At 66.3% G+C, this 55,811-nt stretch carries 54 protein-coding genes (2 of these 54 cut by a window edge); 36 read left to right on the forward strand and 18 right to left on the reverse strand.

The window, feature by feature from the left end:
* Nucleotides 1-601: the 5' portion of a Glu/Leu/Phe/Val family dehydrogenase gene (locus tag CEW88_RS10445; RefSeq protein WP_108966571.1), read on the reverse strand. It extends 836 nt beyond the left edge of the window; only the first 601 of its 1,437 coding nucleotides appear in the window; it begins with the start codon at nt 599-601; its stop codon lies off the left edge, out of view.
* Nucleotides 602-1,063: 462 nt separating this feature from the next.
* On the opposite strand from CEW88_RS10445, the gene CEW88_RS10450 reads away from it, so the two are divergent.
* Genes CEW88_RS10450 through CEW88_RS10460 form a run of 3 tightly spaced genes read left to right on the forward strand, consistent with a single transcriptional unit; the run spans nt 1,064 to nt 3,680 of the window.
* Nucleotides 1,064-2,389 carry a pilus assembly protein TadG-related protein gene (locus tag CEW88_RS10450; RefSeq protein WP_254694388.1) on the forward strand — a complete coding sequence of 442 codons (1,326 nt, stop codon included), beginning with the start codon at nt 1,064-1,066 and terminating at the stop codon, nt 2,387-2,389.
* Nucleotides 2,386-2,922, forward strand: coding sequence for a TadE/TadG family type IV pilus assembly protein (locus CEW88_RS10455; protein WP_108966575.1), 537 nt, complete (start codon nt 2,386-2,388; stop codon nt 2,920-2,922). Before CEW88_RS10450 ends, CEW88_RS10455 begins: the two co-directional genes overlap by 4 nt.
* 11 nt (nt 2,923-2,933) lie before the next feature.
* Nucleotides 2,934-3,680: a TadE/TadG family type IV pilus assembly protein gene (locus tag CEW88_RS10460; RefSeq protein ID WP_254694389.1), complete on the forward strand. Its 747-nt coding sequence runs from the start codon at nt 2,934-2,936 to the stop codon at nt 3,678-3,680.
* 76 nt (nt 3,681-3,756) lie between these two features.
* On the opposite strand, the gene CEW88_RS10465 is transcribed toward CEW88_RS10460, so the two are convergent.
* Both CEW88_RS10465 and CEW88_RS10470 read right to left on the reverse strand, forming a co-directional pair.
* On the reverse strand, nt 3,757-4,263 hold the full coding sequence (locus tag CEW88_RS10465; protein WP_235940391.1) for a hypothetical protein: 507 nt from the start codon (nt 4,261-4,263) through the stop codon (nt 3,757-3,759).
* 21 nt (nt 4,264-4,284) lie between these two features.
* Nucleotides 4,285-5,118, reverse strand: coding sequence for a prephenate dehydratase (locus CEW88_RS10470; RefSeq protein ID WP_108966577.1), 834 nt, complete (start codon nt 5,116-5,118; stop codon nt 4,285-4,287).
* A 144-nt stretch (nt 5,119-5,262) separates the two neighbouring features.
* Here CEW88_RS10470 and CEW88_RS10475 point away from each other — a divergent pair, with 144 nt between their 5' ends.
* The 5 genes from CEW88_RS10475 to CEW88_RS10495 all read left to right on the forward strand — a co-directional run bounded on the left by CEW88_RS10475 (nt 5,263) and on the right by CEW88_RS10495 (nt 11,996).
* Nucleotides 5,263-5,772: a c-type cytochrome gene (locus CEW88_RS10475; RefSeq protein ID WP_108966579.1), complete on the forward strand. Its 510-nt coding sequence runs from the start codon at nt 5,263-5,265 to the stop codon at nt 5,770-5,772.
* A gap of 319 nt (nt 5,773-6,091) precedes the next feature.
* Entirely contained in the window at nt 6,092-8,083 is a 1,992-nt protein-coding gene (locus CEW88_RS10480) for an extracellular solute-binding protein (RefSeq protein WP_108966581.1), read from the forward strand.
* A 1-nt stretch (nt 8,084) separates the two neighbouring features.
* The gene (locus CEW88_RS10485; RefSeq protein ID WP_108966583.1) at nt 8,085-9,197 is read left to right on the forward strand and encodes a microcin C ABC transporter permease YejB; all 1,113 of its coding nucleotides are present in this window, start codon (nt 8,085-8,087) and stop codon (nt 9,195-9,197) included.
* Nucleotide 9,198: 1 nt separating this feature from the next.
* Nucleotides 9,199-10,404 carry an ABC transporter permease gene (locus CEW88_RS10490; protein WP_108966585.1) on the forward strand — a complete coding sequence of 402 codons (1,206 nt, stop codon included), beginning with the start codon at nt 9,199-9,201 and terminating at the stop codon, nt 10,402-10,404.
* Complete coding sequence (locus CEW88_RS10495) at nt 10,401-11,996, forward strand: ABC transporter ATP-binding protein (protein WP_108966587.1); 1,596 nt, start codon at nt 10,401-10,403, stop codon at nt 11,994-11,996. Before CEW88_RS10490 ends, CEW88_RS10495 begins: the two co-directional genes overlap by 4 nt.
* Nucleotides 11,997-12,042: 46 nt before the next feature.
* Here CEW88_RS10495 and hemN read toward each other — a convergent pair whose 3' ends face one another.
* Nucleotides 12,043-13,398, reverse strand: a complete 1,356-nt coding sequence (hemN, locus tag CEW88_RS10500; protein ID WP_108966589.1) for an oxygen-independent coproporphyrinogen III oxidase — start codon at nt 13,396-13,398, stop codon at nt 12,043-12,045.
* A gap of 64 nt (nt 13,399-13,462) precedes the next feature.
* Between hemN and fnrL the strand changes: the two genes are divergently transcribed.
* Entirely contained in the window at nt 13,463-14,218 is a 756-nt protein-coding gene (gene fnrL / locus CEW88_RS10505; protein WP_108966590.1) for a transcriptional regulator FnrL, read from the forward strand.
* Nucleotides 14,219-14,237: 19 nt separating this feature from the next.
* On the opposite strand, the gene CEW88_RS10510 is transcribed toward fnrL, so the two are convergent.
* Complete coding sequence (locus CEW88_RS10510) at nt 14,238-14,588, reverse strand: DUF1428 domain-containing protein (RefSeq protein ID WP_108966592.1); 351 nt, start codon at nt 14,586-14,588, stop codon at nt 14,238-14,240.
* 70 nt (nt 14,589-14,658) lie between these two features.
* Here CEW88_RS10510 and CEW88_RS10515 point away from each other — a divergent pair, with 70 nt between their 5' ends.
* Nucleotides 14,659-15,114, forward strand: coding sequence for a MarR family winged helix-turn-helix transcriptional regulator (locus tag CEW88_RS10515; RefSeq protein WP_108966593.1), 456 nt, complete (start codon nt 14,659-14,661; stop codon nt 15,112-15,114).
* A 25-nt stretch (nt 15,115-15,139) separates the two neighbouring features.
* Here the strand turns inward: CEW88_RS10515 and CEW88_RS10520 are convergent, their stop codons facing one another.
* A complete protein-coding gene (locus tag CEW88_RS10520; protein ID WP_254694390.1) occupies nt 15,140-15,454 on the reverse strand; it encodes an SH3 domain-containing protein in 315 nt (104 codons plus the stop codon).
* Nucleotides 15,455-15,714: 260 nt separating this feature from the next.
* Nucleotides 15,715-16,554: a universal stress protein gene (locus CEW88_RS10525; RefSeq protein ID WP_108966595.1), complete on the reverse strand. Its 840-nt coding sequence runs from the start codon at nt 16,552-16,554 to the stop codon at nt 15,715-15,717.
* 204 nt (nt 16,555-16,758) lie between these two features.
* Here CEW88_RS10525 and ccoN point away from each other — a divergent pair, with 204 nt between their 5' ends.
* From ccoN to ccoS, 9 genes are all read left to right on the forward strand, one after another.
* The gene (gene ccoN, locus CEW88_RS10530) at nt 16,759-18,372 is read left to right on the forward strand and encodes a cytochrome-c oxidase, cbb3-type subunit I (protein WP_108967751.1); all 1,614 of its coding nucleotides are present in this window, start codon (nt 16,759-16,761) and stop codon (nt 18,370-18,372) included.
* Between the two features lie 12 nt (nt 18,373-18,384).
* Nucleotides 18,385-19,113 carry a cytochrome-c oxidase, cbb3-type subunit II gene (ccoO, locus tag CEW88_RS10535; protein WP_108966597.1) on the forward strand — a complete coding sequence of 243 codons (729 nt, stop codon included), beginning with the start codon at nt 18,385-18,387 and terminating at the stop codon, nt 19,111-19,113.
* A 12-nt stretch (nt 19,114-19,125) separates the two neighbouring features.
* Nucleotides 19,126-19,323: a cbb3-type cytochrome c oxidase subunit 3 gene (locus CEW88_RS10540; protein ID WP_108966599.1), complete on the forward strand. Its 198-nt coding sequence runs from the start codon at nt 19,126-19,128 to the stop codon at nt 19,321-19,323.
* Between the two features lie 13 nt (nt 19,324-19,336).
* Complete coding sequence (ccoP, locus tag CEW88_RS10545; RefSeq protein ID WP_108966601.1) at nt 19,337-20,224, forward strand: cytochrome-c oxidase, cbb3-type subunit III; 888 nt, start codon at nt 19,337-19,339, stop codon at nt 20,222-20,224.
* A gap of 446 nt (nt 20,225-20,670) precedes the next feature.
* The gene (locus CEW88_RS10550; protein ID WP_108966603.1) at nt 20,671-21,549 is read left to right on the forward strand and encodes a LysR substrate-binding domain-containing protein; all 879 of its coding nucleotides are present in this window, start codon (nt 20,671-20,673) and stop codon (nt 21,547-21,549) included.
* A 90-nt stretch (nt 21,550-21,639) separates the two neighbouring features.
* Nucleotides 21,640-23,076, forward strand: a complete 1,437-nt coding sequence (gene ccoG, locus CEW88_RS10555; protein ID WP_108966605.1) for a cytochrome c oxidase accessory protein CcoG — start codon at nt 21,640-21,642, stop codon at nt 23,074-23,076.
* Nucleotides 23,073-23,546 (forward strand): FixH family protein, encoded by a 474-nt coding sequence (locus tag CEW88_RS10560; RefSeq protein WP_108966606.1) that lies wholly within the window; start codon nt 23,073-23,075, stop codon nt 23,544-23,546. The genes ccoG and CEW88_RS10560 overlap by 4 nt, the downstream gene beginning before the upstream one ends.
* A 4-nt stretch (nt 23,547-23,550) precedes the next feature.
* Entirely contained in the window at nt 23,551-25,746 is a 2,196-nt protein-coding gene (locus CEW88_RS10565) for a heavy metal translocating P-type ATPase (RefSeq protein WP_108966607.1), read from the forward strand.
* Nucleotides 25,743-25,904 carry a cbb3-type cytochrome oxidase assembly protein CcoS gene (gene ccoS / locus CEW88_RS10570; protein ID WP_095881226.1) on the forward strand — a complete coding sequence of 54 codons (162 nt, stop codon included), beginning with the start codon at nt 25,743-25,745 and terminating at the stop codon, nt 25,902-25,904. Before CEW88_RS10565 ends, ccoS begins: the two co-directional genes overlap by 4 nt.
* A gap of 133 nt (nt 25,905-26,037) precedes the next feature.
* Here ccoS and CEW88_RS10575 read toward each other — a convergent pair whose 3' ends face one another.
* Complete coding sequence (locus CEW88_RS10575; RefSeq protein ID WP_108966609.1) at nt 26,038-26,364, reverse strand: hypothetical protein; 327 nt, start codon at nt 26,362-26,364, stop codon at nt 26,038-26,040.
* Between the two features lie 197 nt (nt 26,365-26,561).
* On the reverse strand, nt 26,562-27,020 hold the full coding sequence (locus CEW88_RS10585; protein ID WP_108966611.1) for an Lrp/AsnC family transcriptional regulator: 459 nt from the start codon (nt 27,018-27,020) through the stop codon (nt 26,562-26,564).
* Nucleotides 27,021-27,170: 150 nt separating this feature from the next.
* Here CEW88_RS10585 and ald point away from each other — a divergent pair, with 150 nt between their 5' ends.
* Entirely contained in the window at nt 27,171-28,289 is a 1,119-nt protein-coding gene (ald, locus tag CEW88_RS10590) for an alanine dehydrogenase (protein ID WP_108966613.1), read from the forward strand.
* A gap of 125 nt (nt 28,290-28,414) precedes the next feature.
* Here ald and CEW88_RS10595 read toward each other — a convergent pair whose 3' ends face one another.
* Together CEW88_RS10595 and mscL are read right to left on the reverse strand one after the other, a co-directional pair.
* A complete protein-coding gene (locus CEW88_RS10595) occupies nt 28,415-29,302 on the reverse strand; it encodes a cation diffusion facilitator family transporter (RefSeq protein ID WP_108966615.1) in 888 nt (295 codons plus the stop codon).
* Nucleotides 29,303-29,416: 114 nt separating this feature from the next.
* A complete protein-coding gene (mscL, locus tag CEW88_RS10600; RefSeq protein WP_108966617.1) occupies nt 29,417-29,839 on the reverse strand; it encodes a large conductance mechanosensitive channel protein MscL in 423 nt (140 codons plus the stop codon).
* Nucleotides 29,840-30,268: 429 nt separating this feature from the next.
* On the opposite strand from mscL, the gene CEW88_RS10605 reads away from it, so the two are divergent.
* The 9 genes from CEW88_RS10605 (at nt 30,269) to rpe (ending at nt 39,227) form a co-directional block, all read left to right on the forward strand.
* Nucleotides 30,269-30,991 carry a hypothetical protein gene (locus CEW88_RS10605; RefSeq protein WP_217626432.1) on the forward strand — a complete coding sequence of 241 codons (723 nt, stop codon included), beginning with the start codon at nt 30,269-30,271 and terminating at the stop codon, nt 30,989-30,991.
* 83 nt (nt 30,992-31,074) lie between these two features.
* Nucleotides 31,075-31,524, forward strand: a complete 450-nt coding sequence (locus tag CEW88_RS10610) for a YtoQ family protein (protein WP_108966619.1) — start codon at nt 31,075-31,077, stop codon at nt 31,522-31,524.
* A 307-nt stretch (nt 31,525-31,831) separates the two neighbouring features.
* Nucleotides 31,832-32,878: a rod shape-determining protein gene (locus CEW88_RS10615; protein ID WP_095882793.1), complete on the forward strand. Its 1,047-nt coding sequence runs from the start codon at nt 31,832-31,834 to the stop codon at nt 32,876-32,878.
* A 116-nt stretch (nt 32,879-32,994) separates the two neighbouring features.
* Entirely contained in the window at nt 32,995-33,954 is a 960-nt protein-coding gene (gene mreC, locus CEW88_RS10620; protein WP_108966620.1) for a rod shape-determining protein MreC, read from the forward strand.
* Entirely contained in the window at nt 33,947-34,489 is a 543-nt protein-coding gene (locus CEW88_RS10625) for a rod shape-determining protein MreD (RefSeq protein WP_108966622.1), read from the forward strand. The genes mreC and CEW88_RS10625 overlap by 8 nt, the downstream gene beginning before the upstream one ends.
* On the forward strand, nt 34,486-36,405 hold the full coding sequence (gene mrdA / locus CEW88_RS10630) for a penicillin-binding protein 2 (RefSeq protein ID WP_108966624.1): 1,920 nt from the start codon (nt 34,486-34,488) through the stop codon (nt 36,403-36,405). The genes CEW88_RS10625 and mrdA overlap by 4 nt, the downstream gene beginning before the upstream one ends.
* Entirely contained in the window at nt 36,402-37,541 is a 1,140-nt protein-coding gene (gene rodA / locus CEW88_RS10635) for a rod shape-determining protein RodA (protein ID WP_108966626.1), read from the forward strand. Before mrdA ends, rodA begins: the two co-directional genes overlap by 4 nt.
* A gap of 17 nt (nt 37,542-37,558) precedes the next feature.
* Entirely contained in the window at nt 37,559-38,494 is a 936-nt protein-coding gene (locus CEW88_RS10640) for a 2-hydroxyacid dehydrogenase (protein WP_108966628.1), read from the forward strand.
* A gap of 37 nt (nt 38,495-38,531) precedes the next feature.
* Nucleotides 38,532-39,227: a ribulose-phosphate 3-epimerase gene (gene rpe, locus CEW88_RS10645; RefSeq protein ID WP_108966630.1), complete on the forward strand. Its 696-nt coding sequence runs from the start codon at nt 38,532-38,534 to the stop codon at nt 39,225-39,227.
* Nucleotides 39,228-39,320: 93 nt separating this feature from the next.
* On the opposite strand, the gene CEW88_RS10650 is transcribed toward rpe, so the two are convergent.
* A complete protein-coding gene (locus CEW88_RS10650) occupies nt 39,321-40,940 on the reverse strand; it encodes a SulP family inorganic anion transporter (protein ID WP_108966631.1) in 1,620 nt (539 codons plus the stop codon).
* Nucleotides 40,941-41,144: 204 nt separating this feature from the next.
* On the opposite strand from CEW88_RS10650, the gene CEW88_RS10655 reads away from it, so the two are divergent.
* From CEW88_RS10655 to CEW88_RS10665, 3 genes are all read left to right on the forward strand, one after another.
* Nucleotides 41,145-42,017 (forward strand): S-methyl-5'-thioadenosine phosphorylase, encoded by an 873-nt coding sequence (locus tag CEW88_RS10655; RefSeq protein ID WP_108966633.1) that lies wholly within the window; start codon nt 41,145-41,147, stop codon nt 42,015-42,017.
* A gap of 73 nt (nt 42,018-42,090) precedes the next feature.
* Nucleotides 42,091-42,714 (forward strand): LysE family translocator, encoded by a 624-nt coding sequence (locus CEW88_RS10660; protein ID WP_108966635.1) that lies wholly within the window; start codon nt 42,091-42,093, stop codon nt 42,712-42,714.
* A gap of 37 nt (nt 42,715-42,751) precedes the next feature.
* On the forward strand, nt 42,752-43,291 hold the full coding sequence (locus tag CEW88_RS10665) for an adenine phosphoribosyltransferase (protein WP_108966637.1): 540 nt from the start codon (nt 42,752-42,754) through the stop codon (nt 43,289-43,291).
* A 116-nt stretch (nt 43,292-43,407) separates the two neighbouring features.
* Here the strand turns inward: CEW88_RS10665 and phaZ are convergent, their stop codons facing one another.
* The gene (gene phaZ, locus CEW88_RS10670; protein WP_108966639.1) at nt 43,408-44,673 is read right to left on the reverse strand and encodes a polyhydroxyalkanoate depolymerase; all 1,266 of its coding nucleotides are present in this window, start codon (nt 44,671-44,673) and stop codon (nt 43,408-43,410) included.
* Nucleotides 44,674-44,834: 161 nt separating this feature from the next.
* Between phaZ and CEW88_RS10675 the strand changes: the two genes are divergently transcribed.
* Both CEW88_RS10675 and CEW88_RS10680 read left to right on the forward strand, forming a co-directional pair.
* A complete protein-coding gene (locus CEW88_RS10675; protein ID WP_108966641.1) occupies nt 44,835-46,631 on the forward strand; it encodes a PHA/PHB synthase family protein in 1,797 nt (598 codons plus the stop codon).
* A 144-nt stretch (nt 46,632-46,775) separates the two neighbouring features.
* The gene (locus CEW88_RS10680) at nt 46,776-47,228 is read left to right on the forward strand and encodes a phasin, PhaP (RefSeq protein WP_108966643.1); all 453 of its coding nucleotides are present in this window, start codon (nt 46,776-46,778) and stop codon (nt 47,226-47,228) included.
* A gap of 195 nt (nt 47,229-47,423) precedes the next feature.
* On the opposite strand, the gene CEW88_RS10685 is transcribed toward CEW88_RS10680, so the two are convergent.
* From CEW88_RS10685 to tldD, 5 genes are all read right to left on the reverse strand, one after another.
* On the reverse strand, nt 47,424-48,050 hold the full coding sequence (locus CEW88_RS10685) for a CoA transferase subunit B (RefSeq protein ID WP_108966645.1): 627 nt from the start codon (nt 48,048-48,050) through the stop codon (nt 47,424-47,426).
* Nucleotides 48,050-48,754: a CoA transferase subunit A gene (locus CEW88_RS10690; RefSeq protein WP_108966646.1), complete on the reverse strand. Its 705-nt coding sequence runs from the start codon at nt 48,752-48,754 to the stop codon at nt 48,050-48,052. The genes CEW88_RS10685 and CEW88_RS10690 overlap by 1 nt, the downstream gene beginning before the upstream one ends.
* A 282-nt stretch (nt 48,755-49,036) precedes the next feature.
* The gene (topA, locus tag CEW88_RS10695) at nt 49,037-51,733 is read right to left on the reverse strand and encodes a type I DNA topoisomerase (protein WP_108966648.1); all 2,697 of its coding nucleotides are present in this window, start codon (nt 51,731-51,733) and stop codon (nt 49,037-49,039) included.
* Nucleotides 51,734-51,887: 154 nt separating this feature from the next.
* A complete protein-coding gene (dprA, locus tag CEW88_RS10700; protein WP_108966650.1) occupies nt 51,888-53,039 on the reverse strand; it encodes a DNA-processing protein DprA in 1,152 nt (383 codons plus the stop codon).
* A 173-nt stretch (nt 53,040-53,212) separates the two neighbouring features.
* Nucleotides 53,213-54,634 carry a metalloprotease TldD gene (gene tldD, locus CEW88_RS10705; protein ID WP_108966651.1) on the reverse strand — a complete coding sequence of 474 codons (1,422 nt, stop codon included), beginning with the start codon at nt 54,632-54,634 and terminating at the stop codon, nt 53,213-53,215.
* Nucleotides 54,635-54,820: 186 nt separating this feature from the next.
* Between tldD and coxB the strand changes: the two genes are divergently transcribed.
* Together coxB and cyoE are read left to right on the forward strand one after the other, a co-directional pair.
* Nucleotides 54,821-55,726 (forward strand): cytochrome c oxidase subunit II, encoded by a 906-nt coding sequence (gene coxB / locus CEW88_RS10710; protein WP_108966653.1) that lies wholly within the window; start codon nt 54,821-54,823, stop codon nt 55,724-55,726.
* Nucleotides 55,727-55,793: 67 nt separating this feature from the next.
* Nucleotides 55,794-55,811 carry the 5' end (the start) of a heme o synthase gene (gene cyoE, locus CEW88_RS10715; RefSeq protein ID WP_108966655.1) on the forward strand. It continues 945 nt past the right edge of the window, so the window shows 18 of its 963 coding nt (coding positions 1-18); it begins with the start codon at nt 55,794-55,796; its stop codon lies beyond the right edge, outside the window.

Here is a 55,811-nt window from a genome sequence, read left to right on the forward strand (position 1 = left end):
CGCCGCGCCCCGTCGCCTCGACCCGTCCGGAAATGCCGCCGGCGTTGAGCGGCTTGCCGGTCACGCAGGCGCGCGCGTTGATGTCGGTGGTGTTCATCCGTGCGTATTGATCGGCGATCCAGGCCATCTCGCGCTCGCCGGTGCCCATGTCGGGCGCGGGCACGTTCTGGCTGGGATGGATCAGGTCGCGCTTGCACAGCTCGTAAGCGAAGCGCCGGGTGATCAGTTCGAGCTCGTGCTCCTCGTATTGCGTGGGGTCGATCCGCAGACCGCCCTTGGACCCGCCGAAAGGCGCCTCGACCAGGGCGCATTTGTAGGTCATCAGCGCGGCCAGCGCCTCGACCTCGTCCTGGTTCACCGCCGCAGCGTAGCGGATGCCCCCCTTGACCGGCTCCATGTGCTCCGAGTGCACCGAGCGGTAACCGGTGAAGGTCTCGATCTTGCCGCGCAGGCGCACCCCGAAGCGCACGGTGTAGGTCGCGTTGCAGACACGGATCTTCTCTTCCAGTCCCGGCGGCAGGTCCATCAGCGCCACGGCGCGGTTGAACATCAGATCGACGCTCTGGCGGAATGTCGGCTCGTTGGATGGTAAGACGTTCATTGGATCTCCTCCTGGCCAAACGCACGCTTGCCGGTCCGCGCCGAAGCGCGGAGTGCCGTCTGCTGCCGCGGTGCCGGACAGTCCGGAGGAGCAAGAGACGGCGGCACTCCATTACTGACCGAAAACCTGTCGCGGCGAAACCGTTTGCTAACCGATGGGCAACGTATTGTTCTGACTCCGGAACCTGCCCCTCGAAAGCCCCCGGTATTGTCCCTGACCGCGAGCCGTAGGTCCCAATTTCGCCGTGAAATGAGCCGCATTTTAGCCATCAAGCGTTCCGATAGTTCCCCTCGTAGTGTGGTGAGTCTTGAAGGCCTTGCGTTAGCAATGGTCGAGAAAAGGGTATCTTATATCATGGAAAAGCAGACTGCTTGCTGGCGCGTACTTCGCGCCCGGAGCAGGGTTTCGCTGATGGCGCGGATGCGCGGCAGCGATGCCTTTCTCCGTGACGAAGAGGGCAGCATGTCCTACTTCGCGCTTGTGTCCTCGTTAGTGATGATGGCGTTTGGCGGAATTGGTGTGGACATGGTGTTCACCGAGCTCAATCGCACCAAGGTACAGAACACGCTGGACCGCGCGGTGCTGGCCGCCGCGGACCTCGATCAAATTCTCGACCCCGAGGACGTCGTTGCCGACTACATGGCAAAGATGGGCCTTGGCGATGCGCTGGTCTCCTCCGATGTGGACGAGGGCCTCAACTACCGGATCGTCACCGCCGACGGCTTCGTCGAGGCGCCGTCGAACTTCATCGGCCTGCTGGGCATCGACACGACCACGGCCTCGGGGCACGCCCAGGCCACGGAACGGTTCAACAAGGTCGAAGTTTCGCTGGTCGTCGATATTTCCGGCTCGATGGTCAACAACAACAAGATGGAAAACCTCAAGGCCGCCGCGAGCGACTTCGTCGACACTCTTCTGTCGGATGGAAGCGACGATCTGGTGTCGATCTCGCTGGTGCCCTATTCCGAGCAGGTCAACGCTGGCCCCGAGATCCTGAGCTACCTGCCGGTGAACTGGAAGCACGGTTTCTCGCATTGCCTCGAGATGCCCAATTCGGTCTTCGGCTCGACCGAGCTCGACACCTCGATCCGCTATGACCAGATGCAGCATTTCCAGTGGAACTACGACGGCAGGAACACGCTGACCGACACGGTCTGCCCGCGCTACGACTACGAGCGGATCACCCCGTTCAGCCAGGATGCGACGGCGCTCAAGCGGCAGATCGGAAAGCTGACGCCGCGCGCCGGCACCTCGATCTTCCTCGGGATGAAATGGGGCGCGGCGCTGCTCGATCCCTCGAGCCGCAATATCGCCAGCGGGCTGATTGCCGATGGCGAGGTGGACTCGGTCTTCGAGGGTCGTCCGGTGGATTACGGCGACGAGGACGTGCTGAAGACGGTTGTCCTGATGACCGACGGGCAGCACGACAAGTCGTTCCGCATCCGCGATGCATATTACAACTCGGAATCCGAGTACGTGCAGTGGAGCAAGACCAACCTCTGGTACTGGCTGAACCGCAACGTCTACGAATGGCAGCGCGGCAACTTCTATTACCAGAAGTATGACGCCAGGACGGGCGACACGCTGCTGGACAACATTTGCACCGCCGCCAAGGACAAGGGCATCATCATCTGGTCCATCGGCTTCGAGGTCGCAGACCACGGCGCGGACGTGATGGAAAGCTGCGCCTCCTCGCCCTCGCACTTCTTCCGCGTCGAGGGGACGGAGATCAGCGAAGCCTTCTCGACCATCGCACACACCCTCAACCAGCTGAGGTTGACCCAATGATCGGCTCCTTGAAATCCGCCCTGCGGCGTTTCGGCCGTGACGAGAACGGCTCGGCAGTCATCCCCTTCGCGCTTTGGACGCCGGTCTTCGTCGGCCTGCTCATTGCCAGCGTCGAATCGGGCTTTGCCACCATGCGCCAGACCGCCCTGGACCGCGCGCTCGACGAGACGGTGCGCGAGGTCAAGCTCGGGACCGGCACGCTCTACACGGCCGACTCGCTCAAGGAAATGATCTGCGACCGCGCGCCCATCCTCGGAAGCTGCGTCGAGACCTTGCAGCTCGAAATGGTCGGCCTCGACATGCGCAACTGGGTGGCGCCCGCGGCCTCACCGGATTGCGTTGACACCAACCTGACGGTCACGCCGATGCGCAGCTTCGTCCACGGCGGTCAGCATGAGACCATGCTGCTGCGCGCCTGCTTCAAATACCGCCCGATCTCGCCCGGCGGAGCGCTGGCCTCGTCGATGCACAAGGACGACGAGGGCTACACCGCGTTGGTGGCCACCTCGGCCTTCGTCCACGAACCGCTGTGAGGAGTGAGGACATGATGACCCTGAAGAGATCCCTCGCTTCGCGCCTGACCCGCTTTGCCCGCGACACCGAGGGCAACGTGACGATGGAAGCGATGATCACCCTGCCCATCCTGGTGGTGATCTTCTCAGCCTGCTGGGTGTATTTCGACGTCTTTCGCGAGACCTCGGTGAACCAGAAGGCCAACTACGTCATCGGGGATGCGCTCTCGCGCGAAACCGACGAGATCGACGACACCTATATCGACAACGCCTACAAGCTGCTGAAACTGTTCACCCGAACCGGCAACGCGGTCTACGGAGAGGACCGCGAAAACGCCGGCTTCGCCGAGGGCGACCTCTATAAGGCCGACCTTCGGATCACCGTGGTCAGCTATTCGGAGAAAAAGGACAACTACTCGGTCGAATGGTCCGTCGTGCGCGGCGATCCAGCGCCGCTGACCAACGGCGACCTCAGCGGGATGCGCAACCGGCTGCCGATCCTGGCCGATGCCGCGCAGGTGATCCTGGTGGAGACCTGGGACGACTACTACCCGCTGTTCCGCGTCGGTCTCTCCGCCTTCCCGATCAAGGCCTACAGCTTCACCCAGCCGCGCTATGCGCCGCAACTTCTCTACAACAACAAGAGCGGCAACAACGGCTGGGGCAACGGCGATCAGGACGCCTCGGGCAACTCGCTGTGCAACAACAACGCCGAGAACGCCACCGACTGCGACAACACCGACGGCAGCTACAACAACGAGGCTGGCTGGGACAGCTGATCCCCCCACACCCATCACCCTACGCAAAAGGCCGCAGCATCGCTGCGGCCTTTCTGCTTTTCGCGGTGCCCCTGGATCACATCTCCGGCGGCAGTTCGCCCTCGCGGCGCATCACCAGCACCGAGATGATGTCGGCCATCGGCTTGGTGTCGCGCGCGGCGGTCACCCCGCCCACGGCAACCCGCCGACCGGTGCGCCACCAAAGCCCCGGATACCACGCGCGCTTGCCCGGTGCCTTCAGCGTCAGGGCAAAGCCGTTCGAGGGTTTGAGCGCAAAGGCGCCGCGGTCCACCTTCACCACGTCGGCGATGCGCGCGATCACCGCGCCCGAGCTGTCGCTCAGCGCGTCGTCGGTGAGCAGCAGCTCGCGCGAGGTCACGCGCCACATCATCTGCGCGACCCAGAGCGCCGCCACGCCGAGCACGATCAGGAACACCAGCCAGAGCGGGTTCGCCGGCGGCTGCATCACCGCCAGCCAGAGCAGCAGCAGGCCGAGCCCGCCCATAGTGCCGACGCCGATCACCCGCCGCGGCCCGGTGGCCGAGGCGCGCGCCAGGATCTTGTCGTCCATCTTGTCTTGCATGGGTCCTCCCCCTGCCCCGGATCAGTCGCGGCGCGGATCGCGCGGATAGACCCCAAGGATTTCAAGGTATTCGGTGAAGTAGTCGAGTTCCTCCAGCGCCCGCTTGACCGCCGGGTCCTCGGGATGGCCCTCGATGTCGGCATAGAACTGCGTCGCGGTGAACGAGCCGCCGACCATGTAGCTTTCCAGCTTGGTCATGTTGACGCCATTGGTGGCGAAACCGCCCATCGCCTTGTAGAGCGCGGCGGGAATGTTGCGCACCTGGAACACGAAGGTGGTCATCATGCCGTGATCGCCGCGGCGCTCGTGATTCGCCTCGGGCGACATGACGAGGAAGCGGGTGGTGTTGTTGCCCTGGTCCTCGATGTGCCGCGCCAGCACGTCGAGGCCGTAGATTTCTCCCGCCAGTTCCGAGGCTAGCGCCGCGATCTCGGGCTTGCCCATCTCGGCCACCTGCCGCGCCGAGCCCGCCGTGTCGGCGCCGGTCAGCCGCGCGATGCCATGCTCGGACAGGAACTTCCGGCACTGGCCCAGCAGCACGGTATGGGTCATCGCCTTTTCGATCTTCTCGAGCGGCACCCCCGGCAGCGCCAGCAGGTTGATGTGCACCCGCACGAAGGCCTCGTCAACGATGTGCAGCCCCGAGTGCGGCAGCAGCGAGTGGATGTCCGCGACCCGCCCGTAGGTAGAGTTCTCGACCGGCAGCATGGCCAGATCCGCCTCACCGCTCTTCACCGCCTCGATCGTGTCCTCGAAGGTGCGGCACGGCAGTGCCTCCATGTCGGGACGGGCGTCTCGGCAGGCTTGGTGCGAATAGGCGCCAAGCTCTCCCTGGAAGGCAATGCGGTTGGTCATTTCAGTCTCGCGTCGTTTTGGAAACACTTGCAGCTTGTGGGCATTTGGTCGCGGCTAGTATACCTTGCCAGACGCCAAGGGAAGCCGTAGACCACTGATCGACGGTTATCTTTCGACGCCCGACCTGGGGAGGACACGCGACATATGTTTGATACCATGACCTTGACGAAAGTGGTGGGCGGCGTCTGCGGCGCCTTTCTGATCTACCTTCTGGGAAGCTGGGTCGGCGAAAGCCTCTACCACGTCGGCGGCAGCCATGGCGAGGAAACGGCCTCCTACGTGATCGAGGTCGCCGATGCCGGCGGCGGCGCCGAGGAAGAGACGGTCGACTTCGCCACGCTCATGGCCTCGGCCGATGCCGGCCAGGGCGAGAAGGTCTTCGGCAAGTGCCGTGCCTGCCACAAGATTGACGGCACCAACGCCACCGGCCCGCATCTCGACGGTGTCGTCGGGCGCGACATCGACGCCGTGGACGGCTTCTCCTACTCCGGCGCGCTCGAGCAGGTCGGCGATGTCTGGACCCCCGAGAACCTCTTCCACTTCCTCGAGAACCCCAAGGGTGTGGCGCCCGGAACCGCGATGTCCTTCGCCGGCCTGAAAAAGCCCGAGGACCGCGTGAACCTGATCGCCTACCTGGACTCGCTGGGCGGCTGATCCGCGGATCCGCCGGATCGCTCCGGCAGCATGTTTGCAAAGGCCACGGCCCCGCGCCGTGGCCTTTTTCTGTGTGCTGCGGACGGATTGGCGCTCCACCAACGGCCGCTGCGCGCCTCTTCCCTGAAAAATGGAACGCCCAAGCCGAGCCGCGACGCGACGCGACGCGAGCGGGATCGCCCGCGCGCGCAGGCGCCCTCGCGCCGAAATCGCGGGCGCTCACGCAAACTCCAGCAAGTTCGGCTTGAATGTCGTCGCGACCGGCCCTTAGCTTACATCAAACGGCAGAGCTCAAGCCGACAACCAGAGGGGAGACCACATGATCCGGACGACGCGCCCTGCCGCGGCCGCCACTCGCAGCCTCGATCCGATTGCCTTTCGCCCTCTTCTCGGCGCGCTGACCGCGCTGGGGATCGCCCTCGCCGCCCAGGCCGGCTGGGCCCAGGACTCCAGCCCTGCCGCCAGCCCCGCCGTCACCGAACCTGCCACCGACACCGCCGAGGCGACGGATCAAAAGATCATCACCGCGCACGGCTATTCCTATTTCGGCGAGCTCGACTACCCTGCCGACTACGACCATTTCGATTTTGCCAACCCCGACGCGCCAAAGGGGGGCGAGATCGTGCTCGGCGCCTCCGGCACCTTCGACAGCATGAACCCCTATTCGCGCAAGGGCCGCGCCGGGGCGCTGACCACCCTGCAATACGATAGCCTGATCGAGAGCACCGAGGATTCCGTTGGCCAATATTACGGCGTGCTCGCCGAGAGCCTCGAATACCCCGAGGACAAATCCTGGGTGATCTTCCACATCCGCCCCGAGGCGACCTTCTGGGACGGCACGCCGGTCACCGCCGAGGACGTCGTCTATTCGCACAAGCTTTTTGTCACGCAAGGCCTTCCCTCCTATGCCGCCGCCGTGGGCGAGATGGTGACCGGCGCAGAAGCGCTCGACGAACGCACCGTGAAGTTCACCTTCAACACCGAGCTCACCAAGCGCTCGCGCATCGAGACCGTGGGCGCCACGCCGGTGTTCAAAAAGGCCTGGTTCGAGGAAGACCCCGAGAAGCGCCGCCTCGACGAGCCGCGCATGGAGGTGGCGGTCGGCTCTGGCCCCTACAAGCTCGACAGCTACGAGGTGAACCGCCGCATCGTCTACAAGCTGCGCGACGACTATTGGGGCCGCGACATCCCCTTCAACAAGGGACGGCACAACTACGGCACCATCCGGGTCGAGTATTTCTCTGACCAGACGGCGTCCTTCGAGGCGTTCAAAGCGGGCGAGTACACCTTCCGGGTCGAGAGCGACCCCAAGCTCTGGGCCACCTCCTACGACTTCCCGCGCATCCAGCAGGGCACGGTGAAAAAGGAAGAGATCACCGACGGCAGCCCGCCCAACCCCACCGGCTTCGTCTTCAACCTCGCCAAGCCGCAGCTCAAGGACAAGCGCGTGCGCGAGGCAATCGCCCTGGCCTTCAACTTCGAGTGGAGCAACGAGAGCCTGCGCTACGGGCTTTACAGCCCGCGCAGCTCCTTCGTCGAGGGCACCCCGATCGAGGCCAAGGGCCTGCCCGAGGGGGCAGAGCTGGACTTCCTCAAATCGCTGGGCGACGTGGTTACCGAAGGGATCTACACCACCGACGTCTGGACCATGCACGAGAGCAATCCCGAGGATCTGATCAGCCGCGGCACACGGCGCCAGGCAGGCGGGCTGCTGCAGGAGGCGGGCTGGAGCGTGGGCGACGACGGGCTGGCGCGCAATGACGCCGGCGAGACACTCAAGCTGCACATGATCATTCCCAGCAACATCGAAGCGAGCATCGAGTCGATGCACGAAACCTACGTGCAGAACCTGCGCGCCATCGGGATCGATGCCAGCTACGAAAAGGTCGATCCCTCGCAGTTCACGCTGCGGCAGCGCGAGCGCGACTACGACATGATCTACTCGAGCCGCTATGGCGCCTTCCTGTCCACGGGGGGCGGGCTCAGCCAGATGTACGGCTCGCGCGAAGCCGAATTCTCGCTCTTCAACCCCGCCGGGCTCGCCAGCCCGCTCGTCGACGCGATCATCGCCGCCAGTTTCGAGGCCACCAGCCAGGCGGAAACCGACGTCGCGCTGATGGCGCTCGACCGCGCGCTGCGCTACGAGTTCTTCATCGTCCCCGACGGCTATATCGCAGACTACTGGGTCGCCTATTACGACATGTACGAACACCCCGAGACCATCCCGCCCTACGATCTTGGCTACCTCAGCCTTTGGTGGGTGAACCCCGACAAGGAGAAGGCCCTCAAAGAGGCCGGCGTGCTGAAATAATATGGGAGCCTACATTCTCCGCAGACTGCTGCTCATCATCCCCACGCTCCTGGGGATCATGATCATCAACTTCGCGCTGGTGCAGTTCGTGCCCGGCGGTCCCATCGAACAGATCATCGCCCAGATCGAGGGCCAGGGAGACGTCTTCGGAGGCTTCTCCGGCGGTGGCGGCGCTGCGCCCGGTGCCGGAATGGACACTGTCGGCGCGGGCATGGGCGGCGGCGGCAACGAGAAATACGTCGGCGCCCGCGGGTTGCCGCCGGAATTCATCGAGAGCCTCGAGAAGGAGTTCGGCTTCGACAAGCCCCCCCTCGAGCGTTTCTTCGGGATGATGTGGAACTACATGCGGCTCGACTTCGGCGAGAGCTACTTCCGCTCGATCTCGGTGATCGACCTGGTGCTGGAAAAGATGCCGGTGTCGATCTCGCTCGGGCTCTGGTCGACGATCATCGCCTATATCGTCTCGATCCCGCTCGGCATTCGCAAGGCCGTCAAGGACGGCAGCAGCTTCGACACATGGACGTCGGGCGTGATCATCGTCGCCTATGCCATCCCGGGCTTTCTCTTCGCCATACTGCTGCTGGTGCTCTTCGCCGGTGGCTCGTTCTGGCAGATCTTCCCGCTGCGTGGCCTCACCTCGGACAACTGGGAGGCGCTGAGTTGGCCGATGAAGATCGCCGATTACTTCTGGCACATCGCGCTGCCGGTGATCGCCTCGACGATCTCGGCCTTTGCCACGCTGACGCTGCTGACCAAGAACTCCTTCCTCGACGAGATCAAGAAGCACTACGTGATGACCGCCCGCGCCAAGGGCCTGAGCGAGAGCAAGGTCCTCTATGGACACGTCTTCCGCAATGCCATGCTGATCGTCATCGCCGGCTTCCCGGCGGTGTTCATCGGGGTCTTCTTCTCGGGCTCGCTGATCATCGAGACCATCTTCTCGCTCGACGGTCTCGGGCGGCTCGGTTTCGAGGCGGCGGTGGCGCGCGACTACCCGGTGATCTTCGGCACGCTTTTCATCTTCGGCCTCATCGGCCTTGTCGTCGGGATCATCTCGGACATGATGTACGTTCTGGTCGATCCGCGCATCGACTTCGAGAAGCGGGAGGGCTGAGATGAGCTACGAGCCTGATCCCCGCTTCGACGACTCCGCGCCGCTCCGCCCGCAGCCCGAGCCCGGCATTCCCGTCGTCCCGCAGCCGAAACCCGGTCGCTTCGCGCTGTCGCCGCTGAACCAGCGCCGCTGGCGCAACTTCAAGCGCAACCGCCGCGCCTTCTGGTCGCTGTGGATCTTCATGGTGCTCTTCGGCCTGTCACTGTTCGCCGAGTTCATCGCCAACGACAAGCCGATCCTCGTCAGCTACCGCGGCGAGCTGCGCATGCCGATCTTCAACTTCTACCCCGAAACCGCCTTTGGCGGCGACTTCCGGACCGAAGCCGCCTACCGCGATCCCGAGGTAAAGTGCCTCATCCGCACCGGCGGCATCGAGGCATGTTTCGACGACCCCGAAGGGCTGATCGAGACGGTGGAGGCGGGCGGCACCCCCGAGGGCGATTTCGTCAAGGGATGGAGCATCTGGCCGCCCATTCCCTACACGTTCAACACCCCGGTCGACCGTCCCGGCGCGGCGCCCCTGCCGCCGAATGGGCAGAACCTGCTCGGCACCGACGACACCAAGCGCGACGTGCTGGCGCGGGTGATCTACGGCTTCCGCCTGTCGATCCTCTTCACGCTGGTGGTCACGATCGTCTCGTCGATCATCGGCGTCGTCGCCGGGGCATTGCAGGGCTTCTTCGGCGGTTGGCTCGACCTCATCTTCCAGCGGCTGATCGAGATATGGTCCGCGACCCCGTCGCTTTACGTGATCATCATCCTCTTCGCCATTCTGGGCCGAAGTTTCTGGCTGCTGGTTTTCCTGACGGTGCTCTTCGGCTGGACGGCACTCGTCGGCGTGGTGCGGGCAGAGTTCCTGCGCGCGCGCAACCTCGAGTACGTGCGCGCCGCCAAGGCGCTCGGCGTCAGCAACTGGACCATCATGTTCCGCCACATGCTGCCCAACGCCATGGTCGCGACGCTGACCATGCTGCCCTTCATTGTGACCGGCACGATCAGCACTCTCGCCGGCCTCGACTTCCTCGGCTTCGGCCTGCCCTCCTCGGCGCCCTCGCTGGGCGAGCTGACATTGCAGGCCAAGCAGAACCTGCAGGCGCCGTGGCTGGCCTTCACCGCCTTCACCGTCTTTGCCCTGATGCTGTCGCTGCTGGTCTTCATCTTCGAAGGCGTACGCGACGCGTTTGACCCCAGAAAGACCTTCTCATGAGCGCCAATATCCTCGAGGTCCGCGACCTGAAGGTCAGCTTCACGCAGGACGGCACGCGCAGCCTTGCGGTCAAGGGCGTCAGCTTCGACATCCCGCGCGGCGAGACCGTGGCGCTGGTCGGCGAGTCGGGCTCGGGCAAGTCGGTGACCGCGCTCTCGACCGTCTCGCTGCTGGGCGATGCCGCACATGTCGAAGGCTCGGTCCGCTACAACGATCAGGAGATGATCGGCGCCGACCTGCAGCGCCTGCGCAAGGTGCGCGGCAACGACATCAGCTTCATCTTCCAGGAGCCGATGACCTCGCTCAACCCGCTGCACACGCTGGAAAAGCAGCTCGGCGAGAGCCTCGCGCTGCATCAGGGGCTGACCGGTGACAAGGCCCGCGCGCGCATCCTCGATCTGCTGAACAAGGTCGGCATCCGCGACCCCGAAAGCCGTCTGTCGGCTTATCCTCACCAGCTTTCGGGCGGGCAACGGCAGCGGGTGATGATCGCCATGGCGCTGGCCAACGGGCCGGACCTGCTGATCGCGGATGAGCCCACCACCGCGCTCGACGTGACCATCCAGGCGCAGATCCTCGAGCTTCTGGCCGATCTCAAGCAGGCCGAGAGCATGAGCCTGCTGTTCATCACCCACGACCTCAACATCGTGCGCAAGATCGCCGACCGGGTCTGCGTGATGAAGAACGGCGAGATCGTCGAGCATGGCCCCACCGCCGAGCTTTTCGCCAACCCGAAGCATCCCTACACGCTGAAGCTGATCTCGGCCGAGAGCACCGGGACACCTGATCCGGTTGAGCCGGATGCGAAAGAGATCGCCCGCGCCGACAATCTGAAGATATGGTTTCCCATTCAGAAAGGGTTCCTGAAGAAGACCGTCGGCTACGTGAAGGCGGTCAACGACGCGTCCTTTTCGGTGCGCGCGGGCGAGACCGTGGGCATTGTCGGCGAATCCGGATCGGGCAAGACCACGTTGGCTCTGGCGATCATGCGGCTGATCCAGTCACAGGGAGGCATCACCTTCGACGGGCGCGACGTGCGCGACCTGTCGACCCGGCAGCTGCGCAAGCTGCGCTCCGAGATGCAGATCGTCTTCCAGGACCCCTTCGGCTCGCTCAGCCCGCGGATGACCTGCGAGCAGATCATCGCCGAGGGTCTTGGCGTGCATGGCTCCCCCGACGGGCGCCCCGCGAAAGAGGTGGTGGCAGCGATCATGACCGAGGTGGGTCTCGACCCGGCCACGATGCACCGCTACCCGCATGAATTCTCGGGGGGTCAACGCCAGCGCATCGCCATCGCCCGCGCCATGGTGCTGCGGCCCAAGCTGGTGGTGTTGGACGAGCCGACCTCGGCGCTCGACATGACGGTGCAGGTGCAGATCGTCGAGCTGCTGCGCGCGCTGCAGCGCAAGTACGACCTCGCCTACCTCTTCATCAGCCACGACCTCAAGGTGGTGCGCGCGATGAGCCACAAGGTCATCGTGATGAAGCAGGGCGACGTGGTGGAGATGGGCGACGCGGAAGAGATCTTTGCCGCGCCCAAGACCGACTACACGCAGACACTCTTCGCCGCGGCCTTCGAGCTGGCGGGATAAGGCGGCGCGCGCCGGGCGGGCCAGCGACCCGCCCATGCGCCTTTGCTCAGATCGCCGAGCTGTGCCCGGCCTTCGACAACTCGTAGACATCGAAGCTGCGCGCCACCATGCGGGTCAGCGGCCGTGCCTCCACCGGGACGAAGAGCCCGTCCTCGGTGATCTCCAGCAGCCCGTCGAAGCGGGCATTGGCATCGCGGTACAGGCCCGCGAGCATCGCCTCGCTCGCGCCGTAGTCCCGGATCAGCTCCTCGGAGCGGATGCGGAAATCGCACATCAGCATTTCGATCATCCGCGAGCGCAGCTTGTCCTCGCCCCGGAAAGTATGCCCGCGCGCTGTCGAGAAACGCCCCTCTCGGATCGCCGCCACATGCGCCGAGGTCGCCGGAGCATTCTGCGCGAAGCCCTGCGGAAAGCGCGAGATCGATGAGGCCCCCACCCCGATCAGCACCTCGGACGTGTCGTCGGTGTAGCCCTGGAAGTTGCGCCGCAACTTGCCGGTCTTCTGCGCGATGGCCAACCCGTCATCGGGCACGGCAAAATGGTCGATGCCGATCTCGGCGTAGCCATCCCAGGCAAAAAGCTGGCGCGCGGTCTCGAAAAGGTCGAACCGTTCGTTCGGCGTGGGCAGCGCGTCCGAGGGGATCATCTGCTGGCGCTTGGCCATCCAAGGCACATGTGCGTACCCGTAGAGCGCCACGCGGTCGGGCCCGAGTGACAGCAGCTTCTGCACCGACTCGGTGATCCGCGCCTTTGTCTGATGCGGCAGCCCGTAGAGGATGTCGGCGTTGAGGCTGCCGATGCCGCGCTCGCGGACCATCTCGATCGCGCGGCGGGTCACCTCGTAGCTCTGCTCGCGGCCGATGGTCTTCTGGATCTCGGGATCGAAGTCCTGCACCCCGATCGAGACACGGTTCATCCCCCCGGCGGCCAGCACGTCGAGCCGCTCGCCGTCGATCTCGTTGGGGTCGATCTCGACCGAGAACTCGGCCCCTTCGGCGAAATCGGCAACTTCGGCGACCTTGTCGATCAGTGCCCGCATCAGCTCGGGCGTCAGCAGCGTCGGCGTGCCCCCGCCCCAGTGCAGCCGCGACAGTTTGACACCCCGGGGCAGATGCCGCTTCAGCAGGTCAAGCTCGGCCTTCAGCGTCTCGACATAGCTTTCCACTGGCGCGAGGGTCGCGGTGCCCTGCGTTCGGCAGGCGCAGAACCAGCACAGCCTGCGACAGAAAGGCACGTGCAGGTAGAGTGAGACCGTGCCATTTTCGGGCACGGCCCTGATCCAGTTTGCGAAATCGCCCGGGGTGACGTCGCCCGAGAAATGCGGGGCCGTCGGGTAGCTGGTGTACCGGGGAACCTTCGCGTCGAAGAGGCCAAGGCGGGAGAGTTGTGCTCGCGTAATCATGAGCGTAGGCTTACGAAAATTTTTCGCGGCACGACTTTGACGCAGATCAAGATTTGGACATGGAATGCTGAACGAAAAGAGCATCGCGGTTTCGCATGACTGCAACGAGTGCCCGATCCGCCACCGTGCGGTCTGCGCCCGCTGCGAGTCGGATGAGCTCGAGCGGCTCGAAGAAATCAAGTATTACCGCAAATTCGAAGCCGGGCAGACGGTGATCTGGTCCGGCGACCGGATGGAATTCGTCGGCTCGGTCGTCTCGGGCATCGCGACGCTCACCCAGACCATGGAAGACGGGCGCACCCAGATGGTCGGCCTGCTCCTGCCGTCGGATTTCGTCGGCCGTCCGGGCCGCGCCTCGGCCGCCTACGACGTGGTGGCAACCACCGACCTGGTGATGTGCTGCTTCCGTAAGAGCCCCTTCGAAGAGATGATGATGCGCACCCCGCATATCGCGCAGCGCCTTCTCGAGATGACCCTCGACGAGCTCGATGCCGCGCGCGAATGGATGCTGGTGCTCGGCCGCAAGACCGCGCGCGAGAAGATCGCCTCGCTGCTGTCGATCATTGCCCGTCGCGATGCCTCGATCAACATGCGCGACGTGAGCGCGCCCGGCGAGCGGATCACCTTCGACCTGCCGCTCACCCGCGAGGCCATGGCGGACTACCTCGGGCTGACGCTCGAGACGGTCAGCCGCCAGGTCTCGGCCCTGCGCAAGGACGGGGTGATCGAGCTCGAGGGCAAGCGCCACGTCACCATCCCCGACATGGACCGGTTGCTCGAAGAGGCGGGCGACGACGCGGACGGCGGCGTTTTCGCCTGACCGCCCGCCTGCGCCCGGCTCAGGCCTCGAACAGCGGATCGAAGCTTCCGTAGATCATCCGCTTGCCGTCAAAGGGCATGTCCATGGTCGCCTTCCAGCGTTCATCGGTCTCGAAGGAGGCGCCGCAGCGGTCGGCGGTCTCCTTGTCGGGCCAGATCATCCAGCTGAACACCACGGCCTCTCCCTCCTCGCGCTTCACCGCCATGGGAAAGGAGGTCAGCTTGCCCTCGGGCACTTCGGCCTCCCAGCATTCGTGTAGCGACAAGGCCCCGTATTCCTTGAATAAATCCCAGGATTTACGGGCCGCCTCCAAATAGGCTGCCTTGTTTTCCTGCGGCACGGGCGTCAGAAACCCCCAAACATGCGTCATGAGACATCTCCTGTTGCTCTTCCGCATCCTAGGCGCATAATTAAGTTGATATCAACATGAATGAGAATACATGAGCGAGACAACGCCATCCCTGCCCTATGAGACCACCCTCGAGGTCCGCGACCGCTGCCTGTGCTTCCGCGCGCAGCGGGCGGCACGCGCGCTTGGCCGACGCTTCGACGTCGCGCTGAAACCCGTGGGGCTGACCAACGGGCAGTTCTCGATCCTGATGTCGCTGAACCGCCCCGAGCCGCCGCGCATCTCGGATCTGGCGCCCTTCCTGGCCATGGACCGCACCACGCTGACCGCGGCGCTCAAGGTGCTCGAGCGGCGCGGGCTGGTCGAAAGCACCGCCGATGCCGAGGACAAGCGCGGCAAGCGGCTGCGCCTGTCCCCGCGGGGACACGAGGTGCTGCACGCGGCGATGCCGATCTGGCGCCGCGAGCACGATGCCGTGGACACGGCGCTCGGGGATATGGACCTCGAGACGCTGAAGGCGGCGCTGATGGCACTGGGCGAGATCTGAGCCCGTCCCCGCGGGGACGGCGTGCTCAGTGCTCGCGCAGGTAGGCCCATGAGACGTAGCCCCGTGTCTCCGGCGCCCGATCGAGGGCGGCCTCGCACCAGCGGGTGCCGCCGGTCTGGGTGCAGTCGTAGACCCGAAGGACGGTGCCGTTCGGCAGGCCGATGATCACGTCGAAACCGGTGCCCGGCCCGCCGCGCAGCTTGAGCATGTCGCCCTCTTCGACGCCATGAACCTCGTAGCGCCCGCCCCAGCCGGGATTGGCGGCACATCCGCCCAATGTTGCCGCAAGGGCGAGCGCTGCCGCGCCTCTCATCATCACGGTCCCGATCGTTGCGCGCATGGGTGTCTCCTGCTCGTTCTTTTCTGCCTCGGCCCGGACCCTATCGACTTGCCGGTGCGAAAGGAACCTCAACCGAGCGCGCCGGGCCGTTGCGCCCCCACCGTGCGGTGCCCGGGCAACCGCTGCCGCAGACACGTCCTCGCAGGGTTGGCGCGGCAGACACGGAGCGGCAGACACGGCAAGGGCGGACCCTCGGGTCCGCCCTCGGACGGCTTGCGCCGCCTGTCCGGTTTCTTTGCAGAGGCCTCTTCTCCCAAGCCTCAATGCGCCAGAAAGACCGGTACCTCTGCCAACTCCAGCATGTTCCGCGTCGCGCCGCCGAGGATCGCCTCGCGGAAGCGGGAATGGCCATATGCACCCATGATGATCATGTCACCGTCCACGTCCTGCACGTGGCGGTTCAGGATATCGGAGATCCGCGGCATGGTCTTGGTCAGTACGTCGATCTCGGCGCTCACCCCGTGGCGCGACAGGTATTGCGACAGCATGCCGCCCGGATCGGAGCGGTTCGGCCCGTGCTGCGGCGGATCGATGACCACCACGTGCACCGCCTCGGCCTCCTTGAGGATCGGCATGGCGGCGCGCACCGAGCGCAGCGCCTCGGCGCTTTCGTTCCAGCCCAGCACGACGCGCTTGGGCTTGCTCGACGGGTCCGAGGCGCGCGGCACCACCAGCACCGGGGCCTGCCCCTCGAAGAGCGCGCCCTCGACCACCGGCTCCAGCTCGACGCCGCGGTCCGGGCCATAGGGCTTGGGCAGCACCACCATGTCGGCAAACCGCGCCCGACCCGCCACGTGGCGACCGATGTCGGCCAATTGCGCGACACCCTCCTCGACCGCCCAACGCAGGTCGAAGCGGTTCAGCCGCGCCTTCGCCGCCGTGGCAAGCGCCGTGGCATCATTAGAAGCGCGGTCGAGCGTTTCCTGCAGAATGATCGCATCGGCGCCGGCGTAATAATAGCCGGTCTGGGTGCGGTCGACGCCGAAGGCGAGCACATCCAGATGGGCGTCCCAGCACGCGGCAACCGCGGCGGCGTGGTCGATCGTCGACTCCAGGAAGGCCTCGTCGGTCACAACCGTAAGTATTGATTTGTAGCCCATAGCAATCTCCGTGGTATTGTCCGGGAGGGCCCGACACCGGCACATTACGCCCGAAGGGCAACCCTTAGAATGACTTAACGCAAGAACTCGGAACCAAAGCCTTGATTCAGATCAAGGTTGGGCGGGAGCATTCACTTCAAAACCCCGTCAGTCAGAACCGCTCGCGCGGCAACGAATCGTGCGAGTCAGACGAAGGGACGAATGATGCTGAATTATATCAAGCTCATCGTGCTGGGGGTTGTCGCGCTCTTCGCGCTGATCGCTGCCAACTACGCACGAGACGTGGCTTACATGGTCAATGCGCTGACCATCTTCCTCCTCGCGGCGGGTCTGTTCCTCTGGACCCTCCGCAATACCGACGAGCCGGTGCCCGCCCGGGTGCGAGAGCTGAGCTACATGGACGATGTGGTGCGCGCCGGCGTCATTGCAACCGCCTTCTGGGGCGTGGTGGGATTCGCGGTCGGCGTGTTCATCGCCACCCAGCTGGCCTTTCCGGCGCTCAACTTCGAATGGGCGCAGGGCTTTGCCAACTTCGGACGGCTGCGGCCGCTGCACACCTCGGCGGTGATTTTCGCCTTTGGCGGCAACGCGCTGATCTGTACATCGTTCTACGTCGTCCAGCGCACCTCGGCGACCCGCCTCTGGGGCGGCAACCTCGCCTGGTACGTCTTCTGGGGCTACCAGCTTTTCATCGTGCTGGCCGCGACCGGCTACCTGCTGGGCGCCACCCAGTCGAAGGAATACGCCGAGCCCGAATGGTACGTCGACTGGCTGCTGACCGTGGTCTGGGTCGCCTACCTGCTGGTCTTCGTCGGCACGATCATCAAGCGCAAGGAACCGCACATCTACGTGGCGAACTGGTTCTACCTGAGCTTCATCATCACCGTCGCCATGCTGCACATCTTCAACAACCTCAGCATCCCCGTATCGATCTGGGGCTCGAAGTCGGTGCAGCTGTTCTCGGGCGTGCAGGACGCGATGACGCAATGGTGGTATGGCCACAACGCCGTGGGCTTCTTCCTGACCGCCGGCTTCCTGGGGATGATGTACTACTTCGTGCCCAAGCAGGCCGAGCGCCCGGTGTTCTCCTACAAGCTGTCGATCGTGCACTTCTGGGCGCTGATCTTCCTCTACATCTGGGCCGGTCCGCACCACCTGCACTACACCGCCCTGCCCGACTGGGCCTCGACCCTTGGCATGGTGTTCTCGATCATCCTGTGGATGCCCAGCTGGGGCGGCATGATCAACGGCCTGATGACCCTCTCGGGAGCCTGGGACAAGCTGCGCACCGACCCGATCATGCGGATGCTGGTGATCTCGATCGGCTTCTACGGCATGTCGACCTTCGAAGGCCCGATGATGTCGATCCGCGCGGTGAACTCGCTGTCGCACTACACCGACTGGACCATTGGCCACGTGCACTCCGGCGCGCTTGGCTGGAACGGCATGATCACCTTCGGCGCGCTCTACTTCCTGACGCCGAAACTGTGGAACCGTGAGCGTCTTTACAGCCTGAGCCTCGTCTCCTGGCACTTCTGGCTCGCCACCATCGGCATCGTGCTCTACGCCGCCTCGATGTGGGTCACGGGCATCATGGAAGGCCTGATGTGGCGCGAGGTGGATGCCAACGGCTTCCTCGTCAACAGCTTCGCCGACACCGTGTCCGCCAAGTTCCCGATGTACGTGGTGCGTGCCCTCGGCGGCGGCCTCTACATCGCTGGTGCGATTATCATGTGCTACAACCTGTGGATGACCGTGAAACGGGCTCCGGCTGTCGAAGCCGAGACCGCCACGGCGCATGCCACTCCGGCCGAATAAGGAGGGCCGAAGATGAGCATTCTCGACAAACACGGGATCCTTGAAAAGAACGTCACGCTGCTGGCCATTTTCGCCTTCCTGGTGGTGACCATCGGCGGGCTGGTGCAGATCGTGCCGCTCTTCTACCTGGAAAACACCATCGAGGACGTGGAGGGCATGCGCCCCTACACCCCGCTGGAGCTGGCCGGGCGCGACATCTACATCCGCGAGGGCTGCTACGTCTGCCACAGCCAGATGATCCGCCCGATGCGCGACGAAGTGGAGCGCTACGGCCATTACTCGCTGGCGGCGGAATCGCAGTACGACCACCCGTTCCAATGGGGTTCGAAGCGGACGGGGCCCGACCTCGCCCGCGTCGGGGGCCGCTACTCGGACGAGTGGCATGTCGATCACCTGACCGACCCGCAGTCGGTCGTGCCGGAATCGGTGATGCCCAAGTACGGCTTCCTGTCGGCCAAGCTGATCGACGGGCAGTACATGGAAGACCTTCTGGCCACCCACCGCATGGTCGGCGTGCCCTATACCGACGAGATGGTCGAGAACGCCTCGGCCGACTTCCGGGTGCAGGCCAACCCCGATCTCGACTACGACGGGCTGCTCGAGCGCTATGGCGAGAAGGTCAGCGTGCGCAACTTCGACGGCGAACCGGGCATCTCGGAAATGGATGCGCTGGTGGCCTACCTGCAGATGCTCGGCACGCTGGTCGATTTCTCGACCTTCACGCCCGACGCCAGCCGCTGAGGAGGGGACGAGATGGACACCTATTCCGGCCTCCGCCACTTCGCGGACAGCTGGGGGCTGCTGCTGATGTTCCTGTTCTTCGTGGGGATGATCGTCTGGATCTTCCGCCCCGGGGCCAGGCGCAATCACGATGACGCCGCCAGCATCCCGCTTCGCAACGACACCGCCCCGGCCGCGCCCGACGCGCCCGAAAAACCCGCGCACAAGTGAGGAGGCGAGGATCATGAGCGACAAGAAAGACACCCGCAGAGACGATCTCGACTACGAGACCACCGGCCATTCCTGGGACGGTATCGAGGAGTACAACAAGCCGCTGCCGCGCTGGTGGCTGATGGTCTTCTACGCGACCATCATCTGGGGCGTGGGCTACACCATCGCCTATCCCGCCTGGCCGGGCGTGCGTTCGGCCACCGCGGGGCTGCTCGGCTACTCGACCCGCGGCGCCGTGGCCGAGGAGATCGCCGCGCAGGAGGCCAAGCTCGCCCCGATCAACGAGCAGCTCGCCTCGGTCGAGCTGAACTCGATCGCGGGCGACCCCGAGCTGGGCGGCTACGCGCAGAACGCCGGGGCCGCGGTCTTCCGCACCTGGTGCGCGCAGTGCCACGGCTCGGGTGCGGCGGGGGCCAAGGGCTATCCCAACCTCCTCGACGACGACTGGCTCTGGGGCGGCTCGATCGAGGAGATCCACACCACGATCACCCATGGCATCCGCAACGAGGACGACCCCGATGCGCGCTACTCGGAAATGCCCGCCTTCGGGCGTGACGGGCTGCTCGAACGCGAGCAGATCGCCGCGGTCAGCAACTACGTGATGACGCTGTCGGGCGAAGAGCCCCAGGACGCTTCGCTCGTCGACGAGGGCGCCACGGTCTTTGCGGACAATTGCGCGGCCTGCCATGGCGAGGACGGCACCGGCGACCGGATGCAGGGCGCGCCGAACCTGACCGACGCGATCTGGCTCTACGGCGGCGACTACGCGACGATCCACGAGACCGTCACCAACGCCCGCTTCGGCGTCATGCCGAACTGGAACGCCCGTCTGTCGGAAGCGGAAATCCGCGCCGTGGCCACCTATGTGCACGGGCTTGGCGGCGGCGAAGCCTCCGAGTAGGCGCGCGACAAGATACCTCTGGGCCGCAAAGCCCGGAGGCCAGACGCCGGTCCCCCACCTGTTCGCGCGTTTCCAGGGGGGCCGGCGTTTCCTTTTGCCGCCGAGAAAGCGGACGTTTCACGTCTCATGACCCCGGCAATCTGCCTTGGCCGCATTTCTGCCCTTGGCACGCATCAAAATTCCGTTGATCATTGACCGTATACCCCGGCGACGCCTGTCGCTTGCCCGGGACGCCTCTGGCGCACCGGGGCGAGGCGCATGTGTCGAGCGCGCGGATGGAGGGCAATTTGGCCTGACGTCCGTCCGGGTCGCAGTCATGAAAGTTTTTGCATATATTACAAGCACTTTTAACCTCCTGAATACGCCATTTCGCCCTTCAAGTATTGATCGAAGGGCCCATTGCAGCCAGTCAGGAAGAATTCTGACATGTAAGATTGCTTGACATAATGAATTGGACCTCTCTCCCCCCTCTCCCTGCGCTCCGGGCCTTTGCCGCCTACGCCGAGACCGGGTCGGTGCAAAAGGCCGGCGCAGCTCTGAACGTCAGCCACGCGGCGATCAGCCAGCAGATACGAAACCTGGAGTCGCATCTCGGCATCGGGCTGCTAGACCGCTCGCGGCGCTCCATGGCGCTGACCGAGGAAGGCGCGCGGCTGGCACAGGCGCTGGCCGAGGGATTCGGACGCATCGCGCAGGAGCTCGAGGCGCTGACCGGCGCCGAAGCCGACCGGCCGCTGATGATCACCACCACGCCGAGTTTTGCCTCGTCCTGGCTGATGCCGCGACTCGCGCGCTTCCGAGAGGCGCATCCCGAGATTAGCCTGATGCTCGACCCCTCGGCCAAGCTCGCGCCGCTGGAGCCAGGCGGCATCGACGTGGCGCTGCGCTACGGCTCGGGCCGCTGGCCGGGGCTCGAGGCCGAACTGCTGGTGGAATCTCCCATCGCACTGGTCGGCTCGCCGCAGCTGGTGGGCGATCGCGAGTACACCGACCCCGCCGAGCTGCGCAGCTTCCACTGGCTGCAGGAGCTGGGCACCAACGAGGCCACCGACTGGTTCGCCCAGTTCGGCATAGACCACGACGTCCGGCAGGGGGTCAGCTCGTTGCCCGGCAACCTGATGCTCGAGGCCGCGCGGCAGGGTCATGGCATCGCGATCACCGCCCGCGTCTTTGCCGAGGACGACATCGCCTCGGGCCGGCTGCGACTATTGTTCGAAGATAGCCGACAAAAGGGCTACTATCTGGTCACCCGGCCCGGCGTCATGCGCGCGCCGCTTCGGATGTTCACCACCTGGCTGCGACGTGAGGCCGCAAAAGCTAAGTGAAAGATATGCTTATTGATGCAGGTCAAAGTTCGTGGCGCGCTGCGGCGTCAGAACGGGCGGCACAGGCAGATTCGAACCGGAGTACTTGCGGTGTCCGAGACCCAACCAAGCGCGCCCTCTCTCTACGCGGCGCGCGAGCCGATTTTCCCCCGCCGGGTGCGCGGGCACTTCCGTAATCTCAAATGGGTGCTGATGCTCGTGCTCTTGGGCATCTACTACGTGACCCCCTGGATCCGCTGGGACCGGGGGCCGGAGCTGCCGGACCAGGCAGTTCTGGTCGACATGGCTGGCCGCCGCTTCTTTTTCTTCTTCATCGAGATCTGGCCACACGAGTTCTACTTCGTCGCCGGCCTGCTGATCATGGCAGGGCTCGGGCTCTTCCTCTTCACCTCGGCGCTGGGAAGGGTCTGGTGCGGCTATGCCTGCCCGCAGACCGTCTGGACCGACCTCTTCATCCTCGTCGAACGCTGGATCGAGGGCGACCGCAATGCGCGGCTTCGGCTGCACCGGCAAAAGAAATGGGACATGCGCAAGGCGCGGCTGCGGCTGACCAAATGGGTGGTCTGGCTGCTCATCGCGCTGGCCACTGGCGGTGCCTGGGTGTTCTATTTCACCGACGCCCCCACCCTGCTGGTCGACCTGGTGACCGGCAACGCCCACCCGGTGGCCTACACGACGATCGCCATCCTCACCGCCACGACCTTTGCCTTCGGCGGCTTCGCGCGCGAGCAGATCTGTATCTACGCCTGCCCCTGGCCACGCATCCAGGCGGCGATGATGGACGAGGAGACGCTGACCGTCGGCTACCGCGACTGGCGCGGCGAGCCGCGCGGCAAGCACCGCAAGGCCGAGGGCGCCGAGAACCTCGGCGACTGCATCGACTGCAACGCCTGCGTGAACGTCTGCCCCATGGGGATCGACATCCGCGACGGCCAGCAGATGGCCTGCATCACCTGCGCGCTCTGCATCGACGCCTGCGACGACGTGATGGACAAGATCGGCAAGCCGCGCGGGCTGATCGATTACCTCGCCCTGTCGGACGAGACGCGTGAGCGCGCGGGCCAAGAACCCCGTAGGATCTGGAAGCACATCTTCCGCCCGCGCGTGCTTCTCTATACCGCGCTCTGGTCGCTGGTCGGCGTCGGCCTGCTGGTCGCGCTGGTGCTGCGCCCCGAGATCGAGCTCACCGTCGCCCCGGTGCGCAATCCGACCTACGTGGTGCTTTCGGACGGCTCGATCCGCAACACCTACGACGTGCGCCTGCTCAACAAGCACGGAGAGGACAGGCCCTTCCGGCTGTCGCTCTCGGACGATGCCATCCTGCAGATCAGCCTGGAGGGCGAGACGGACACCACCGTTGACGTGCCCGCCAACGAGACGCACCTTCAGAGGGTCTATGTGACCGCTCCCGAGGGCACCCCCGAGGCTAAGGCCGACCGCACCGAGTTCCACATCTGGGTCGAGGACCTGACCACCGGCGACCGCGCCGCCAAGGCAACCATCTTCAACGGACGGACGAGTCAATGACCGAAGCACAGGATAGCGGACGCAAGCTCACCGGCTGGCACGTGCTGGCGATCTTCGGCGGCGCCTTCGGGGTGATCATCGCGGTGAACATCGCGCTCGCCTACAATGCCATCGCCACCTTCCCCGGGCTCGAGGTGCCGAACTCCTACGTCGCCAGCCAGACCTTCGATGTCCGCCGCGCCGAGCAGGAGGCGCTGCGCTGGACCGCCCATGCCGAGCCGCGCGAGGGCGCGGTGGTGCTGCGGTTCACCGATCCCGAGGGTTTGCCGGTGAAGCCCGCCGAGCTGAGCGCAAGGCTCGGCCGCTCGACCCACGTCAAGGACGACCACACGCCCGAGTTCTTCTGGGACGGCCGCCAGTTCGTCGCCGCCGACGATCTTGCGCCCGGCCATTGGAACGTCTGGGTAAAGGCCCGCGCCGAGGATGGCACGCTCTTCGAGCAGCGTCTGGAATTCTTCATCAGGGGCTGACCTCATGACCGCCACCCTGCGACCGCCCGCCTCTGCCTGCCCGGCCTGCGTTGCCGCCCCCGCCGCCGAGGCGCTGGCCGAGCGCGCGCAGCCCTCCGAGGCCCGGCTGGCCCTGTCGCTGCCGACCATCCATTGCGCCGCCTGCATGACCGCCGTGGAAAGCGCGCTGGAAAAGGTGCCGGGCGTGCGCAGCGCCCGGGTCAACCTCAGCCAGAAGCGCGTGCGCATCGAGGCTGAGCCGCAAATGACCGCCGAGGCGCTGATCCCCGTCGTCGAAGCGGCGGGATACGAGGCTCACGAGCTCGACGCCGGCACGCTGGCGGCCACCGCCACCGACACGGCCGGGCGCGATCTGCTGATGCGCCTCGCCGTGGCGGGCTTTGCCGCGATGAATGTCATGCTGCTGTCGGTCGCGGTCTGGTCCGGCGCCGAGGGGCCGACGCGCGACCTGTTCCACTGGATCTCGGCGGCCATCGTGCTGCCCACTGTCGCCTTCTCGGCGCAGCCCTTCTTTCGCAACGCATGGACCGCGCTGCGCGCCGGGCATCTCAACATGGACGTGCCGATCTCTCTGGCGATCCTGCTGGCCATCGTCACCTCGCTTTGGGAGACGATGCTCTCGGGCGAGCACGCCTATTTCGACGCCGCCATCGCGCTGACCTTCTTCCTGCTCACCGGGCGCTACCTCGACCACCGCACCCGCGCCATCGCGCGCTCCGCCGCCGAGGAGCTTTCGGCGCTCGAGGTGCCCCGCGCCTGGCGTCTCACCGAGGCGGGCGAGGAACAGGTCCCCGCCGCCGAGCTGCACGTCGGCGATCTGGTCCGCGTGCGCCCCGGCGGGCGGATGCCTGTCGACGGCGAGATCCGGGAGGGCCAGTCAGAGCTCGACCGCTCGCTGCTGACCGGCGAGACCCTGCCCGTCTACGCCGCCCCCGGCCAGACGGTCAGCGCCGGCGAGGTGAACCTCACAGGCCCGCTGGTGATCCGCGCCACGGCGGTGGGCCGCGACACCTCGCTGCACCGGATGGCCGATCTGGTGGCCGTGGCCGAGTCGGGCCGCGAAAACTACACGCCGCTCGCCGACAAGGCCGCCAAGCTTTACGCGCCGGGGGTACACATCCTCGCCGCGCTGGCCTTCCTCGGCTGGCTGCTCTGGTCCGGCGATTTCCGCGTCGCGCTCAATATCGCCGCCGCAGTGCTGATCATCACCTGCCCCTGCGCGCTCGGGCTCGCCGTGCCCGCGGTGACCACAGCCGCCTCGGGCAAGCTTTTCAAGCAGGGGCTTCTGATCAAGGACGGCACCGCGCTCGAGCGGCTGGCCGAGATCGACACGGTGGTCTTCGACAAGACCGGCACGCTGACCGCGGGCACGCCGGCTCTGACCAATCGCGACGACTTCACCCGGCACGACCTCGAGATCGCCCTCGCCCTCGCCGAGGGCTCGGCCCACCCTCTCTCGGTATCGCTGACCGCCGCGCTCCGCGCCGCCGGGATCAGCCCCGCAGAGGTCACCGGCCTCAGGGAGGTGCCGGGCCATGGCACCGAGGGCCTCTGGCGCGCAGAGCCCGTGCGGCTCGGCCGGGCCGCCTGGACCGGTGGCGGACAGAGCGCGGCCACCGCTGCATGGCTGCGGGTCGGACAAGGCCCGGCGCAGGTCTTCACCTTCGAGGACAGCCTGAGGGACGGCGCCGAGGAAACAGTCGCCGCACTCAAGGACATGGGCAAGCGCGTGATCTTGCTCTCCGGCGACAGCACCGCCGCGGTCGAAGCGCTGGCGACGCGACTGCAGATCCCGCAGTGGGTCGCCGAGGCGCTGCCGCAGGACAAGGCGGCGCGGGTAAGGGTGCTCTCGGACGCAGGCAGAAGGGTGCTGATGGTTGGCGACGGGCTCAACGACACGGCGGCGCTGGCGGGCGCGCATGTCTCTATCTCGCCGGCGTCGGCGCTCGACGCGGCGCGGGTGGCCTCGGACATCGTGCTGCTGGGTCGCTCGCTGGCGCCGATCCCCGGAGCAATGTCGGTCGCCGCAAGCGCCACGCAACGCATCCGCCAGAACTTCGCCATCGCCACTTGGTACAACGTCATCGCCGTGCCGCTGGCCGTAGCCGGGCTCTGCTCGCCGCTCATTGCGGCGCTGGCCATGTCGGCCTCGTCGATCACCGTCTCGCTGAACGCGCTGCGTCTCAAGGCAACAAAATGAATATCCTCGCGTACCTCATCCCGATCTCGCTGATCCTCGGCGGGCTCGGACTCGGCTTCTTCGTCTTCACGGTGAAGAGCCGCCAGTACGAAGATCCCGAGGGCGACGCGCAGCGGATCCTGTCGGGCAAGTACGACGACCACCCCAAGCAGGATTGAACGCCCCCGGGCAGGCCCGCCTACGGCGCACAGGCTCGAGCCTGGAAGACGCCGCGCGGCTTTCCTCGAGGGGGAACCATCCCCGGGGTGTGGAAAGCAGCACCGAGGGGGCGAAGCCCCCTCCGCGCCCCGGTCAGCCGCGCACTCTCTCGTGCAGCAGCCCGGCCGGCCCGCCGGTGCCGAGATCGTCATAGGCGCGCATCTCGTTGCGGGTGACCATGCGGTCGGCGTTGCCGTCAAAAGCCATAATCGCGTCGAAGGCCGAATCGCCGTAGGCGGCCACCAGCTCGGACCAGGTCAGCACACCGTTGCGGTCGAGGTCGAGCTGCGAGAAATAGCGACCTGCGTCCTTGCTGCGGTCGGCGGGCACACCCTCATAGACCGTGAAATCCCCGGCAAGCGCCGGGGCGGCAAGGCTGAGCGAAAGGACCGCGGCGGCGATCGGCGTAATGGCGTTCATCGGCTGTCTCCAAATGCTTCGGGCAAAGTCTTGAGTCTCGAACACCGCCGAGCATAGCACGGTTCCGGCGCAACCGCAGAGGATCATTGCAGGATCATCTCGGCCGCCTTCTCGGCGATCATGATCGTCGGCGCATTTGTGTTGCCCGAGGGGATGCGCGGCATGGCGCGGCAAGTCGTCATGGCGGTGCAGGCTGTTCAGAGCGGCAGGGCGGTGGTCTTGAACACGGTGCGCAGGGCGAAGCTCGACTGCATCTGCGCCACGCCCGGCAGGCGGGTGAGATACTGGCGATGGATGCGGGCGAAATCCTCGGTGTCCTCGGCCACGACCTTGAGGATGTAATCCGCCGTGCCCGCCATCAGGTGGCACTCCAGCACCGCCGGCACCCGCGCCACCGCCTTCTCGAAGGCATCCAGAACCTCGTCGGCCTGGGCGCTGAGGCGGATCTCGACAAACACCGTGCTCGCCAGCCCCAGCTTGCGGGCGTCGAGCAGCGCCACGTAGTCCTTCACGAAGCCCTCGGCCTCCAGCCGCTGCACCCGCCGGTGACAGGCCGAGGCCGAGAGGTTCACCTTTTCCGACAGCTCCGCGTTGGACATGCGGCCCTGCTTCTGCAGCGCGCGCAGGATGCGCCGGTCGGTATCGTCGAGTTGCATGCGTAGTCTTTCGAAAACTTGGCGGTGTGGTCGAAGATTCTCCCCCCAATAGCGCTTTGGACGGGACACTTCAGCAAGGAAATTGCACGCGCGCGGGCGCATCCTGAAAGCATCAAGAGATGCCCGGAGGGGCCAGGAGGAGGAGCTATCATGAAAATCGGGTGCCCGACAGAGATCAAACCGCAGGAATATCGCGTCGGTCTTACGCCCAACGCCGCGCGCGAGGCGGTGGCCCATGGTCACGAGGTGATCGTGCAGCAGGGCGCGGGTCTCGGCGCCGGTTTCTCCGACGAGGATTACACCGCGGCGGGTGTCCGCATCGCGACCACAGCGGAGGAGATCTGGGCCGAGGCCGAGATGATCGTCAAGGTGAAGGAGCCGCAGGCCGCCGAGCGCAAGCAGCTCACGCGCGGCCAGCTGCTGTTTACCTACCTCCACCTCGCTCCCGACCCCGAGCAGACGCAGGATCTGCTCGAGTCCGGCGCCACCTGCATCGCCTACGAGACGGTGACGGACGCCCGAGGCGGGCTGCCGCTGCTGGCGCCGATGTCCGAGGTCGCGGGGCGCCTCGCGCCGCAGATGGGCGCCTGGTCGCTGCAGAAGGCGAATGGCGGGCGCGGCGTGCTGATGGGCGGCGTGCCCGGCGTCGGGCCGGCCAATGTGGTGGTGCTGGGCGGCGGCGTTGTCGGCACCCATGCGGCCCGCATCGCCGCAGGCATGGGCGCGGATGTCACCGTGCTCGACCGGTCGCTGCCGCGCCTGCGCCAGCTCGACGAGACCTTCGGTAGCCTTTTCAAGAACCGCTACTCGACCGAGGGCGCCGTGGCCGAGCTGCTGGCCGAGGCCGACATGGTGATCGGCGCGGTGCTGATCCCCGGTGCCGCCGCGCCCAAGCTGGTGAGCCGCGCGCAGCTCGGGACCATGAAGCCCGGTGCGGTGCTGGTGGATGTGGCGATCGACCAGGGCGGCTGCTTCGAGACCTCGAAGGCGACGACCCACCAGGACCCGGTCTACACGGTCGACGGCATTCAGCACTATTGCGTCGCCAATATGCCCGGCGCGGTGCCGCGCAGCTCGACGCTGGCGCTCGGCAACGCCACCCTGCCCTTCATGCTGGCGCTCGCCGACAAGGGGTGGCGCGTCGCCTGCGCCGAGGACCCGCACCTGCAGGCCGGGCTCAACGTGCACGACGGGCAGATCACAAATGCTGCCGTCGCCCGCGCGCTGAACCTGCCGCTGGAGAGCATCGAGAAGGCTCTCGCCGCCTGATCCGCACGACATCGCGAGAAAAGAAAGGGCGGGCCGCCAGAAGCGCCCGCCCTTTCTTCTCTTTCCAAATACGCGGGGAGTCCAAGCGCAGGCAGGCGGAGGCAACGCCCCCTGCGGCCCGGGTTTCAGAGCACCACGATGCCCGAGTGCTTTGCCTTGTGCTCCGGCTCGACGTGGATGGTCACGCGGCAGCCGTCGATCTTCTCCTGAAGCGCGTGCTCGATGCGGTCGCAGATCTCATGCGCCGCATCGACGGACATTTCGCCCGGCACCACCAGGTGGAACTCGAGAAAGACCGCCTGCCCGGCCCGGCGCGAGCGCAGGTCATGCGCCTCGACCGCGCCCTCGGCATTGGCCGAGATCACCGCGCGCATGTCCGCCAGTTCCGCCTCGGGCACCGCCGCGTCCATCAGCCCGCCGACCGAGCCGCGGATCACCTGCCAGCCGGACCAGAGGATGTTGACCGCCACCAGCGCCGCCAGAGCGGCGTCGAGCCAGAGCCAACCGGTCAGCACCGCCGCGCCGACCCCCACGGCCACCCCGGCCGAGGAGAAGACGTCGGTCAGAAGGTGCTTGCCGTCCGCCAGCAGTGCCGGCGAGTTCAGCTTGCGCCCCTCGCGCAGCAGCACGTAGCACCAGAGCGCGTTGATCGCCCCTGCCGCGAGGTTGATGGCAAGGCCCAGCCCGACCTGCTGGATCGCCTCGGGCTGCTGCCAGGCCCCCCAGGCCTCACGCAGGATCAGCACCGCGGCGACGACGATCAGCACGCCCTCGAGCACGGCGCTGAAATACTCGGCCTTGTGGTGGCCAAAGGGGTGGTCCGCATCCGCCGGCTGCGAGGCGATGTGAATCGCCAGAAGCGCCGCCAGCGCCGTGGCGACGTTGACGATGCTCTCCAGCGCGTCCGACATCAGCGCGACAGAGCCGGTCAGCCACCAGGCAAAGGTCTTGATCGTCAGCACGAGAATGCCGACGAATACGCTGCCGAGGGCGATCTTCACGCTGCGGGTCATGCTGGCTCTCCGGAGGGGTCCGGGCGACTTAGCGATGTCGTCTTTGGCTCGCAACCCGGAACCCGTATCGGGATCCGGGCCTGCATGGCGGGACTGCAGAATGCGCAAGACGGATCACCTCTTCAGCGCGTCGCGAATCTCGATCAGGATATCGAGTTGGGAGGGGCCGGTCTTCACCTCGGGGGCCACCTCGTCGGGCTTTTCCGCCGCAGAACGGATCCTGTTGACCATCTTGACCAGCATGAAAACCACGAAGGCGATGATGAAGAAGTTGATCACCGCCATGATGAAACTGCCGATGGCGAAGACCGGCGCCCCGGCGTCCTTGGCCGCCTGCAGCGAGGCATAGTCGCCCCCGTCGAGCGCGTAGAACCAGCCCGAGAAGTCGATGCCGCCGGTGAAAAGAGCGATGATCGGGTTAATGATGTCGCCCACGAGCGAGGTGACGATGGCGGTGAAGGCGGCGCCGACGATGATGCCCACCGCCATGTCCATGACGTTGCCCTTGGCGATGAAGTCCTTGAATTCCTGAATCATGTCTCTGGGTTCCCTGCCCGCTGCGCGGGTGTGACTGTCGTTTCCGGGTCCAGAGGTGGCACGTTTGCCGCGATGACGCCACGGAAAACCCGGGGACATTCCGCGCGGGCGGCGGACAGGATGCAGAGATCCCTCACTTTTTGTGCGTTGGGCCCGGTGCGCCCGGACGTCGCCCTCTCCGCGCGGCGCGGTTTCGTCGCCGCAGCATTGGCTGCCGTGGATCGGGGCGCGCTGGCCGCTGCACGGCGCGCAGGTCACGGCGGCCCAGGGCAACCAGAACCACAGCGCGCGCCGTCTCGCTCCACCTTAACTGGTGCTTGTTGTTTGGCTTTCCCGCCTTAGTATGAGCGCAGGCATTTCCCGGCGTCGCGCAGGATAGACGTTCCGACCGATCATTCTTCCCGTAGGCATTTCACAAGGGGCAATCTCGTGGCCAGACCCGTTTCCCGACCATTCCTCACGGACCCCCGCTGCGCGCGGCTCTGCGCCGGCACCGCCCTGATCGCGCTTCTGACCTCCACTCCTGTCACTGCGCAGGAGGAGAAGAACCCAGAGGACCCCACCAAGATCGCCACCAAGGCCGGCGTGTCCTATTCGGACGAGTTCTCCGTCTCCGGCTCGCTGGCCTTCGGCCCGGTGACCAAGGTCAACGCGCGGGTCTCGGAGAGCGGGCAATGGTCGCTCGGGGCATCCTACCTCTTCTCCTTCGGCATCCTGACCTTCTCGGCCGGCAAGAACGAGTTCGACAATGGCTCGGAGCAGACCCGCTATTCGCTCGGGGGCTTCATCCCGCTGACGGCCATGGGGCTCAAGACCGGGAGGTGGCAGCTCTTCACCCCCTTCGGCTATACCTACAGCGAGGGCACCGTGGCAGTCACGAGCGTGGAGTTGCACGAGACCTTCGACGTCGAGGTCAGCAACAACAGCGGTTATGCCGGACTGTTCGCGATGCGGCCGTTCACAGAGAAGCTCACCTTCATGACCGGCGGCATCTACACGCGCGGGTCCGACGACTTCAACGGTATCTCGCTGGGCGGCGGGCTGTCCTATCACCTGTCCGAGGCCGACACGGTGGCGCTCTTCGGCTCCTACATCGACAATGATTTCGGCGAGGAGCAGAAGCTCGGCGTCTCCTACCGGCACGAGTTCTGAGCCCTCTTCCCCGCCTTTGCGGTTGTCTTGCGCCGGTCAGTGCATAGGTTGCCCGGCACGCAAGGACACGGAAGGGACACCCCATGGGACTGAACGTCTATCTCTCGGGAGAGATTCACACCGACTGGCGCGAGCGTATCATCGCGGGGGCGCAGGGGCTTGATGTGACCTTCAGCGCCCCGGTGACCGACCACGCGGCCAGTGACGATTGCGGCGTGGCCATCCTCGGCGCCGAACAGAGCAAGTTCTGGCACGACCACAAGGGCGCCAAGATGAACGCAATCCGCACCCGCAAGGCGATCGCCGATGCCGACGTCGTCGTCGTGCGCTTCGGCGAGCAGTACAAGCAGTGGAATGCCGCCTTCGACGCGGGCTATGCCGCCGCGCTCGGCAAGTCGCTGATCATCCTGCAGCGCCCCGAGCATGACCATGCGCTCAAGGAGGTCGATGCCGCGGCGCTGGCGGTCACCCGCGAGCCCGAGGAGGTGGTGGCCACGCTGCGTTACGTTCTGACCGGCGCCCTGCCCGAATAACAGGCTATCATCGCCGCCGGGTGACGCCACGACGCGGCCCGCCTCGCCCTGCGGCCCGATGCGGCGGCCGCGACGTTCCGTCGCGCCCCTTTCGTAAGCAAATGCCGAGAGATGTGCGACGTGCTTCAGCGCCGAGTCGGGGCGCTGCCGACCGGCGGATGTGCGGCAGCAAGACCCCACACGCGATTTCACGCGCATTTGCGCAGGGTGGGGGCTTTTTTGCCGCGCCGTCCGACCCTATAACACCCGAGCCTTCGCTCGAGGGGAGTCGAGGGCCAAAACGCGTATTTCTGGGGCGGGACACTTAATGTTTGGACTGGACAGACTCATGGGCGCCTTCTCGGCGGACATGGCCATTGACCTCGGCACGGCGAACACGCTGGTCTACGTGAAAGGTCGCGGAATCATTCTGTCCGAGCCGTCGGTTGTGGCCTATCACGTCAAGGACGGCGTCAAGAAGGTGCTGGCCGTCGGCGAGGATGCGAAGCTCATGCTGGGGCGTACCCCCGGCTCGATCGAAGCCATCCGGCCGATGCGCGAGGGCGTCATCGCCGATTTCGACACCGCCGAGGAGATGATCAAGCACTTCATCCGCAAGGTGCACAAGCGCTCGACCTTCTCGAAGCCGAAGATCATCGTCTGCGTGCCGCATGGCGCGACGCCGGTGGAAAAGCGGGCGATCCGTCAGTCGGTGCTGAGCGCTGGCGCGCGCAAGGCGGGGCTCATCGCCGAGCCGATCGCCGCGGCCATCGGTGCCGGCATGCCGATCACCGATCCGACCGGCAACATGGTCGTCGACATCGGCGGCGGCACCACCGAGGTGGCCGTGCTCTCGCTGGGCGACATCGTCTATGCGCGCTCGATCCGCGTCGGCGGTGACCGCATGGACGAGGCCATCGTCAACTACCTGCGCCGCCAGCAGAACCTGCTGGTGGGTGAAGCCACGGCCGAGCGCATCAAGACGTCGATCGGCACCGCGCGCATGCCCGACGACGGGCGCGGCAGCTCGATGCAGATCCGCGGCCGCGACCTGCTGAACGGCGTGCCGAAGGAAACCGAGATCAGCCAGGCCCAGGTGGCCGAGGCGCTGTCCGAGCCGGTGCAGGCGATCTGCGAGGCGGTGATGTCCGCGCTCGAAGCAACCCCCCCGGATCTGGCGGCCGACATCGTCGATCGCGGCGTCATGCTGACCGGCGGCGGCGCGCTGCTGGGCGATCTCGATCTGGCGCTGCGCGAGCAGACCGGGCTTGCGGTGTCCATCGCCGAGGAAAGCCTCAACTGCGTGGCGCTCGGCACCGGCAAGGCGCTGGAATACGAAAAGCAGCTGCAGCACGCGATCGACTACGACAGCTGATCCCTTTCGGGATCGTCCCGGCTGCGGCATAGTCCGGGGCGGGTGCTGCCGAGGCCGCACCCGCCCTGCACCGCCCCTGAGGCACACGTGACGCAGAGGCCACCCGCAGAGATCCGATGGCGAAACACGGCACCAACAGCGAAGACTATTCCGCCCCGCTGAAGCGCCTGCTTCTGGCGGTGTTGATCCTGTGGCTCACCGGGCTGTTCATCCTCTGGCGCATCGACAGCCCGCGCGTCGAGCGGTTCCGCGCACAGGTGATCGACACCATCATGCCCGGGTTCGACTGGGCGATGGCGCCGGTCACCGGCGCGGTGAAGATCCTGCGCGACTTCCAGTCCTACCAGCGCATCCACGAGCAGAACCAGGAGCTGCGCCGCGAGCTGCGCCGGATGACCGCCTGGAAGGAGGCCGCGCTGCAGCTCGAGCAGGAGAACGCCAAGCTGCGCGATCTCAACAACGTGCAGCTCGATCCGCGGCTGACCTATATCACCGGCGTGGTCCTGGCCGACAGCGGCTCGCCCTTCCGCCAGTCGGTGCTGATCAACGTCGGCAGCCGCGACGGCATCGTCGACGGCTGGGCCACGATGGACGGCATCGGTCTAGTCGGGCGCATCTCGGGGGTCGGGAACAACACGGCGCGGGTGATCCTGCTGACCGACGCCAGCAGTCGCATCCCGGCGACGATCCAACCCTCGGGCCAGCGGGCCATGGTGGTCGGCGACAATTCGGCCAACCCGCCGATCGATTTCCTCGAGAACCCCGACCTGGTGAAGCCCGGCGACCGCATTGTCACCTCGGGCGATGGCGAGGTTTTCCCGCCGGGGCTGCTGATTGGCCAGGTGGTGCAGGATCCGGGCGGGCGGCTGCGCGTGCGCCTTGCCGCCGATTACGAGCGGCTGGAGTTTCTGCGCGTGCTGCGCGACCACGGCGCGCGGCGGGTCAGCGCCCCGTCGGGGCTGATCCTGCCCGAAACCCCGCCCGAGGCACCGCAGCCCGAGGCGGTGACCGATCCGACGGTGCCACCGCTCAGCGACGCGGAGCCCGGATCGGGGCCGGAGGCCGGCAATGGCTGAGAGCAGCCGCCCGGCCAAGGTCTGGATGATGCGCGCCATTTTCGTCGCCCTGACCTTCGCGCTCATCTTCATCCACCTGCTGCCGCTCGACCTGATGCCCGCCGCCTATGCGGGACCGGACGTGCTGACCGCCCTGTGCTTTGCCTGGGCGCTGCGTCGGCCCGACTACGTGCCCGCGCTGCTGGTGGCGGGAGTCATCCTGCTGGCCGACCTGCTGTTCCAGCGCCCGCCGGGGCTCTGGGCGGTGCTGGTGCTGATGGCCACCGAGTCGCTGAAGAACCGCGACGGGCCGCGGCGCGAGCAGACCTTCTTGATGGAATGGATCACCGTCGCCGTGGTGCTGGCGGTGATCACGATCCTGTTCCGGCTGGCGCTGGGGCTCTTGATCGTGCCCGAGGGAACCTCTTTCCTTGCGCTCATGCGATACGCCACCACCGTGATCTGCTACCCTCTGGTGGTCCTGCTGTCGCAGGGCCTGTTCGGCGTGCGCCGGATGGCGCCGGGCGATTTCGACCATGCCGGGAGACCGATGTGAGACGCACCCCCAAGGAAAGCTCCGACAGCTGGCGCCGCATCTCGCGCCGCGCCCTGCTGCTGGGCGGCGTGCAGCTCGGCTTTGCCGGGATGCTGGGGCTGCGCATGCACCACATGCAGGTCGATCAGGCGGACGAGTTCCGCCTGCTGGCCGAGGAAAACCGCATCAACATGCGGCTGATCCCGCCGAGCCGCGGACGCATCTTCGACCGCAAGGGCAAGGTCATCGCCGAGAACACCCCGACCTACCGCATCACCATCGTTCGCGAAGACGCCGGGGACGTCGAGGATGTGATCGCCAAGCTCTCGGCGCTGGTCGAGCTGGACGAGGACGAGCTCAATCGCGCGCTGGCCGAGATGCGCCGCTCTGCCCCCTTCCTGCCGATCACCATCGCCGACCGGGTGAGCTGGGAGTCGATCAGCCGAGTCGCGGTCAACGCCCCTGCCCTTCCTGGCGTCACCCCCGAGGTCGGCCTGTCGCGCTTTTACCCGCAGCACGGCAACTTCGCGCATGTGGTGGGCTATGTCGGCCCGGTGTCCGAGCGCGACCTCGCTCGCTACGAGGACCCCGAACCGGTGCTGCGCATCCCGCGCTTCCAGATCGGCAAGGTCGGAGTCGAGGCCAAATACGAGGAAGAGCTGCGCGGCAAGGCGGGGGCCAAACGCGTCGAGGTCAACGCCGTGGGCCGGGTCATGCGCGAGCTCGACCGGCGCGAGGGCGACAACGGGGCCGACATCCAGGTGACCATCGACAGCGATCTGCAGGACTACGTGCAGGCGCGGCTGGGCCATGAATCCGCCTCCTGCGTGATCATGGACGTGGAAAAAGGCGACCTGCTGGCCATCGCTTCGGCTCCCTCTTTCGATCCCAACAAGTTCGTGCGCGGCATCTCGGTCGCCGACTATTCGATCCTGCGCGACAACGATCACCGCCCGCTCGCCTCGAAGACCGTGCAGGACGCCTACCCGCCGGGCTCGACCTTCAAGATGGTCACCGCGCTCGCCGCGCTCGAGGCGGGGGTCCTCTCGCCCGACGACACCGTCTGGTGCCCCGGCCACCTGGAGGTCGGGTCGCGCCGATTCCACTGCTGGAAGCGCTCCGGCCACGGGCACGTGACGCTGGAGCAGGCGCTGCAGCAGAGCTGCGACGTGTTCTTCTACGACGTGGCGATGAAGGTCGGCATCGACCGCATCGCGGATGTCGGTCGGCGGCTCGGGCTCGGCACCGCGCCGGACGTGCCGATGTCGGCGACGACCTCCGGCATCATGCCCAACAGGGAGTGGAAGCAGCGCGAGCGGGGCAAGGGCTGGCTGATCGGCGACACGGTGAACGCCTCGATCGGTCAGGGCTTCGTCCTGACCTCGCCCCTGCAGCTCGCGATCATGACCGCCCGGATCGCCACCGGCCGCGAGGTACACCCGCGGCTCGTCAAGACCATAGACGGGGTCGAGACCGAGCTTGTCGGCGGGCAGGCGCTCGACATCAATCCCAACCACCTGCGCTGGGTGCGCAAGGGCATGTCGTCGGTGATGAATACCACGCGCGGCACGGGCTACCGTTCACGCGTTGTCGCCGAAGGCTACGAGCTTGCCGGCAAGTCGGGCACGGCGCAGGTCCGCAACCGGGTGGTCAGCAACGACGAGGTTCCGTGGGTCGAGCGCGACCATGCGCTCTTTGTCGGCTTCGGCCCGGTGAACGCGCCGCGCATCGCGGTTTCGGTGGTCGTCGAGCACGGCGGCGGCGGCTCCTCGGCCGCGGCCCCCATCGTGCGCGACGTGGCGCTGCAGGCGCTCTACGGCGGCACGCCCCCGCTCGACGCCTACCCTTCGTCGGACCACGACAAGATCAAGGAGCTGCAGGAGCGGCTCGACCGCGAGCGCCGCGAGCGCGCCGAACAGGCACGGGGGCGCGCGTGAGCTATCTCGAATACACCGTCAAGACCACGCCCACGGGCTGGCGCAAGGTGCTCTACATCAACTGGCCGCTGGTGATCCTGCTGACCGCCGTGGCCAGCGTCGGCTTCCTGATGCTCTACTCGGTGGCTGGCGGACGCCTTGACGTCTGGGCCGAGCCGCAGATGAAGCGCTTCGGCCTCGGGCTGGCGGCGATGTTCGTCACCGCCATGGTGCCGATCTGGCTCTGGCGGAACCTGTCGGTTCTGGCCTACCTCGGCGCGCTCGCGCTGTTGATCGCCGTAGAGCTCTTCGGCACCGTCGGCATGGGCGCGCAGCGCTGGATCGACATCGGCTTCATGCGGCTGCAGCCGTCGGAGCTGATGAAGATCGCGCTGGTGATGGTGCTGGCCGCCTACTACGACTGGCTGCCGCTGAGAAAGACGTCGCGCCCGCTCTGGGTGCTGATGCCGATCCTGCTGATCCTGCTGCCGACCGGGCTGACGCTGATCCAGCCCGACCTCGGCACGGCGCTGCTGCTGATGATCGGCGGCGGGCTGATCATGTTCCTCGCCGGGGTGCACTGGGCCTATTTTGCCGTGGTGATCGCCGCCGGGGTGGGCACGGTCTTTACCGTCTTCGAGTCGCGCGGCACCGACTGGCAGCTGCTGAAGGACTACCAGTTCCGCCGCATCGACACCTTCCTCGACCCATCCACCGATCCGCTCGGCGCGGGCTATCACATCACCCAGGCCAAGATCGCCATGGGCTCGGGCGGCTGGACCGGGCGCGGCTTCATGCAGGGCACCCAGTCGCGGCTCAACTTCCTGCCCGAGAAGCACACAGACTTCATTTTCAACACGTTGGCCGAGGAGTTCGGCTTCGTCGGCGGCATGTCGCTGCTGACGCTCTACGTGCTGATCCTGCTGTTCTGCATCTTTGCCGCGCTGCGCAACCGCGACCGGTTCTCCTCGCTGCTGACGCTGGGCATCGGGCTCACCTTCTTCCTCTACTTCGCGGTCAACATGTCGATGGTCATGGGCCTTGCGCCCGTGGTCGGTGTGCCGCTGCCCATGGTGAGCTACGGCGGCTCGGCCATGCTGGTGTTGATGATCGCCTTCGGTCTCGTGCAGAGTGCGCACATCCACAGGCCACGCTAGACTTCGCAAGGACTTTCATGACCACGACGATCCTCTTCGCCGCCCCGCAGGACAGCTGGGACGAATACCGCGCGCCGCTTACCGAGGCGCTGGACGCCACCGGGATCGACTACCGCCTCTCCCGCGACATCCCTGCGGGCGAGGTCGAGTACATCGTCTATGCTCCGAGCTCGGGCCTGACCGACTTCACCGGTTTTCCCAAGCTCAAGGCGGTGCTGAGCCTCTGGGCAGGGGTCGAGAAGATCGTGGGCAACGACAAGCTTACTGTGCCGCTCACGCGCATGGTGGACGACGAGGGGCTCACCCAGGGCATGGTCGAATATGTCATCGGCCACGCGCTGCGCCATCACCTCGGTATGGATGCGCATATCGTGAATCCCGGGCATGTCTGGCTGAACAAGGCGCCGCCGCTGGCGCGCGAGCGCCCGGTCACCGTGCTCGGCCTCGGCATGCTGGGCAGTGCCTGCGCCCGGCAACTTGCGCAGATCGGCTTCCCGGTGACCGGCTGGAGCCGCACCCCCCGGGAGATCGAGGGTATCCGCTGCCTGTCGGGCGCCGAGGGGCTGGCCGAAGCGCTCGCCGGCGCCGAGATCGTCGTGCTGCTGCTGCCCTTCACCCCGCAGACCGAGAACACGCTTGGCGCCGAGCAGTTCGCCCTGCTGGCGCCGGGTGCAGCGATCATCAACCCCGGTCGCGGCCCGCTGATCGACGACGACGCGCTGCTGGCGGCGCTCGACGGCGGACAGGTCGGCCATGCCACGCTCGACGTTTTCCGGGTCGAGCCGCTGCCGCAGGACCATCCGTTCTGGGCGCATCCCAAGGTGACGGTCACTCCCCATATCGCCGCCGAAACCCGGGCCGACTCGGCCTCGCGGGTGATTGCCGAGAACCTGCGGCGCGGCGTCGCGGGCGAGCCGCTGCTGCATCTTGTGGACCGGGGCGCGGGATACTGATAAGGCGCGGCGCATCTTAACTGGAGATGCTGCCGCCATGCCCCTGCCCGAGACCTTCGACCGCAACGTGAAGATCGCCCCCTCGATCCTCTCCGCCGATTTCGCCAATTTCGGCGCCGAGATCCGCGCCGTCGAGGCGCAGGGGGCGGACTGGATCCACGTCGACGTGATGGATGGCCACTTCGTGCCGAACCTGACCTTCGGTCCGCCGCTGGTGAAGGCGATCCGCCCGCACATCTCGACCGTCATGGACGTGCACCTGATGATCGCGCCGGTCGATCCCTACATCGAGGCCTTCGCCGAGGCAGGCGCCGATATCATCACGGCGCACCTCGAGGCCGGCGCCCACACCCATCGCACCCTGCAGGCGATCCGCGCCTCGGGTGCCAAGGCCGGGCTCGCTCTGAACCCCGGCACCCCGGTCGAAGCGGCGGCACCGCTTCTCGACATGTGCGACCTCGTCTGCCTGATGACCGTGAACCCCGGCTTCGGCGGGCAGAAGTTCATCCACAGCCAGGTGGCGCAGGTGAAGAAGCTGCGCGAGATGATCGGCGATCGCGAGATCCACATCGAGATCGACGGCGGCGTCGATCCCTCGACCGCGCCGCTGGTGGTCGAGGCAGGGGCAGACGTGCTGGTGGCGGGATCCGCCGTCTTCCGCGGCGGCTCGGTCGAGAACCCGGCACCCTACGGCGAGAACATCCGCGCCATCCGCGCCAGCCTCGAGGGCTGAACCTCCGCGCCTCGGGAGCGGAGACCCCTCCTTCAAAGAAGAAAGGCGCCGCGATTTCTCGCGGCGCCTTTCTTCATTTCTGTCGGATGCGGCTCAATGCCCGCCGAGAATGCCCGTGCGTACGTGGTAATCCGCGGCCAGCGCGTAATCGGGGTCGTCGTCGCTGTCGATCACCAGGTGCCCGGCCTTGGTCAGCAGCCGGTGGCAGTCGCGCGACAGGTGGCGCAACTGAAGGCGCTTGCCCGCGGCCTCGTACTTGCCGGCCACCGCCTCGATCGCCTGCAGCGCAGATTGGTCGACCACCCGGCTGTCGGCGAAATCGACAATCACCGCCTTGGGGTCGCCCTCGATGTCGAAGAGCTCGGCGAAGCCGTCGGACGAGCCAAAGAACAGCGGACCCTGGATCTGGTAGACCTTGGCGCCCTCGGGCGTCGTGTAGCTCTTGGCGTGGATGCGGCGCGCGTTGTTCCAGGCATAGGCCAGTGCCGAGACGATCACACCGACGACCACCGCCACCGCGAGATCCTCGAAGACCGTCACCACGGTCACCAGCACGATGACGAAGGCGTCCGTCAGCGGCACCTTGGCGAGGATACGCAGGCTGTTCCAGGCGAAGGTGCCGATCACCACCATGAACATCACCCCGACCAGCGCCGCGAGCGGGATGAGTTCGATCAGCTGCGAGGCGAAGAGGATGAAGGACAGCAGGAAGAGCGCCGCGACGATGCCGGCGATGCGGGTGCGCCCGCCCGACTTCACGTTGATCATCGACTGGCCGATCATCGCGCAGCCGCCCATGCCGCCGAAGAAGCCGGTGACCACGTTGGCGGTCCCCTGGGCGATGCACTCCTGGCTGGCGCCGCCGCGCTGGCCGGTCATCTCGCCGACGAGGTTGAGGGTCAGCAGGCTTTCGATCAGGCCGATGGCGGCGAGGATCACCGCATAGGGCAGGATGATCTGCAACGTCTCGAGGTTGAGCGGCACCATTGGCAGGTGGAACGGCGGGAAGCTGCCCTCGATCGAGGCCATGTCGCCGACCCGCGGCACGTCGAGCCCGAAGGCGATGACGATGGCGGCGGTCACCGCGATGCCCGCCAGCGGCGCCGGGATAACCTTGGTCACCTTCGGCAGCAGCCAGATGATCGCCATGGTCAGCACCACCAGCCCCAGCATCATCGCAAGCTGCGGACCCGCGAGCCACTCACCGGGCGTCACCCCCGGCACTGCGGTACCCGGCACCTTGAACTGCGTGAGCTGCGCCATGAAGATCACGATCGCCAGCCCGTTGACGAAGCCCAGCATCACCGGGTGCGGCACCAGCCGGATGAACTTGCCCCAGTGCATGACACCTGCGAAGATCTGCAGCAGGCCCATCAGCACCACCGTGGCGAAGAGGTATTCGACGCCATGGTCTGCGACCAGCGCCACCATGACCACGGCGAGCGCGCCGGTGGCGCCCGAGATCATCCCCGGCCGTCCGCCGATCAGCGCGGTGATCAACCCCACGAGGAAGGCGGCATAGAGCCCGACCAGCGGATGCACCCCCGCCACGAAGGCAAAGGCCACGGCCTCGGGCACCAGGGCCAACGCCACGGTCAGGCCCGACAGGATGTCGGTGCGGATCTGTGCGGGAGTGAGCCGCGCCGTCGGCGAGAGGCTCAGGTCGGGTTTCTGAATACGGCTGGCGTATCGCGCCAGGAGGGCTTTGGCCATGGGGAGCTGTTCCAATCGGTCTGTTTGCGCGCGCCCCTGCCCATAAGGCACAGAGGCTGCGAGCGCTACCCGGAGGTGCCGAATTTCGGCAGATCCGCCACGAATGGTGCAGATCCGGCATCCGGAGGCGCCGCGGGGCCGCAGATCCCGCCCCTTTCCTTCGCCGACGCCGCGGGGCAGGCTGCGCGCAAAAGGAGACCGCGCATGGCAAAGACGATGATCGGGGTGATCGGCGGATCCGGGGTCTATGACCTCGATACGCTGGAGGACCGCGCCTGGGTGACGGTGGACACGCCCTGGGGGGCGCCCTCGGACCAGATCCTCACCGGCAGGCTGGCGGGGGTCAAGATGGCCTTCCTGCCGCGCCATGGCCGCGACCACCGGCTGTCGCCCTCGAGCGTGCCCTACCGTGCCAATATCGACGCGCTGAAGCGGCTGGGAGTGACCGACGTTGTGTCGGTCTCGGCCTGCGGCTCGTTCCGCGAGGAGATGGCACCGGGCGATTTCGTCGTCGTCGACCAGTTCATCGACCGCACCTTCGCGCGCGAGAAGAGCTTTTTCGGCACCGGCTGTGTCGCGCATGTCTCGCTCGCCCGTCCCACCTGTCCGCGGCTCGGCGCCCATGCGCGCGCCGCGGCGCGCGATGCGGGGATCACGGTGCATGACGGCGGCACCTATCTCGCCATGGAAGGCCCGCAGTTCTCGACGCTCGCTGAATCGCGCCTTTACCGCGAGAGCTGGGGCGCCGACGTCATCGGCATGACCAACATGCCAGAGGCCAAGCTCGCCCGCGAGGCCGAGCTCTGCTACGCCTCGGTCGCCATGGTCACCGACTACGACTGCTGGCACGAGGATCACGGCGCGGTCGAGGTCTCGGACATTCTGCAGGTGCTGCAGGGCAATGCCGAGAAGGCCCGCGCGCTGGTCTCGCGCCTGCCGGCGCTGCTCGGGGCGAGCCGCGCGCCCTGCACGCATGGCTGCGACCGGGCGCTCGAACATGCACTCATCACCGCCCCCGCTGCGCGCGATCCCGAGGTGCTGGCAAGGCTGGATGCCGTGGCCGGCCGGCTGCTCTGAAGGCGCTCATTCCGCCATTGCCCCGCGCGCGCCGCCGCGCCAGACTGCCCGCTGAACAGGACAGGACACCGCCATGCCCCTCGATCTCTGGCTGACCTTCGTCGCCGCCTCTGTCGCGCTGTTGCTGATCCCGGGCCCGACGGTGCTGCTGGTGCTGTCCTACGCGCTCTCCAAGGGCCGCTCGGTGGCGCTGGCCTCGGCGGCGGGCGTTGCGCTCGGCGATTTCACGGCCATGAGCCTGTCGCTCGCCGGGCTTGGTGCGCTGGTGCTGGCCTCGGCCACCGCCTTTACCGTGTTGAAGTGGATCGGCGCTCTCTACCTGGTCTGGATGGGGGTGAAACTGCTGCGCTCGGCCCCCGGTGCCGGGCTGGCGGTGCCCCGCGACGCGGTGAGCGCCCGCGGGGTCTTCGGTCATGCCGCGGCGGTGACCGCGCTCAACCCCAAGAGCATCGCTTTCTTCATCGCTTTCGTGCCGCAGTTCGTCAACGCCTCGGCGCCGCTCCTGCCGCAGTTCGCGTTGCTGGTGGCCACCTTCGTCACCCTTGCGGCGCTCAACGTGCTGGCCTATGCGCTGGCCGCCGACCGGCTGCGCCGGCTGATCGGCCGCCCCTCGGTGCTCGCCTGGCTCACCCGCGCCGGAGGCGCGGCGCTGATCGCCATGGGCGCCCTCACCGCCACGCTGCGCCGCGCCGCCTGACCCTGCCGCGCGCGGCATCTGTCACAGGATCCTTCCGATGAAGCCTCCCAAGTCCATTCCCGATTACATCCGCACGATCCCCGACTACCCGCATGCAGGGATCCTGTTCCGCGACGTGACGCCGCTCTGCGCCGACCCGCAGGGGTTCCGTCTGGCGGTGGACCAGCTCACCCTGCCCTTCACCGGCCAGAAGATCGACAAGGTGATCGGACCCGAGGCGCGCGGCTTCCTGCTCGGCGGCGCGGTGGCGCACCAGCTTTCAGCGGGCTTCGCGGCGCTGCGCAAAGAGGGCAAGCTGCCGCCGCCGGTGATCGCGCAGAGCTACGCGCTGGAATACGGCGAGGCGGTGGTGGAGCTCTCGGAGCACGCCATCGCGCCCGGCGAGCAGGTGCTGCTGGTGGATGATCTCATCGCCACGGGCGGCACCGCCGAGGCGGCGGTGGCGCTCGTCGAGCGGCTTGGCGGCACCGTGGTCGGCGCCGCCTTCATCGTCGACCTGCCCGATCTCGGCGGCCGCAAGCGGCTCGAAGCGCTCGGCGTCAAGGTCCACGCGCTCTGCGCCTACGAAGGCCTCTGACCAATAAGACGCGGCGGTGCCTCTCGGCCCGCCGTGCTTACTCTCTTTGCAAACGCCGCCGTCGGGAAACCCGGCCGTCAGGCCGGAGGGGGGCAGCCCCACCCTTCCCCCAGGGCTCAGGCGGCGTTGCTGTTGGCTGCCTTGCGGGGCGCGTTCGAGTTGCGGTCGATGAAGTCGAGTACCAGCGGCCGGATGTTGCTGCGCCAGCTGCGCCCGGCAAAGATGCCGTAATGGCCCGCTCCCGGCTCGAGGTGACGGCCCTTCTTGCTGTCCGGCAGGCCGGTGCAGAGGTCGAGCGCGGCGACACATTGGCCCGGGGCCGAGATGTCATCGTTGGCGCCCTCGACGGTCATCACCGCCACGTCAGTGATCTTGCCGATGTCGACCTTGTGCCCGTCCACGATAAAATTGTTCGAGGCAATCTCACCGTTCTTGAAGATCCGCTCGACGGTCGAGAGGTAGAACTCGGCGGTCATGTCCATCACCGCGAGATACTCGTCGTAGAAGCGGTTGTGCGCGTCGTAATCCGAGGCCTCTCCACGGGTGACGCGGAGGATCTGCTCGGAGAACGCCTTGGAGTGACGCTCGGCGTTCATCGACATGAAGGAGGCGAGCTGCAGCAGCCCCGGGTAGACCGCCCTTCCGACGCCGGCGTACTTGTAGCCGACGCGTTGAATCATCGTCTCTTCGAGCTGCCCCATGGTCACGCGGTGGCCAAAATCGGTGACGTCGGTGGGCGTGGCATTGGGGTCGATCGGCCCGCCGATCAGCGTCATCGTGCGCGGCTGCGCGGCGGGCTCGAGTTCGGCGAGATAGGCGGTGGCCGCCAGCGTCAGCGGCGCCGGCTGGCAGACCGCGATCACGTTGGTGTCCGGCCCAAGCGCGCGCATGAAGTCCATCAGGTAGAGGGTGTAGTCCTCGATATCGAACTTGCCCTCGGAGACCGGGATGTCGCGGGCGTTTTTCCAGTCGGTGACGTAGAGCTCGCAATCGGGCAGCAGCGAGACGGCCGTGGAGCGCAGCAGCGTCGCATAGTGGCCGGACATGGGCGCGACCAGCAGCACCTTGCGCTCCTTGGTCGGACGGCCGACCACTTCGAAATGCACCAGGTCGCCAAACGCCTTTTCGACCACGGTGGTCGGTTCGACGACGTGGTCGCGGCCATCGTTGCAGGTCACCGTGCGGATGCCCCAGTCGGGCTTGACCACCATGCGCTCGAAGGTGCGCTCGGTCACCTCGCCCCAGGCGGCCATCAAGCCGATCATCGGATTGGGGATTGCCGCGAAGGCCGGATAGGAAGCCATGGTCCGCGCGGTGGCCCCGAGCCACTGGTTGGTGTTCCGGAAGGTTTCCATCAGATCGTAGGTCGCCATTTGACGCATGATGCGTGTCTCCTGAGATGCGGTCGCTCACAGCGTCCGGCCCTGCGCACCTCCCGTCACGCAATCACCGCCGATCCGGTCCCCGGACCAATTCGCCGCTTTGCCCCCCGCTCTGCCGCCGTTATTCTGCAACATGCCGAAAGTAGAGGGGATTCGACCTTATGACAACTACTCCGGGCACGGACGTCACGTCTGACCGCGCAAGACTCGAAGCAAACATTGAGAAGATCGAAGCCCTTTCTCAACGCCTGATGGAAGCAATTTCGCGACGTAAGCCGATCAATCCCGCGTTAAATGGCCCGGATCCGTTGCTCTACGGCAAGGCCGCGCAGGCCTACTGGATGGAGTGGATGCAAAATCCGGCCAAGGTCTACGAGCAGCAGGTGTCCTACTGGGGCAAGGCGCTCAGCCATTACCTCGAGGCGCAGGCGGCCCTGGCCGGTGGCCAACTGACGCCGCCCGAGGATACCGGCCCCCGAGACAAGCGGTTCGCGAACCCGCTCTGGGACAATCACCCCTATTTCAACTTCATCAAGCAGCAGTACCTGATCTCCGCCGATGCGATCCACCGGTCGGTCGACGAGATCGACGATCTCGATCCCAAGGAAAAGAAGCGCCTGCGCTACTTCGCCCGGCAGATCGTCGACATGATGGCGCCGACCAACTTCTTCGCCACCAACCCCGATGCGCTGCAAAAGGCGCTCGAGACCGAGGGCGACAGCCTGGTGAAGGGGATGGAGAACCTCGTCGCCGACCTCGAGGCCAACAACGGCGAGTTGGTGGTGCGTCTCGCCGACGAGAACGCCTTCAAGCTCGGCGAGAACATCGCCACCGCCGAGGGCGAGGTGGTCTACCGCAACCGCATGATGGAGCTGATCCAGTACAAGCCCACCACCGAGAAGGTGCGCGAGACCCCGATCGTGCTCTTCCCACCGTGGATCAACAAGTACTACATCCTCGATCTCAAGCCGCAGAACAGCCTGATCAGGTATATCGTTGACCAAGGATACACGCTCTTCGTGGTGAGCTGGGTCAATGCCGACGAGAGCTACAGCGACGTCGGCCTCGAGGAATACATCGAGGACGGGTTCTTGACCGCGATCCAGCAGGTCCGCGATATCTGCGGTGTCGCGCAGGTGAATGCGGTGGGTTACTGCATCGCCGGCACGACGCTCGCGCTCACCCTTTCGCTGCTCAAGCAGCGGGGCGACAGCTCGGTGAAATCGGCGACCTTCTTTACCACGCTCACCGATTTTTCCGATCAGGGCGAGTTCACCCCCTTCCTGCAAGACGATTTTGTCGATGGGATCGAGGCCGAGATCAACGCCAGCGGCATACTGAAGAGCTTCATCATGTCGCGCACCTTCTCGTTCCTGCGCTCGACGGACCTGATCTACACGCCGGCGATCCGCAGCTACATGATGGGCGAGACGCCCCCAGCGTTCGACCTGCTCTACTGGAACGGCGACGGCGCGAACCTGCCGGGCAAGATGACGGTCCAGTACCTGCGCGGGCTCTGCCAGCAGAACCTCTTCTCTCGCGGCGACTTCGAGATCCTCGGGCACAGGCTCGACATCACCGACGTGGACGTCCCCCTGATGTCGATCGCCGCCGAGGGCGACCACATCGCCGCCTGGAAGGACTGCTATCGCGGCGTGCAGAAGATGGGCTCGCGGTCGAAGACCTTCGTGCTGTCGGAATCGGGCCATATCGCCGGCATCGTGAACCCGCCGAGCAAGAACAAGTACGGCCATTACCTGAACCCCGACCTCAAGCTCTCGGCCGAGGATTGGCAGGCCGGCGCGGCCTTCCACGAAAAGCAATCGTGGTGGCCGGTCTGGGAGGCCTGGCTGCGCAAACGCTCGGGCAAACTGGTCCCTGCCCGCGCCCCTGGCGATTCGGCGCATCCCGCGCTCTGCCCCGCCCCCGGCGAATACGTGCGGGTAAAGGCCGCATAACCTTGCGTCAATTCAGGACGTTGCACGATTCTTGCTGCGCTGCGGCAAAAAACCTTGAAATGCTGCACTGCAGCATTCATATTGTGTGTAGCCGATAGACAAAGCGCGGGGTGGGCCCGCCAGGCTGAATACGGGAATTTAAGGATGGCTAAGACTCAAGACTTCACCGCCATGATGAAGGACATGATGGGCGCGTTCCCCGTGGACACCAAGGCCATGGACGAAGCCTTCAAGACTTCTGCAACGCTGAACGAGAAACTCTCGGCGGTTGCGCTCGAAGCGGCCGGAAAGTCCACCGAGATCTCCGCCAAGTGGACCAAAGAAACGCTGGCGAAACTCTCCGACATGTCCAAGGTCAAGAAAGAGCCGGCCGACTATGCCAAGGCAATGACCGATTTCGCATCGGCGCAGGCCGAGGTCGCTGCCGAGAACATGGCCGCCTTCGCAGAGATCGCGAAGAAAGTGCAGATGGACACCGTCGAGCTGATGATGGCCGCTGGCAAGGACTTCTCCGAGGATGCCTCCGCGGCGGTCAAGAAGGCCACCGACGACATGACGGCAGCTGCCAAGAAGACCACCACGGCCGCAGCGAAATAAGACGGATTTCGCCCCGGCCTCCCCGGGGCGAGCCGCTGTTGCGCCTTTCCTCTCCTCCCATGTATCCGGCGCAATGCGTGGGGCGGGCTCATCAGAGCCCGCCCTTTTTCTGTGCCGCGCCCGGATCCGCAGAGGACGCCAAAGAAAAACGCGGCCCCGGGGGGCCGCGTTCGGATCAGGCACTGGGACCGCGCCTCAGTCGACGATGGTCGCCTCGGTTGCCGCGCGCAGCTCGTCCTCGGTGACGCCCTCGGCAGTTTCGACGATCTTCAGACCGCCCTCGACCACGTCCAGCACGCCCAGGTTGGTGATGATCCGGTCAACCACGCCCTTGCCGGTCAGCGGCAGGGTGCATTCCTTGAGCAGCTTGCTCTCGCCGTGCTTGTTGGTGTGGTCCATGACGACGATGACGCGGCCGACGCCCGCCACCAGATCCATGGCGCCGCCCATGCCCTTGACCAGCTTGCCCGGAATCATCCAATTTGCCAGGTCACCGTTCTCGGCCACCTCCATGGCGCCGAGGATGGCCGCCGCGATCTTGCCGCCGCGGATCATCGCAAAGGACATGGAGCTGTCGAAATAAGAGGTCTTGGGCAGCTCGGTGATGGTCTGCTTGCCGGCGTTGATGAGGTCCGGATCCTCTTCGCCCTCATAGGGGAAGGGGCCCATCCCCAGCATGCCGTTCTCGGACTGCAGCGTGATCTCCTTGTCGCCCACGTAGTTGGCGACAAGCGTCGGGATGCCGATCCCGAGGTTCACATACATGCCGTCTTCGAGTTCCTCGGCCGCACGCGCGGCCATCTGGTTACGATCCCAGGGCATTACACGTCCTCCCGCTTGCGCACGGTGCGCTGTTCGATCCGCTTCTCATGCTCGCCCTGGATGATGCGATGCACGAAGATGCCCGGCAGGTGAATGTGATCCGGGTCAAGCTCGCCCGGCTGCACGATCTCCTCGACCTCCATGACGCAGACCTTGCCGCACATGGCCGCCGGCGGGTTGAAGTTGCGCGCCGTCTTGCGGAACACGCAGTTGCCGGTGGTATCGGCCTTCCATGCCTTGACGATGGAAAGGTCGGCAAAAATGCCCTCTTCGAGCACGTATTCCTCGCCGCCGAAGACCTTGGTCTCCTTGCCCTCGGCCACCACGGTGCCGACACCGGTCTTGGTGTAGAAGCCCGGGATGCCCGCGCCGGCGGCGCGCATACGCTCGGCGAGCGTGCCCTGCGGGTTGAACTCGAGCTCGAGCTCGCCCGACAGGTACTGGCGCATGAACTCGGCGTTCTCGCCCACGTAGGAGCTCATCATCTTCTTGATCTGCTTGGTGTCGAGCAGCTTGCCAAGGCCGAAGCCGTCGACGCCGCAGTTGTTCGACGCGATCGTCAGATCCTTGACGCCGCTCTCGACCATGGCGTCGATCAGCAGCTCGGGGATGCCGCAAAGGCCAAAGCCGCCCGCCGCGATGGTCATCCCGTCGAAGAGCAGCCCGTCCAGCGCCTCTGCGGCGGAGCCGTAAACTTTCTTCATTCCGTCCTCCCGAAAGAAAGAGTCTGCGAGACTTGTCACCCGCGGGACCCGCAGAGTCAACGAAGCCTCCCCCGCCGTTCGCGGGGTTCGCGCCAAGTCACTTTCGCATGCGCAGCAAACTGGCGCCGCGATGCAGCATTCCCAAGATTGGCGCGCAAGGGCAAGCCCTTTTCTTCTAGGCGGAAATGTCCCCGTCCGGGGCGCAGGGGCGCAACGCCGGACGTGCAACGGCCCGCGCCAACGGGGGCGCGGGCCGATCCGCCGTGCGTAATCTGGGCGCGCTCAGTCGTCGCCCGCTTTCGCCGCAGTCTTCTTCGCCGGCGTCTTCTTCGCGGTTGTCTTTTTCGCCGTGGTCTTCTTGGTGGTCGTCTTCTTCGCCGCAGCCTTTTTCGGGGCGGCTTTCTTCTTTCCGGACTTCGCGGCCTTCTCGGCGATCCACTCGAGCGCCTGTTCCATGGTGACGCTCTCGGGGTCCGTATCCTTGGGCAGGGTGGCGTTCACCTTTTCCCATTTCACGTAAGGCCCGTAGCGCCCGTCGAAGATGGCAATCTTGCCGCCGTCCGGGTGATCGCCCAGCTCTTTCAGCGCCTTGGCCGCCGCACGGCCGCGCCCGCCGGGGTTGGCGCGCTTCTCGGCCAGCATCTCGACCGCGCGGTTCATGCCGATCTCGAAGACATCCGCCGGGTCCTTGAGGTTGACGTAGGTCGGCTTCGCGTCGTCGGGCAGCTGGTGCATGATGTAGGGGCCGAAGCGCCCGAAGTTGCTCGACACCGTGCCGCCCTCGGGGTGCTCGCCCACTTCGCGCGGCAGCGAGAGCAGCACAAGCGCCTTCTCCAACGTCATCTCGTCCTTGGACCAGCCGCGCGGCAGCGAGGCCCGCGGCGGCTTCTTGTTCTCGGGGGTCGGCTCGCCGCGCTGCACGTAGGGGCCGAAGCGCCCGGCCTTGAGCCAGATCTCGTCACCCTGATCCTCGCCAAGCAGCCGCTCGTCGCCCTCGGCCCCCTCGCCCGCGATCGGGCGGGTGTAGGTGCATTCGGGGTAGTTGCCGCAGCCGACGAAGCCGCCGGTGCGCGAGGTCTTGAGGTGCAGCTGGCCGGTGCCGCACTTGGGGCAGACGCGCGGGTCGGAGCCGTCCTCGCGCGGCGGGTAGAGCTGCGGCGCCAGCGCATCGTCGAGCACGTCCAGCACCTCGGAGATCCGCAGCTCGGAGGTCTCGGAAATCGCCGCCGAGAAGTCGCGCCAGAACTTGCCCAGCAGTGCCTTCCAGTCCATCTCGCCCGCCGAGACCTCGTCGAGCTCGTTCTCGAGCTCGGCGGTGAACTCGTAGCCCACGTACTTGCGGAAGAAGTTGAGCAGGAAGATCGTGACGATCCGGCCCTTGTCCTCGGGGATCAGGCGGTTCTGCTCTTTCTTGACGTATTCGCGGTCCTGGATGGTGGTGATCACCGACGCATAGGTCGACGGCCGCCCGATGCCGAGCTCCTCCATCCGCTTGACCAGCGTCGCCTCGGTGTAGCGCGGCGGCGGCTGGGTAAAGCTCTGAGTGCCCAGCACGGCACTGTTGTCCGACAGGATCGACGACACGCCGGAGGCGGCGGTGGCGCGTTCGGCCGCCTTCTCGTGCTGCGCCTTGAGGCCCGACTTGGCAAAAGCAGCATTCTCGCCCTGCATGATCTGCGGGAGGCGATTGTCGTCGTCATCCGCGACATCATCGCGGCCCTCTTCGTAGATCTTCAGGAAGCCGTCGAAGACGATGACCTGGCCGGTGGCGCGCAGGCCGACCTGCTGGTCGTCCGAGCCGATCTCGACCGTGGTGCGCTCGAGCTTCGCGGCCTCCATCTGGCAGGCGAGCGTGCGCTTCCAGATCAGGTCGTAGAGCTTGCGCTGGTCGTCCTCGCGCAGCTTCAGATCGCCCGCGTCCTTCGTCATGTCGGTCGGGCGGATGCACTCGTGCGCTTCCTGCGCGTTCTTGGCCTTGTTCTTGTAGATGCGCGGGCTGCCCGGCACGTAGTCCTTGCCGAAGCGGTCGGCGATGGCTTCGCGGCAGGCGGTGACCGCCTCGGGGGCCATGTCGATGCCGTCGGTCCGCATGTAGGTGATGTGCCCCGCCTCGTAGAGCCGCTGCGCCGCGTTCATGCAGGCGCGCGCACCCATGCCGAACTTGCGGCTCGCCTCCTGCTGCAGGGTCGAGGTCATGAAGGGCGCCGAGGGGTTGCGCGTGCTGGGCCGCGCCTCGACCGAGAGGATCTTCAGCGCGCGCTTGGCCACGGCCTGAACCGCCATCTCGGCCTGGGTGGCGTTCTCGAGATCGTAGCGGTCGAGCTTCTTGCCGGCGAGCGTGGTTAGCCGGGCCTCGAATTCCTGCCCGCGCGGCGTCGAGAGCAGCGCCTTGACCTGCCAGTATTCGCGCGGGTTGAACGCCTCGATCTCCATCTCGCGCTCGACGATGAGCCGCAGGCAGACCGATTGCACCCGGCCCGCCGAGCGCGCGCCCGGCAGCTTGCGCCAGAGCACCGGCGAGAGGTTGAAGCCGACGAGGTAGTCGAGTGCCCGGCGGGCGAGATAGGCCTCGACCAGTGGCGCGTCGATCTCGCGCGGGTTCTGCATCGCCTCGGTGACGGCGGCCTTTGTGATCGCGTTGAAGGTCACCCGGCTCACGGCCGTGTCCTTCTTGATCGAGCGGCGCTTGGTCAGCGCCTCCTTCAGGTGCCATGAGATTGCCTCGCCCTCGCGATCGGGGTCGGTCGCGAGAATGAGCGCGTTGTCGTTTTTCAGCGCTTCGGCGATGGCGGCGACGTGCTTGCGCGAGTCGCTGCCGATCTCCCAGGTCATGTCGAAGTCGTGCTCCGTGTCGACCGATCCATCCTTGGCCGGCAGGTCGCGCACGTGACCGTAGGAGGCGAGCACCGTGTAGTCGGATCCCAGATACTTGTTGATTGTCTTGGCCTTGGCCGGGGATTCGACGACGACGACGGGCATTAATGAGACCTCATTGCAACGCTGTGCTCAAAACGGCTTGCCTGCCGCTATGGCGGCGCAACATGTGGGACGCAAGGGGGAAATGTCAATGTGGGACGCTCGCGGGCCCCTTGCAACAAAGGAAGATTGCCGCGATCTGGCGCGGAACCCGGGATCAGGAAGGGCGGCTGAGCAGCCCGCCGGGACGGCGTTCAAGCCGGCCCTCGAGCTCCAGATCGGTGAGCGCCGGGGCGATCTGCCCGACCGCGCCGCCAAGGTCGCGGATCACCTGATCCTCGGGCACCGGCACTGGTCCGAGCCGGTCGAGGATGCGCTGATGCAGTGCCAGCGTCTCGGCCCGGCTGCGGCGCTCGGGCGGCGGCGCAGGAATCTCCTCGATCACCTCCACGAGGTCGGGCGGCTCCGGCCGGGCCAGCGCTTCGATCACGTCTTCGGCATGGCGCACCAGCTGGGCGCCGTCCCGCAAGAGCAGGTTGCAGCCCCCGGCCCGCCCGTCGAGCGGATGGCCCGGCACCGCCAGGACCTCGCGCCCCTGGTCGAGCGCGCAGCGCGCGGTGATCAGCGAGCCAGACTTCACCGCCGCCTCGATCACCACGACACCCCGAGCCATGCCCGAGACGATGCGGTTGCGTGTCGGGAAATGCCGGGCCTGCGGCTGCACGCCCATGGGCTGCTCGGACAGCAGCACACCGCGCGCCCGAATCTCGGCGGCAAGCATCGCGTTGTCCTTGGGGTAAATGACGTCGACGCCGCCAGCCATGACCGCCGCCGTGCCGCCGCCGGCACCCTCCAGCGCCGCGCGGTGCGCCTCGGCGTCGATGCCGCGCGCCAGACCCGACACCACCAGCCAGCCAGCCTCGGCAAGCCCGCGCGCCAGCAGCCGCGCCGTGCGGGCCCCGAGCGACGAGGCATTGCGTGCGCCCACCAGCGCGACGGTGGGGCGGCGCAGCAGCGGTCCCTGCCCGATCACCCAAAGCAGCGGCGGCGCATCCTCCAGCTCGGCAAGCGCGGGCGGGTAGTCCGGCCCGCCACGAAACACCAATCGGGCCCCGGCACGCGTGCCGGCCTCGAGTTCGGCCAGGACCACGCCCGCGGGACAGGTCCTGTAGTCCTCGACACCGGCCTCGGCCGCCACAGCAGGCAGCGCCGCCAGCCCCGCCGCGGCCGTTCCATGTTCCGACAGCAGCCGCCAGAAGGTCGATGGCCCCACTCGGCGCGAGCGCAAGAGACGGAGCCAGTCCAGCCGGTCGGCTTCCGTGGTGGGTGGGAGTGGGGGGTGGTTGGAAGTCTGTCTGGGCCCGGTCATCCTGATCCCGCCTCTTGCGAGATCCTCTCTACCCGATGACTGGTTAAGCAAGCATGAAGCGCCGCGCTGCACGGCGTCCGCCCTGTCGTCCTGGGCCAAGCGTTCCGGGGAGCGCGAGGGGCAGCGCCCCTCGCCCCGAACCCAGCCCCGCGCCCGCTGCGCGGCGCCGGGCCTCAGCTGCCGGCGCCGCCCACGGTCAGCCCGCCGATCATCACGGTCGGCTGGCCCACGCCCACCGGCACCCATTGCCCCTGCTTGCCGCAATTGCCCATACCCGGGTCGAGCGCCATGTCATTCCCCAGCGCCCGCACGTGCTGCAGCGCGGTCGCCCCGTCGCCGATCAGCGTCGCGCCCTTCACCGGGGCGCCGACCTTGCCGTTCTTCACCCGGTAGGCCTCGGTGCAGGAGAAGACGAACTTGCCGTTGGTGATGTCCACCTGGCCGCCGCCGAAGCCCACCGCCCAGATGCCGTCCTTGAGGTCCGCCACGATGTCCTGCGGGTCGGCGGCACCGCCCTCCATGATCGTGTTGGTCATCCGCGGCATGGGCGCATGGGCATAGCTCTCGCGGCGACCGTTGCCGGTGGCCGCGACCCCCATCAGCCGGGCGTTCTGCCGGTCCTGCATGTAGCCCACGAGGATGCCGTCCTCGATCAGCACGTTGCGCGCCGAGGGCGTGCCCTCGTCGTCCACCGAGATCGAGCCGCGGCGATCCGGCAGAGTGCCGTCGTCGACCACCGTAACGCCCGGTGCCGCAACGCGCTGGCCCATCAGGCCGGCGAAAGCCGAGCTGCCCTTGCGGTTGAAGTCGCCCTCGAGCCCGTGGCCCACTGCCTCGTGCAGAAGGATGCCCGGCCAGCCCGGCCCGAGCACGATGTCCATGACCCCGGCGGGCGCATCCTCGGCCCGCAGGTTGACGAGCGCCACGCGCAGCGCCTCGCGCGCCTGCGCCTGCCAGGCCGACGGCTCCAGCAGCCCGTCCAGCAGGTAGCGCCCGCCGCCCGAGGCCGCCCCCTGCTCGCGCCGGCCGTTCTCCTCGACGATGACGGACACGGTGACGCGCGTCATCGGCCGCACGTCCGAGACCAGCCCGCCCTCGGGCCGCAGGATCGCGACCTCTTGGCACGACGCGGCGATGGTGGCCGTCACCTGCACCACCCGCGGATCGAGGTCGCGGGCAAAGGCGTCGATCTCGCGCAGCGTCTCGAGCTTGACCGAGAAGCTGTGCCCCGCAATCGGATCTGCGTCAGTGTAGAGTTTGCGGTTGGTGCCCGCGGGCGGCGGGGCGAGGACGCCGCCGCCATCGCCGACCGCAAGACGGGCGGTCTCGACGGCGCGGGTGATCGCCTGTTCTGAGATCTCGGTGGAATGGGCGTAGCCCGCCACCTCGCCACGCACCGCGCGCAGGCCGAATCCCTCGGAGGCGTCGTAGCTGGCGGTCCTGATTCGCCCGTCGTCGAGCACCAAAGCCTCGCCGCGGCGGCGTTCGAGGAACAATTCGCCGTCATCCGCCCCCGCGACAGCATTACGCAGCTGCCCCAGTGTGCGGTCCAGATCGAGGGCCGTTTCAAAGGGCCGGAAGGGGCTTTCGCTCATGGGATCATCCTTTTAGATTTGATCTGGATCAAAAAAGTGCGCTTTTGCCGCAAGCGTTCATCTTTATTTGATGGGCGCAATGTGCTTTTTAAAGTCCACAACAACAGGGAGGAGGCTCTTCGGGCGGCGGCTCGGGGGTGAATCCTCCTGTCCGCAGAGAAGAATGACAACCGGATCAGGTGATACATGCGTAAACTATCGATGCTGACGGGCCGCGCCACCGGCACCCTCGCCGCAGCCCTCGCCGCTGTGCAGGCCGCGCCCGCCATGGCGCAGGACTCGCTGGAGCTGGTCGGCCACCCGCAGGCCGGCGGCGTGGGCTTCCAGCCCGCCGCGACCGAGCTGGCGCGCGATCTTCATTGGCTCGACGGGATGCTGCTGGTCATCATCACCGCGATCTGCATCCTGGTCATCGCGCTGCTGGCCTTCGCCGCGGTGCGCTTCAACAGGAAATCGAACCCGAACCCCAAAAGCTTCACGCACAATTCGCCGCTGGAGATCGCCTGGACCCTTGGTCCGATCGTGATTCTCGTGGTGATCGGGGCCTTCTCGCTGCCGGTGCTGTTCAAGCAGCAGGAAATCCCCGAGGGCGACGTGGTCATCAAGGTCACCGGCTACCAGTGGTACTGGGGCTATGAATACGTTGGCACCGACCTCGGCTACGAAGGCTACATGATCGGTGCGCCGGCCACCGGCGGCGACAACCGCATGAACCCCGAGGTCTCTGCCCAGCTGCAGGAAGCCGGCTACAGCGACAGCGAGTTCCTGCTCGCCACCGACAGCGCCGTGGTCGTGCCCGTGGGCAAGACCGTGGTCATGCAGGTGACCGGGGCCGACGTGATCCACTCCTGGACCATCCCCGCCTTCGGCGTGAAGCAGGACGCCGTTCCGGGCCGCATCGCCGAGCTGTGGTTCAAGCCCGAGCGCGAAGGCGTGTTCTTCGGCCAGTGCTCGGAACTTTGCGGCATCAGCCACGCCTACATGCCGATCACCGTCAAGGTGGTCAGCCAGGAGGTCTACGACGCCTGGCTCGCCGCCTCGCAGGACGAGGGCGGCTACGTCGACGTGCGCCAGTTCCTCGCCGCGTCGTAACTCTTTACACCACGGAGGCGCGCCCCGAGGAGGAGGGCGCGTTTCCAAGACCTGAATCGAGACCCAGATGAGCGACCTCACCACC

The organism is Alloyangia pacifica (assembly GCF_003111685.1).
In the GTDB taxonomy this organism is placed as follows: domain Bacteria; phylum Pseudomonadota; class Alphaproteobacteria; order Rhodobacterales; family Rhodobacteraceae; genus Salipiger; species Salipiger pacificus_A.

Bases quoted from the DNA above. Each gene is read 5' to 3' on its own strand.
- CEW88_RS10450 (WP_254694388.1), top strand. From the start codon at position 1,064: ATGTCCTACTTCGCGCTTGTGTCCTCGTTAGTGATGATGGCGTTTGGC.
- CEW88_RS10455 (WP_108966575.1), top strand. From the start codon at position 2,386: ATGATCGGCTCCTTGAAATCCGCCCTGCGGCGTTTCGGCCGTGACGAG.
- CEW88_RS10460 (WP_254694389.1), top strand. From the start codon at position 2,934: ATGATGACCCTGAAGAGATCCCTCGCTTCGCGCCTGACCCGCTTTGCC.
- CEW88_RS10465 (WP_235940391.1), bottom strand. From the start codon at position 4,263: ATGCAAGACAAGATGGACGACAAGATCCTGGCGCGCGCCTCGGCCACC.
- CEW88_RS10470 (WP_108966577.1), bottom strand. From the start codon at position 5,118: ATGACCAACCGCATTGCCTTCCAGGGAGAGCTTGGCGCCTATTCGCAC.
- CEW88_RS10475 (WP_108966579.1), top strand. From the start codon at position 5,263: ATGTTTGATACCATGACCTTGACGAAAGTGGTGGGCGGCGTCTGCGGC.
- CEW88_RS10480 (WP_108966581.1), top strand. From the start codon at position 6,092: ATGATCCGGACGACGCGCCCTGCCGCGGCCGCCACTCGCAGCCTCGAT.
- CEW88_RS10485 (WP_108966583.1), top strand. From the start codon at position 8,085: ATGGGAGCCTACATTCTCCGCAGACTGCTGCTCATCATCCCCACGCTC.
- CEW88_RS10490 (WP_108966585.1), top strand. From the start codon at position 9,199: ATGAGCTACGAGCCTGATCCCCGCTTCGACGACTCCGCGCCGCTCCGC.
- CEW88_RS10495 (WP_108966587.1), top strand. From the start codon at position 10,401: ATGAGCGCCAATATCCTCGAGGTCCGCGACCTGAAGGTCAGCTTCACG.
- hemN (WP_108966589.1), bottom strand. From the start codon at position 13,398: ATGATTACGCGAGCACAACTCTCCCGCCTTGGCCTCTTCGACGCGAAG.
- fnrL (WP_108966590.1), top strand. From the start codon at position 13,463: ATGCTGAACGAAAAGAGCATCGCGGTTTCGCATGACTGCAACGAGTGC.
- CEW88_RS10510 (WP_108966592.1), bottom strand. From the start codon at position 14,588: ATGACGCATGTTTGGGGGTTTCTGACGCCCGTGCCGCAGGAAAACAAG.
- CEW88_RS10515 (WP_108966593.1), top strand. From the start codon at position 14,659: ATGAGCGAGACAACGCCATCCCTGCCCTATGAGACCACCCTCGAGGTC.
- CEW88_RS10520 (WP_254694390.1), bottom strand. From the start codon at position 15,454: ATGCGCGCAACGATCGGGACCGTGATGATGAGAGGCGCGGCAGCGCTC.
- CEW88_RS10525 (WP_108966595.1), bottom strand. From the start codon at position 16,554: ATGGGCTACAAATCAATACTTACGGTTGTGACCGACGAGGCCTTCCTG.
- ccoN (WP_108967751.1), top strand. From the start codon at position 16,759: ATGCTGAATTATATCAAGCTCATCGTGCTGGGGGTTGTCGCGCTCTTC.
- ccoO (WP_108966597.1), top strand. From the start codon at position 18,385: ATGAGCATTCTCGACAAACACGGGATCCTTGAAAAGAACGTCACGCTG.
- CEW88_RS10540 (WP_108966599.1), top strand. From the start codon at position 19,126: ATGGACACCTATTCCGGCCTCCGCCACTTCGCGGACAGCTGGGGGCTG.
- ccoP (WP_108966601.1), top strand. From the start codon at position 19,337: ATGAGCGACAAGAAAGACACCCGCAGAGACGATCTCGACTACGAGACC.
- CEW88_RS10550 (WP_108966603.1), top strand. From the start codon at position 20,671: ATGAATTGGACCTCTCTCCCCCCTCTCCCTGCGCTCCGGGCCTTTGCC.
- CEW88_RS10560 (WP_108966606.1), top strand. From the start codon at position 23,073: ATGACCGAAGCACAGGATAGCGGACGCAAGCTCACCGGCTGGCACGTG.
- CEW88_RS10565 (WP_108966607.1), top strand. From the start codon at position 23,551: ATGACCGCCACCCTGCGACCGCCCGCCTCTGCCTGCCCGGCCTGCGTT.
- ccoS (WP_095881226.1), top strand. From the start codon at position 25,743: ATGAATATCCTCGCGTACCTCATCCCGATCTCGCTGATCCTCGGCGGG.
- CEW88_RS10575 (WP_108966609.1), bottom strand. From the start codon at position 26,364: ATGAACGCCATTACGCCGATCGCCGCCGCGGTCCTTTCGCTCAGCCTT.
- CEW88_RS10585 (WP_108966611.1), bottom strand. From the start codon at position 27,020: ATGCAACTCGACGATACCGACCGGCGCATCCTGCGCGCGCTGCAGAAG.
- ald (WP_108966613.1), top strand. From the start codon at position 27,171: ATGAAAATCGGGTGCCCGACAGAGATCAAACCGCAGGAATATCGCGTC.
- CEW88_RS10595 (WP_108966615.1), bottom strand. From the start codon at position 29,302: ATGACCCGCAGCGTGAAGATCGCCCTCGGCAGCGTATTCGTCGGCATT.
- mscL (WP_108966617.1), bottom strand. From the start codon at position 29,839: ATGATTCAGGAATTCAAGGACTTCATCGCCAAGGGCAACGTCATGGAC.
- CEW88_RS10610 (WP_108966619.1), top strand. From the start codon at position 31,075: ATGGGACTGAACGTCTATCTCTCGGGAGAGATTCACACCGACTGGCGC.
- CEW88_RS10615 (WP_095882793.1), top strand. From the start codon at position 31,832: ATGTTTGGACTGGACAGACTCATGGGCGCCTTCTCGGCGGACATGGCC.
- mreC (WP_108966620.1), top strand. From the start codon at position 32,995: ATGGCGAAACACGGCACCAACAGCGAAGACTATTCCGCCCCGCTGAAG.
- CEW88_RS10625 (WP_108966622.1), top strand. From the start codon at position 33,947: ATGGCTGAGAGCAGCCGCCCGGCCAAGGTCTGGATGATGCGCGCCATT.
- CEW88_RS10640 (WP_108966628.1), top strand. From the start codon at position 37,559: ATGACCACGACGATCCTCTTCGCCGCCCCGCAGGACAGCTGGGACGAA.
- rpe (WP_108966630.1), top strand. From the start codon at position 38,532: ATGCCCCTGCCCGAGACCTTCGACCGCAACGTGAAGATCGCCCCCTCG.
- CEW88_RS10650 (WP_108966631.1), bottom strand. From the start codon at position 40,940: ATGGCCAAAGCCCTCCTGGCGCGATACGCCAGCCGTATTCAGAAACCC.
- CEW88_RS10655 (WP_108966633.1), top strand. From the start codon at position 41,145: ATGGCAAAGACGATGATCGGGGTGATCGGCGGATCCGGGGTCTATGAC.
- CEW88_RS10660 (WP_108966635.1), top strand. From the start codon at position 42,091: ATGCCCCTCGATCTCTGGCTGACCTTCGTCGCCGCCTCTGTCGCGCTG.
- CEW88_RS10665 (WP_108966637.1), top strand. From the start codon at position 42,752: ATGAAGCCTCCCAAGTCCATTCCCGATTACATCCGCACGATCCCCGAC.
- phaZ (WP_108966639.1), bottom strand. From the start codon at position 44,673: ATGCGTCAAATGGCGACCTACGATCTGATGGAAACCTTCCGGAACACC.
- CEW88_RS10675 (WP_108966641.1), top strand. From the start codon at position 44,835: ATGACAACTACTCCGGGCACGGACGTCACGTCTGACCGCGCAAGACTC.
- CEW88_RS10680 (WP_108966643.1), top strand. From the start codon at position 46,776: ATGGCTAAGACTCAAGACTTCACCGCCATGATGAAGGACATGATGGGC.
- CEW88_RS10685 (WP_108966645.1), bottom strand. From the start codon at position 48,050: ATGCCCTGGGATCGTAACCAGATGGCCGCGCGTGCGGCCGAGGAACTC.
- CEW88_RS10690 (WP_108966646.1), bottom strand. From the start codon at position 48,754: ATGAAGAAAGTTTACGGCTCCGCCGCAGAGGCGCTGGACGGGCTGCTC.
- topA (WP_108966648.1), bottom strand. From the start codon at position 51,733: ATGCCCGTCGTCGTCGTCGAATCCCCGGCCAAGGCCAAGACAATCAAC.
- dprA (WP_108966650.1), bottom strand. From the start codon at position 53,039: ATGACCGGGCCCAGACAGACTTCCAACCACCCCCCACTCCCACCCACC.
- tldD (WP_108966651.1), bottom strand. From the start codon at position 54,634: ATGAGCGAAAGCCCCTTCCGGCCCTTTGAAACGGCCCTCGATCTGGAC.
- coxB (WP_108966653.1), top strand. From the start codon at position 54,821: ATGCGTAAACTATCGATGCTGACGGGCCGCGCCACCGGCACCCTCGCC.